The organism is Pectobacterium betavasculorum, from assembly GCF_000749845.1.
Lineage (GTDB): Bacteria > Pseudomonadota > Gammaproteobacteria > Enterobacterales > Enterobacteriaceae > Pectobacterium > Pectobacterium betavasculorum.
Map to the genome: position 1 here is coordinate 1 of NZ_JQHM01000003.1, position 57,671 is coordinate 57,671.

The window sequence follows — 57,671 nt, forward strand, 5'->3', positions numbered from 1 at the left end:
GACAGGACGCCTGCGATAAACAGCCAGATATCAAACGAGTGGAAAGCCCCTGTCGAAGACCGGGGCTTTTTGCTATGTGACATTTTGGAGGGAGGACTGGGAGAGCGTATCCACGTATCTCTGTCGCTGTCCACTTCACCAAGGACTCGGCTAATTATGATCGAAAACGGTCGAGTATTAGCCGATGCGGAAGTCATTGAGCAAACAAAGAAAAATAGATAAAACGCATAACGTTTTTTTAGCCACAGTGAAACATTTTCACCTTATGCGTTGAGCTCTCGACATTAGTACAAAAACTCGCTATCTTCGGGCATCTGGATGTCTAAACGTTTAAACGTATGCTTTGAGGATATAAGGTTATGCCAATTCGGGTTCCTGATGAGTTACCAGCCGTCAATTTTCTGCGGAATGAAAACGTCTTTGTGATGACGTCCTCGCGTGCTAAAACGCAGGAAATTCGCCCCCTCAAAGTGCTGGTTCTGAACCTGATGCCTAAAAAGATCGAGACTGAAAACCAGTTTCTACGCCTGTTATCCAATTCTCCCCTACAGATTGATATTCAACTGCTGCGTATCGATAGCCGTGAATCAAAGAATACGCCAACTGAGCATTTGGATAACTTCTACTGCAATTTTGACGACATTCAGGACGAAAATTTTGATGGCTTGATTGTTACCGGCGCCCCATTGGGGTTAGTCGATTTCTGTGATGTTGTTTATTGGCCGCAGATTGCACGGGTCATCGAATGGGCAAAAGAGCATGTTACATCCACATTATTCGTGTGTTGGGCTGTACAGGCTGCTCTCAATATCCTCTACGATATTCCCAAGATGACTCGGAAGGAAAAGCTGTCCGGTGTTTACTTGCATCAAACGTTACAACCCCACGCTTTGCTGACCCGCGGCTTTGATGAAACGTTTCTGGCCCCACATTCTCGCTATGCAGATTTTCCGGCTGATGTGATTCGGCAGCATACGGATTTGGATATTCTGGTTGAGTCGGAGCAGGCTGGCGCCTATCTGTTTGCCAGTAAAGATAAACGTCTGGCGTTCGTTACCGGGCATCCCGAATATGACGTTCTGACGCTGGCAGGAGAGTTTTTCCGTGATTGTGATGCTGGATTGGATCCGGCTGTTCCGGTAAATTATTTCCCCGATGACAACCCTGAACTGGCACCGAAAGCGAGCTGGCGTAGCCACGGTCATCTGCTTTTTGTTAACTGGCTGAATTACTATGTTTACCAGATTACGCCTTACGATTTACGCAAAATGAATCCTACGCTGGACTAACTCTCATCTTGATCTTTTTCTCTAAGGCACCATTGAGGGTGCCTTTCTTTTTTGTGCTGAATCATTCCATTTCTGTTAGTTAGTGAAAGTCATTTCTCTTCTTTTTTAATTTTAATCTTCATTTTTATTATATGGTTATGTTGATAAAATAATAAAAATGGAAATTGTTTTTGATTTTGTGTTTTCTTGTATTACGCTTAATTCTGTCGGCTAAGAAATATACATACTGGTTTGCCGATCTGGCGGTTGTTGATGAATGAAGCGGAATCTGAAAAGGAACCACGAATGATACAGCAGACGATAAACAGAGAATTGGCATTTAGTCAGTGTTTTGGCGAAGGTGAGAAGCAAATTCTTACGGAGGAAGCGATTGATTTCTTAACGGAGCTTGTCGCGCATTTCACGCCGGCACGTAATCAGTTGCTCGCCGAACGACATGTCCAGCAGCGTAATATCGATCAGGGTAAGCTGCCTGATTTTATTTCAGAAACGGCTTCCATTCGTGATAAGGCGTGGACAATACGCGGTATTCCCGATGACCTTCAGGATCGCCGTGTTGAGATTACCGGCCCGGTTGAACGCAAAATGGTGATCAACGCATTGAATGCCAATGTGAAAGTTTTCATGGCGGACTTTGAGGATTCACTGTCACCGGGATGGGAAAAGGTCATCGATGGGCAAATCAACTTACATGATGCTGTACGCGGTACGATTTCCTACATCAATGAAGCAGGAAAAATCTACCAGTTGCAACCCAATCCTGCTGTGTTGATTTGCCGTGTGCGCGGGTTGCATTTGCCTGAAAAACACGTGTCCTGGCAGGGGGAAGCTATTCCCGGCAGCCTGTTTGATTTCGCGCTGTATTTTTTCCACAACTACCAGGAACTGCTGAAGAAAGGTAGCGGTCCTTATTTCTATTTGCCAAAGACGCAGTCATGGCAGGAAGCGGCCTGGTGGAACGATGTCTTCTGCTATACGGAAGATCGCTTTGATCTCCCGCGGGGGACGATCAAAGCGACGGTGTTGATTGAAACGCTGCCCGCCGTTTTCCAGATGGACGAAATTCTCTATCACTTACGTGACCATATCGTTGGGCTGAACTGCGGCCGCTGGGATTATATCTTCAGCTATATCAAAACATTAAAAAACCATAGCGATCGTGTTCTGCCCGATCGCCAGTCGGTGACGATGGAAAAACCCTTTCTTAGCGCTTACTCGCGGCTGTTGATTAAAACCTGTCATCGTCGCGGCGCATTCGCCATGGGCGGGATGGCGGCGTTCATACCGAGTAAGGATGCTGAGCGTAATAATTGGGTATTGGATAAGGTGCGTAAAGACAAAGAGCTGGAAGCGAATAATGGTCACGATGGCACCTGGGTCGCTCATCCGGGGCTGGCAGATGCTGTGATGGAAGTGTTCGATCGGGCGTTAGGTGAGCGCAAGAATCAGCTCGATATCAACCGTGAACAAGATGCGCCCATTCGTGCCGAGGAATTGCTGGAACCTTGCCTGGGAGAGCGCACGGAAGTCGGGATGCGTGCGAATATCCGCGTTGCCGTGCAGTACATTGAAGCGTGGATATCCGGTAATGGTTGCGTCCCTATTTATGGATTGATGGAAGACGCTGCGACAGCTGAAATTTCCCGCACCTCAATCTGGCAGTGGATTCGTCATGGTAAGACGCTGAGCGATGGTCGAGTGATCACCAAAGCGTTGTTCCGCCAGATGCTAGCCGAAGAGATGTTTGTGATTCAGGAGGAATTAGGTGATTCCCGCTTTAGCGGAGGGCGCTTTGATGAAGCCGCTCGGCTGATGGAACAAATCACCACGCAAGATGAGCTGATCGACTTCCTGACGCTACCCGGCTACGCATTGCTTGATTAATCCTTACTGATAATAAAAAGGAACCTCTGCTATGACGACCTCTCGTACCCAACAAGTCCAGCATATCGAAAAAGAGTGGAAAACCGCGCGCTGGGAAGGTATTGCGCGCCCCTACAGCGCAGAAGATGTGATTAATCTACGTGGTTCGGTGAATCCTGAATGCACGCTCGCGCAGCTCGGCGCGGCGAAGTTATGGAACCTGCTGCATGGCGACGCCCGCAAAGGCTATGTTAACTGCCTGGGAGCGCTGACGGGTGGGCAAGCCTTACAGCAGGCGAAAGCCGGCATTGAAGCGATTTACCTTTCCGGTTGGCAGGTGGCTGCGGATGCCAATCTGGCGTCGAGCATGTATCCCGATCAGTCGCTCTACCCAGCGAATTCCGTGCCTGCCGTGATCGAACGTATTAATAACACCTTTCGGCGTGCCGATCAGATTCAGTGGGCGAACCACATTGAGCCAGGTGATAAACGCCATACCGACTACTTCCTGCCAATTGTTGCGGATGCAGAAGCTGGATTTGGCGGCGTGCTTAATGCGTTCGAGCTGATGAAATCAATGATTGAAGCGGGCGCGGCGGCGGTTCACTTTGAAGATCAACTGGCATCGGCGAAGAAATGTGGGCACATGGGCGGCAAGGTGCTGGTTCCCACGCAGGAAGCGGTTCAGAAGTTGGTGGCCGCGCGTCTGGCGGCGGATGTCATGGGCGTGCCGACCTTACTGGTTGCGCGAACCGATGCGGATGCCGCAGATTTGCTGACCTCCGACTGTGATGAATATGATCGTGATTTCATTACCGGAGAACGCACGGTGGAAGGCTTCTATCGTACGCGTGCTGGGATTGAACAGGCAATCAGCCGCGGGCTAGCCTACGCGCCTTATGCCGATTTAGTGTGGTGCGAAACCTCAACGCCGGATTTATCGTTGGCGCGTCGTTTTGCTGAGGCCATCCACGCTAAGTTCCCCGGCAAGCTGCTGGCGTACAACTGTTCACCTTCCTTTAACTGGAAGAAGAACCTGGATGACAGCACGATTGCACGTTTTCAGGATGAGCTGTCGGCGATGGGCTACAAGTATCAGTTTATTACGCTGGCTGGCATTCATAGCATGTGGTTCAACATGTTTGATCTGGCGCACGCCTATGCGCAGGGCGAAGGGATGAGGCACTACGTAGAAAAAGTGCAGCAGCCTGAATTTGAAGCGATTAAAGACGGTTATACCTTCTCATCGCATCAGCAGGAGGTCGGTACTGGCTACTTCGATAAAGTGACGAACATCATTCAGGGAGGCCAGTCTTCAGTGACGGCGCTGACGGGATCGACAGAAGAACAGCAGTTCTGATCCTAACCCGGCCAGTATTTGGCTGGTCGGGTTTCATCGGGAGATCATGATGACGCGTGACCTTGAAAAGCTGGTGGCGCAGACGATCCTACAAGGGTTTGATGCGCAATATGGTCGTTTTCTCGAAGTCACCGCGGGCGCACAGCAGCGCTTTGAACAGGCTGACTGGCCCGCTGTGCAACAGGCAATGAAACAACGTATTCACTTATACGATCATCATGTTGGTCTGGTGGTCGCACAGTTGCGCTGTATTACCGGCATCCGTTGCGATGATGCAGATTTTTTGGCGCGGGTGAAGCATATCTACACTGGCTTATTGCCGGACTATCCGCGTTTCGAGATTGCGGAGAGCTTTTTCAATTCCGTCTATTGTCGGCTGTTTAATCATCGGGAACTGACTCCCGATAAACTGTTTGTTTTCAGTTCTCAGCCAGAGCAGCGCTTTCATGAAATTCCCCGACCGATTGCCAAGACGTTTGTGCCAACCGACGGCTGGCAGCGTATGTTGGAAAAACTGCTGGGTGATGTGCCGCTGCGTTTACCGTGGGAAGATTTGCCGCGTGATATTGACTATATCCTTACGTATTTACAGCGCGCCTTCTCTGCTGAGCAGCTTGATCAGGCGACGTTACAGGTAGCGAATGAGCTATTTTACCGTAACAAAGCGGCCTGGCTGGTGGGGAAACTATCGCTGCCTGACGGTGTTTTTCCGTTCCTGCTGCCGATTCACCACAACGAACGTGGGGCGCTATTTATTGACACCTGCCTGACGGCTCAGGCAGACGCCAGCATTGTGTTTGGTTTCGCCCGTTCTTACTTTATGGTGTACGCTCCGTTGCCGTTCGCGCTGGTGGCCTGGCTTCGTGACATTCTGCCAGGGAAGACGACGGCGGAGCTTTATCTGGCTATTGGCTGCCAGAAGCACAGTAAAACCGAGTATTACCGCGAATACCTGCATTACATTGCCGAATCAGAAGAGCAGTTCATTATCGCCCCCGGCGTGAAAGGTATGGTGATGCTGGTATTTACGCTGCCTTCGTTCGATCGCGTGTTTAAGGTCATCAAAGATCGTTTTGCGCCACAGAAAGAGGTAAGTGCAGAGCGGGTAATGGCGTGCTATCAACTGGTGAAAGAGCACGACCGTGTCGGACGCATGGCGGACACGCAGGAATATGAAAACTTCGTCATCGATAAGCACCGCATCAGCCCGGAATTATTGGATGAGCTCTGGCGGGAGGTGCCGGAAAAATTGGAGGATCTTGGCGATCGGCTGGTGATCCGACATTTGTATATGGAACGCCGGATGACGCCGCTGAATCTCTATCTGGAACAGGCAAACGCACAGCAACTGCACGATGTGATTGAAGAATATGGCAATGCTATCAAACAGCTGGCTGCGGCGAATATTTTCCCCGGTGATATGTTGTTTAAGAATTTCGGCGTCACGCGTCATGGGCGAGTTGTGTTTTATGATTACGATGAGATCTGCTACATGACCGAGGTGAATTTCCGCAAGATTCCGCTGCCGCGTCACCCGGAGGACGAACTGGCCGCAGAGCCGTGGTACAGCGTCGCGCCGAATGATGTGTTTCCTGAAGAGTTTCCGCATTTCCTGTGCAGCGACCGCCACATTCGTATGCTGTTTGAGGAAATGCATGGCGATCTGTTTTGTGCGGACTACTGGCGTGCATTACAACAGCGCATCAGGGAAGGGCACATTGAGGATGTTTACGCCTACCGGCGTAGGAAGCGTTTTAGCCAACGCGCTGCAATTTGAGCGTGGCTCGTTATTCGTTATATGTATTCTGTCTCAGAGAGCGTTTCGTGCGCCACACCGCTGCCATTTACATGCGATACCGTATACGCGCCCGACGTAGGGCGGCTCAGTCGCCGCCGCCCTACGAACCCAGGCTTCCGGCTAAATTATGCCGCTACGCGGTTCCATCGATGCTCTTGACCGCTAGTCGAGCCGCCAGTGACGCGTTCCATACGCGGCACTGGCTTTCGCGACGTCCTGTCGCTCACTCGGCGGTCAAGTTCACCGCTGCATAATTTTTACGCCGGGTAATAGTAAAACTCGTCATAACAAACTCTTATTACGAGAAATACACTTTATTCATAACCCACTGTATTCCTGCATGACCTGCTTCGCAGCTTTGATTACCAGCGCACCGAGTTCGGTGACGCGGTCATCCGTGATACGTGATACGGGACCGGAAATGGAAATGGCGGCGAAGGCTTCGTGATGTTCATCCAGAATACAGGCCGCGATGCAGCGTAGCCCCAGCGCGTGCTCTTCATCATCGAACGAATACCCCTGCTTGCGAATCAACAAGAGATTTTCCTTCAGCGCTTGTGGCGAACTGAACGTGTGTGGCGTATAGCCATGCAGTCCTTTCTTGTGCAGCAACTGGGTGACCTGAGCATCGGGTAAATGCGCCAGAAACGCTTTCCCAGCACCAGAAGCATGCATTGGCAACTTACCGCCGATCGGTGCAGACATACGCATCAGCGCCGTACATTGCACCTGATCGATGATGATCGCCTGACTATCCGTTTGCTCGAGAACGGCCAGATTGACCGTCTCGCCGGAGTCTTCCATTAATTTGCGCAGTATCGGATGCACAATCGCCAACAGGTTGCGACTTTGCAGAAAGCTACTGCCGACGATAAACGCGTGCGATGCGATCGTCCACAGCCCCAGATCGCCAATCTGACGCACAAAACCCTGCTGCTGCATGGTGGTGAGCAGACGATGAGTGGTGGAATTCGGTAAACCGGCCTGCTGAGCCAGATCGGTTAGCGCCACGCTGCCGTTTGCTTTGGCGATGTATTCAAGCAGCGTCAGGCCACGGGTCAGCGACTGAACCTGCCCGGTTGGCTGTGCAGCGGTGCCCATACTGGCTCTGGGTTTCTTCCCGCGTTTGGCTGGTTCTGGTGGCGTCATGGCGTCGATTCCTTTTTATGATAATGGAATTGATTTTCGTTTTTTTACCACAGAATGCAACTCTTCTTTCTCTGTGTTTTTTATCAGCAAATTACCTGAAAAAGTCTCATGCTACCTCGCGTTAGCCTACTCATAACTTATGCTAGGATACACACAACATATCGTATTTATTGGCCGGGAATGGGGTTCGCGTGAGTAATCGGGTAGATGAATTGCGGCGTCAGTTGGCGCAACGCATTATGGTGCTGGATGGTGGTATGGGAACCATGATCCAGGGTTATCGCCTGCAAGAAGCAGATTATCGCGGCGAGCGCTTTGCTGACTGGCCGAGTGATGTGAAGGGAAATAACGATCTGCTGGTGCTGACCCAGCCGCAGGTGATTAGTGAAATCCATGATGCCTATCTGGAAGCCGGTGCCGACATTCTCGAAACCAACACCTTCAACTCCACCACCATCGCGATGGCGGACTATGATATGCAGGCGTTGTCAGCGGAAATTAATACCGTTGCCGCACAGCTGGCGCGTGCTAGCGCAGACAGATGGACAGCATTAACGCCGGATAAGCCGCGCTATGTAGCCGGTGTGCTTGGCCCGACGAACCGCACTGCGTCGATCTCCCCCGATGTTAACGATCCAGCGTTTCGTAACGTCAGTTTTGATCAACTGGTGGAAGCGTATCGTGAATCGACCCGCGCACTGATCGCCGGTGGTGTTGATCTGATCATGATCGAAACCATTTTCGATACGTTGAATGCTAAAGCGGCGAGCTTTGCCGTCGAAAGTGAATTTGAAGCGTTAGGGATCGTCCTACCCGTGATGATTTCCGGCACGATCACGGATGCGTCAGGACGTACGTTATCCGGCCAAACAACGGAAGCTTTTTACAACTCTTTGCGTCATTCCCGCCCACTTTCCTTCGGTCTTAACTGCGCATTGGGGCCAGATGAGCTACGCCAGTATGTCGCCGAGCTATCACGTATTTCAGAATGCTATGTGAGCGCACACCCGAATGCAGGGCTGCCTAACGCCTTCGGGGAATACGATCTGGATCCATCTGATATGGCGAAACATATCGGAGAATGGGCGCGATCGGGTTTCCTGAATATCGTCGGCGGCTGCTGTGGATCGACGCCTGCACACATTGCCGCGATGGCTAAAGTTGTGGAAGGTGTGCCGCCGCGTAAGCTGCCGGAGATCCCGGTGGCTTGTCGTTTATCCGGCCTTGAACCGCTGACCATCGATGCCAACACCCTGTTTGTTAATGTGGGCGAACGGACGAACGTTACCGGTTCTGCACGTTTTAAACGTCTGATCAAAGAAGAGAAATATAACGAAGCGCTGGATGTCGCCCGCCAACAGGTGGAAAGTGGCGCGCAGATCATCGACATCAATATGGATGAAGGCATGCTGGATGCGGAAGCGGCGATGATCCGTTTCCTGAATCTCATTGCCGGTGAACCAGATATCGCCCGTGTGCCTATTATGATCGACTCCTCAAAATGGGATGTGGTTGAGAAAGGGCTTAAATGTATTCAGGGCAAAGGCATTGTTAACTCAATCTCCATGAAGGAAGGCGTTGAGACCTTTATTCATCACGCTAAGCTGGTGCGGCGTTATGGCGCAGCCGTGGTGGTGATGGCCTTCGATGAAGTCGGACAGGCAGATACCCGCGCGCGTAAAATTGAAATTTGTCGCCGGGCTTATCAAATCCTCACAGAAGAAGTTGGCTTCCCGCCGGAAGATATTATTTTCGACCCGAATATTTTCGCCGTGGCAACGGGGATCGACGAGCACAACAACTACGCGGTGGATTTCATCGAAGCCTGTGCAGACATTAAGGCGCAGTTGCCGCATGCGATGATCTCCGGCGGCGTGTCTAATGTATCGTTCTCATTCCGTGGCAACGATCTGGTACGTGAGGCGATCCACGCCGTCTTCCTGTATTACGCGATCCGCAATGGTATGGACATGGGGATCGTGAACGCCAGTCAGTTGGCGATCTATGACGATCTTCCCATTGAGCTGCGCGATGCGGTAGAGGATGTGATCCTTAACCGTCGCAGCGACGCCACCGAGCGTATGCTCGAACTGGCAGAAAAATATCGCGGTAGCAAAACGGAAGATGAAGGCAATAAAACGCAGGCAGAGTGGCGCGGCTGGGATGTGAAGAAGCGTCTGGAGTATTCGCTGGTTAAAGGCATTACCGAGTTTATCGAGCTGGATACGGAAGAAGCGCGTCAGCAGGCGTCACGACCGATCGAGGTAATCGAGGGGCCGTTGATGGACGGCATGAACGTAGTTGGCGACCTATTCGGTGCAGGCAAAATGTTTTTGCCGCAGGTAGTGAAATCCGCGCGAGTGATGAAGCAGGCGGTGGCTTACCTCGAACCCTACATTGATGCGAGTAAAGACAAAGGCTCGTCTGCTGGGAAAATCCTGTTGGCGACGGTAAAAGGCGACGTTCATGATATTGGTAAGAATATCGTCGGCGTAGTGCTGCAATGTAACAACTACGAAATTATCGATCTGGGTGTGATGGTGCCGACGGATAAAATCCTGAAGACCGCGCGTGAAGAGAAGGTTGATATCATCGGGCTGTCCGGACTGATTACACCGTCGTTGGATGAAATGGTCAACGTGGCGAAAGAGATGGAGCGTCAGGGCTTTACGCTGCCGCTGTTAATTGGCGGCGCGACGACCTCTAAAGCGCATACTGCCGTGAAGATTGAGCAGAACTACAGCGGCCCGACGGTCTACGTGCAGAACGCCTCACGCTCTGTCGGTGTGGTATCGGCCTTGCTGTCTAGTACACAGTATGACGACTTTGTTGCGCGTACCCGTAAAGAGTACGACACCGTGCGTATTCAGCATGCGCGTAAAAAACCGAGAACGCCGCCCGTGACGCTGGAAGTGGCTCGCGCTAACGCTTCCGATCTGGATTGGGAGAACTACACGCCGCCAGCTGCGCATCGGCTGGGCGTGCAGGCGGTGACAGCTAGCATCGAAACGCTGCGCAACTACATCGACTGGACGCCGTTCTTTATGACCTGGTCGCTGGCCGGGAAATATCCCCGCATTCTGGAAGATGAAGTGGTGGGTGAAGAGGCAAAACGCCTGTTTGCCGATGCTAATGCGATGCTGGACGATTTGTCCGAGCGCGGTGCGCTGAACCCTCGTGGTGTGGTGGGTTTATTCCCTGCGAACCGCGTAGGTGATGACGTGGTGATTTATACCGATGAACGGCGTGAAACGGTGCTGTCAGTCAGCCATCATCTGCGTCAACAGACGGAAAAAACTGATTTCCCGAACTACTGCCTGTCCGATTTTGTTGCGCCGAGATCCAGCGGTAAGCCTGATTATCTTGGTGCCTTCGCGGTGACCGGCGGGCTGGAAGAGGATGCGTTGGCGGATCTGTGGGAAGCGCAGCATGATGATTACAACAAGATCATGGTGAAGGCGATTTCTGACCGTCTGGCGGAATCCTTTGCGGAGTACCTGCACGAGCGTGTGCGTAAGGTTTACTGGGGCTATGCGCCGAATGAGAACCTCAGTAATGAGTTGCTGATTCGTGAGAATTATCAGGGCGTTCGCCCCGCACCAGGCTATCCCGCTTGTCCAGATCACACGGAGAAAGTACAAATCTGGCAGTTGCTGGATGTGGAAAAACATACCGGCATGAAGCTAACCGAATCCTATGCCATGTGGCCGGGCGCGTCAGTATCCGGCTGGTATTTCAGTCACCCTGACAGTAAATACTTTGCCGTTGCACAAATCCAGCGCGATCAGGTAGAGGATTACGCGGTGCGTAAAGGCATGGAAGTGGGTGAGGTGGAGCGCTGGCTAGCGCCGAATCTCGGCTATGATGCGGACTAAAGTGCCAGTAAAAGAAAATAATATCTATGGGCTAACAAGTGTTGGTTTTCAACTGGCGTCAAAAATTCTGCTGAGGTGAGCGTGACCGCAGGGTGAGCCGCATGGACGCGGCGAAAGTCAGTGCCGCGTCGGGAACGCGTCACTGGCGACCCTGACCACGGGCACGAACGCCGAAGGTACCGCGAAGCGGCAGAATTTCCGCCAAAAAAGCCTGGGTTCTCAGGGCGGCGGCGATTGAGCGCCCTGAGTCGGGCGTGGTGCTGATAGCACAGAGAAATACTCGGCTTACCACGCACGAAACGTCTGCTTTTTTGCATATCTGTACTGGTTTCGTGATTGAGCCCATGCAATATCTCTCCCGCTGATGATCCTGTGTTACGCGAACACCATTTCAATGAGAATAGTTATCAGTCTTATTGATGAGATTTCATGGTAATGGTAAGGTGAGCACCAATTAAGCAGAAAGCATTTTTCTGTTTTCATTCCACGCATTTCCGCTAATCTCAGGCCTGATTCTGGGCGTTAAACAGGATGAGGGTATCTTTCAGGCTCATGTTAAAACGACTCTTTTCCATCGAGGATTTCTTCGATATTGGTGAACGTTACGGGATTGATTACCATTTCCCGCAGTTGTCATCTTGCCGCGATCGCACGAAAGAAAAGCATATCGTGGTGCAGGGCGATGTCGAAGAGATGACGCTATCTTCCGGTATTTGTCTGACGAACTCTAACGTGCGCGTGTTGCAGCCTTACGAATCTACGTCTTTACACTGCTGCCCGTTTTATACGCTGGTAGTGTTGGAAGGGTGCGTCGCGTTGCGCCTGAACGGTAAAGAGTTTGTCGTGCGCTCTGGTATGGCATTCAGCACCCGGCTAGGTGACCCGCTCGTCATGAACGCCAGCCATCTTGCCGATCACCATCTTCGTACCGTGTCTTTGGGGATTTTTCCCGCTACGTTTACTCTGGAGCCGCTCTTAGGTTTACTGCTGAGTGAGTGGGAGCAGAGTGGTAACCCAACATTTTTATGGCAGGTTCCCGGCTATTTGTTATCTGGGTTACAACATGTGCTTGAAAACACCACGCTGGGATTATCGCGCCAGCTTATGCTGGAAGGGGTGATGCTACAACTGCTGGGGCAGGGGTTGTCATTTGGGCAAGGTGGGGGAGAGCGGCGTATATTGCCCCCGCCCGGCGAACAGGAACGGCTGGAGAATGTTCGGCGGCTTCTGGCGCAGCAGCCTGAAAAAGAGTACACCCTCAATGAACTGGCGCAGCTGGCTGCGATGAGCACCAGCAGTTTACGCACCAAGTTTCGTCAGGCATATGGTCATTCTGTCTTTGACTACCTGCGCGACTGTCGGCTGGAGTTGTCTCGTCGCTATCTGGCGCAGGGATATAGCGTTCAGCAGGCCGCCTGGATGTCGGGCTACCAGCATGCCACCAACTTTGCGACGGCTTTCCGGCGACGTTACGGTATTGCGCCGAGCGATGCGCGCATAGCTAGTTAATCCTCCATTTTTAATCAATGCATTGACCCTTAATTACGCCGGACTTTTTCGCTTTGCTACGCGTCCGGCATCTTTCCGCTGAGTTCCCATTTTGTCATTGCGCATACGTAAGCCGTCATTGCGCATAGCTATCGTCAGACCAAAAACAGTAATAATTCTTATTTACAATAATAAGGTCTGTGGAGATTCCCATGTTCAGAAAAACGCGGCTGGCGCTGGTGGTTGGCTGTTTCACCAGTGGATTGACTGTGTCGGCATTGGCGCAGGATACGCCATCCTCTTCTTCTCAGGGTGATACGTTAGTCGTGACGTCTCAAACACAACGCGGTGCAACCAAACTGGAAACGCCCGATATTGAGACTCCTCAGGCCGTTTCTATCATTACACGCGATCAGATTCAGGAACAAGGGGCGACCAGCGTTCGGCAGGCGGTTGGCTATACACCGGGCGTATTCAATAATCAGATCGGTGCTTCCAACCGCTTTGACTATATGGTGTTGCGCGGCTTTTCTGACGGCAGCCTGGATAACGTTTATCTCGACGGGCTGAAGATGATGGGGGATACCAACTCTCATAGCTCGCTGGTGGTCGATCCTTGGTTTCTCGACAGCATTGAAGTGGTTAGAGGCCCCGCGTCTGTACTCTATGGACGTTCCTCGCCGGGCGGAATTGTGGCGCTGAATTCTCGTCAGCCGTCGTTCGACCGCAGCGGCCAGATCAAACTGTTTGCGGGCAATAATGCGCAGCGCGGTGCAGCATTTGACGTTACCGGTCCGCTGGACGATGACGAGCAGTTTGCGTTCCGTCTGGGCGGAATTGTGCGCGAAGCCGATACGCAGTTCAAAAAGACCAAAGAAGAGCGATATGCGATTGCGCCTAGCCTGTTGTGGCGAATTTCTGACAAGACGCGTCTGGAGTTAATGGCTTATCTGCAACGCGATCCTGAAGGTGGTAGCCACTCTGGTCTACCGTATGAAGGTACCGTGGTAGCGCATAACGGACGGAAGATCTCGAACACCTTCTATGAAGGGGAAGAGAATTATGAGAAATACGATCGTAAGCAAAACATGGTGGGGTATAACTTTGAACACGGCTTTGATAGCGGCTGGGCGGTGCGTCAAAAGCTGCGCTACCTGCGTACCAAAGTCCATTTGGATCAGGTCTACGCCTATGGCTGGACACAGCCGAGCGCCGATACGCTAACTCGCTACTACTCCGGTTCCCGTGAATCGCTGTCTGCATTAACGTTAGATAATCAGCTCGATGGCAGCGTGGATACTGGCGCGGTCAACCACCGTTTGCTGGTGGGGATTGATTATCAGCAACGCCATAATGACATGGACTGGCCGTCTGGCTCATTCCCGGCGATTGATGCGTTTAACCCTGTTTATGGTTCTGGGCCAACAGCAATGTCTGGCTCGCTGGAAAAACACAAGCTGCAACAAACGGGTATCTATGTACAGGATCAAATGAGCTGGGAGCGCTGGCGCTTAACTCTGGGTGGCCGCCACGACCAGGTGAAAGTGACCCATATTAACCAGACCAAAGGGACGCACAGCGAGTTGGATAAAAACAATTTTAGCTCGCGTGCTGCCTTACTCTATCTGTTTGATAACGGCTTTGCGCCGTATGTCAGCTATTCCACGGCCTTTACGCCGACCAGTTTCGCCGATGATAACGGCAATGTGCTGGATCCAATGAAAGGCAAGCAGTGGGAAGCAGGGATGAAGTATCAACCTGAAGGCTCTCAGGATCAGTACAGCCTGTCGGTCTTCCGTATTAATCAGAAAAATGTGGCGACAAAAGTTCAGCCTAATGATCCTTACCGTTCCATTGGTGAAATCGAGTCGGAAGGGGTCGAGCTGGAGGCGGTGAACCATATTACCGATAACTTGCGTCTGCAAGCGGCGTATACCTATACGGATATTCGCTATAAGAAAAGCAGCGTGGCTGAGCAAGGGAAACGTGCGGTGTATGCGCCGCGCAATCAGGCCAGCGCCTGGGCCAGCTACGATGTGAAAAGCGGTCCGCTGGATGGCCTGACCATTGGATCCGGTGTGCGTTACGTGAACGGCGTGACCTCCGATCGTGCTAATACCCACACGCTGCCTTCTTATACGCTGGTGGATATGGCGGTGGGATACGATCTCTCGAAGGTCGGTCTGAAAGGGCTAAGCGCGCAGCTTAATGTTAACAACCTGACCGATAAACGTTACGTGGCGGCCTGTAACTCACTGGAGTTCTGTTACTTTGGTGCCGAGCGTAGCGTGGTCGGCAGTGTGTCTTATTCGTTCTAATCGCATTTTTTGCTGCGATAACAAAAAAGCCGGGGGAACCCGGCTTTTTCACATAATAACTAGCGAACGGTTAATACAGGCCGATGGCTTTCCACCATAATAGACCTGCCCCCATAAAGATCGCCTGATTCACCAGACTAACGACAAAACCAGTGCGCCACCATATGGCGGTAGGGACGTAGCCAGCACCGAACAGAATAGGGCCGCGAGCGTGAGTATATTGCGTCAGTGAACAGTACAGGCTACTGGTAAACGCCAGCATGAACGCCATCGGTACGGCTGGAATGTTCAGGTTGATCCCGACACCGAGGAACACCGCGAAAAGCGCGGCGATCTGCGCGTTACCGCTGGCGAAGAAATAGTGGGTGTAGAAATAGGCCGCGTTCAGCAGCAACAACACCAATACCCAGCTTGTTCCCTGCATCAAATGGCCAATATTGCTGCCGATGAGATCGCCGAACCAGTTGGTAAAGCCGAGCTTTTTCAACTGATTTGCCATCATCAGCAGAGCGGCGAACCAAATCAGCGTATCCCAGGCACCTTTCTCGCTTTTCACGTCTTCCCAGCTTAGTACGCCGGTTAACAGCAGGAAGGAAAGCCCGACGAAGGAGGCGGTCGTGGCATCCACACCTAAGCGGTCGCCAAAAATCCACAGTACTAGCAGCAGGATAACGGTGAAGGCCATCAGCCACTCACCACGGCTCATGCTCCCCATCTTTTCCAATTCTGCGACGGCTAGCTTTGGCGCATCCGGCGTATGGCGAATTTCCGGCTTGGTCAGCCAATAGACGAGCAGCGGGACAACCGCCAGAGAGATTAAGCAGGGGACGAGCGCTGCCAGAAACCAGCTTCCCCAGGTAATGGTAACGCCCGCGTTGGCCGCCAGTTTTACTGCCAGCAGGTTGCCAGTATAGGCGGTCATAAACAGCGCCGCCGTCACGTCGTTAACGTTACCGATACAGGTAATCAGGAAGGTCCCAATCTTACTGCGCGATGCGTCTTCCGGCTTGGAATCAAAGCTACGCGACAGCGAATCTGCAATCGGATAAATAATCCCGCCGCAGCGTGCGGTGTTGCTCGGCATCGCGGGGGAAAGCACCAGATCGGCAAAGGCCAGACCGTAAGCCAGTCCGAGTGTCCGCTTTCCTAGCAGGCGGATCATCTGCAACGCGATGCGGCGGCCTAGCCCCGTTTTGATAAAGCCGCGTGCGATCATGAAGGCGACAACAATCAGCCAGATTAGCGAGCTGTTCAAATCGCTGAGAGCCGTTTGTATCGCGCCGCTGGCCGTTTTATCCCCTGCGGCGTAGGTCAGTGCAAAGAGCGTGATACTGATAATACCGATAGCCCCAATCGGGAGAACGTTAGCGACAATACAAACGATTGTGGCCACGAAAATGACGGCGGAGTGCCAGGCGGCGGGGTTTAAGCCTGTCGGGGGATCCATGTGCCAAAAAAAGGCGGCGATGGCAAGAATAACGATCAGTGGTAACCAGTTGAGTCCATACGAAGTTCTTGTCTTCATCCATTTTCCTTACTAAAAACTCAGAAGGATTGCTGGGTATACGCTAACGCGCTCAATTTGAAAAATATTAAGCAGGCTTAATATTTGGTAAGCATATAACCCATAAGAGGTACACAAGAGCATAACGTTAACCGGAAAAGACGGGAGGTGAAATTATCGTCTTATTGATTTAGATCCTGTTTTTTAAATATTGTCAGTTAATTAATTTATATCATTAATTGGTTGCTGAGCGATTTTGCTTTGGCGCGGTCTGTCTCGCAGTACGGTCAGCTAACATCTGGTAGGATGGTTGTTCATTACTTCATCAACACAATGTATTTCACCAAATTATGGTTTAACTGGAGGCGTGGACTTTTTGTTAACACTGTTGAATCTCCTCTCTGCGATTGCGTTACTGGTGTGGGGCACTCACATTGTGCGTACCGGTATCATGCGAGTTTATGGCACCCAGTTACGGCGGGTTCTCAGCGATAGCGTTGAGAAAAAACCATTGGCTTTTATGGCCGGCATTGGCGTAACTGCGCTGGTGCAGAGCAGCAATGCGACCGCTTTGCTGGCTACCTCTTTTGTCTCACAAGGGCTGGTGGCATTAACGCCTGCGTTGGTGATTATTCTCGGGGCTGATGTCGGTACGGCACTGATGGTGCGAATTCTGACGTTCGATCTATCCTGGCTTTCTCCGCTGCTGATTTTTCTTGGCGTGATGTTTTTCCTCAGCCGTAAACAGACGCGAGTCGGCCAGATTGGTCGCGTGGCGATTGGGCTTGGGCTGATTCTGCTGGCGCTGGAAATGATTGTCGTTGCTGCGGCTCCGATCACGCAAACATCGGGCGTGAAGGTACTGTTTTCGTCATTGACGGGCGACGTCATGCTGGATGCTCTGGCCGGCGCGCTGTTCGCGGTGGTTACCTATTCCAGTCTGGCGGCAGTGCTACTGACGGCAACCTTGACGGCAAGCGGCGTGATCTCGCTGGAAGTGGCGATGTGTCTGGTCATTGGTGCCAATCTGGGTAGCGGATTACTGACGATGATGAGCACCTCGACGCAGAATGCGGCAGGTCGACGAGTGGCGCTCGGCAGCATGCTGTTCAAGCTGATAGGTTGTTTGGTCGTGTTGCCGCTGGTTGAGCCGCTTTCGCGCTGGCTGACGCGTATTCCGTTAAGTGCTGAAGAGTTGGTGATCTACTTCCACTTGTTCTACAACCTGATTCGTTGCCTGCTGCTGATTCCGCTTACCGGCGTGGTGGCGCGCCTGTCCTGCGCGATGATTGCTGACTCGCCGCAGGTCGACCTACAGATGAAGCCTCGTCATCTGGATACCAGCTCGCTGGATACCCCTGCGCTGGCGCTAACCAATGCCGCGCGAGAAACGCTGCGAATTGGCGATGTGCTGGAGCAGATGCTGCGTTTGTACCGTGAGGTCTTGCAGGGCGACCATATGCAGCGGCGGGAGATTCGTCGGCTTGATGATGATGTCGATATCCTTTATACCGCGATTAAGCTCTATCTGGCGCAGATTCAGAAAGACGGGTTGGATGAACGGGATTCCCGGCGCTGGGCGGAAGTTATTGAAGTGGCGCTGAATCTGGAGCAAGCGGGAGATATTATCGAACGCATGGCTGATGATATTGCCAATCATTCATCCGGTGTACGAATGGCGTTTTCTGCACAGGGACTGGAAGAGTTGAACCAGTTGCATGAACAGCTATTGGCGAATCTGCGTCTGGGTCTGTCGGTTTTCCTCGCGGAGGATGTCACCAGTGCGAAACGTCTGCGCCGTGCCAAACATCGCTTTCGTATTATGAACCGCCGTTATGCACACGCGCATGTCGATCGCTTACATCAGCACAACGTACAGAGTCTGGAAACCAGTTCACTCCATTTGAGCTTGCTCGGAGACATGAATCGGCTGAATTCCCTGTTCTGTGCGGTGGCGTACAACGTCTTGATTGTGCAGCAGGACGGGGATGAAGAGCGCGAAGAATCACCGTTAACATTGTGATCCCTTTGGTGGAAGGTGATAGTCATCTTTATGCGGACTAAGAGACCGTTTCGTGCGCCATAATACTGCCATTTTCATGCTACTTCGTAGCACGCGCCCGACACAGGGCGGCTCAAACGCCGCTCGCCCCGTGACCCGAGGCTTACGGCGGAAATTATGCCGCTGACGCGGTTCCATCGGTGTTCGTGACCGCTAGTCGAGCCGCCAGTGACGCGTTCCATACGCGGCACTGGCTTTCGCGACGTCCTGTCGCTCACTCGGCGGCCAAGCCCACCGATGCATAATTTTTACGCCAGATAGGGGCAAAATCCGCGCTCACATAAAATGTGACTAAGAGACAGCGTGGAGAGAGCGAATTTACTCGAACAGGCTGCGGTGCAGCGTCTGTACCACTCGCTCGGCATCGTCACCGGGTACCAGGAAACACAGGTTATTGCTGCTGGCGCCGTAGCAGATCAGACGAATGCGGAAAGGTTCCAGCACGCCAAATACTTCTTTCCCAACGCCACAGGCCTGAGACAGCTTGTTGCCGATCAGTGCGACCAGCGACAGATTCTCTTCAACCTCGACTCGACATAGCGATGACAGCTCGGTCAGTAAGGCGCTAGACAGCAGGCTGTCGCCCGTTGAGGTAGAGCCGGTTGTATCGAGCGTCAACGCCACGTTGACTTCTGATGTGGTGATCAGGTCAACGGAGATGTTGTGACGCGCCAAAATGCTGAACACCTCGACCAGAAAGCCGCGTGCGTGCAACATATTCAGACTGTACAGCGTAAGTAGCGTTTGTTTACGGCGCAGCGCCAGTGCCCTGAACAGCGGCGGATTTTCGGTTTTATTGCACACCAGCGTACCGCCTGCGGCCGGATCTTTGCTGGAGCCGACGAATACCGGAATGTCGCTGCGAACCGCGGGCATTAGCGTGGCGGGATGCAAGACTTTCGCGCCAAATGTTGCCATTTCAGCAGCTTCTTCAAACATGATTTGATCGATGCGTTTTGCCGTCGGCACCACGCGTGGGTCGGTGGTGTAGATGCCGGGAACATCGGTCCAGATATCAATTCGGCTGACGTTGAGGGCTTCGCCCAGCAGTGCTGCCGTATAATCGCTACCGCCACGGCCCAGTGTGGTCGTGCGGCCTTTTGCTTCGCTACCAATAAAGCCCTGAGTAATCACCAGACCTTGTTCAATGCGCGGCTGCAACTGGCTACGAGTCAGCTCACCCAGCACGTCACAATCCGGCTGAGCGCGGCCAAAGTTATCGTCGGTACGCATGATTTTGCGCACATCAAACCACTCAGCAACCACATCGCGCTGGCGTAAAATCTCGACAAATAGCAGGGTAGACATCAGTTCGCCATGGCTAACCAGTTCATCGGTCAGGGCGTTGGATGTGGCGAGTGCTGCTGCCTCAGAAAGTGTGGTGACGCTGTCCAGCATGCGATCAATTTCATCGCGAATAACGCTTTGGTTGGTCAGCTTGTCGATAATGGCGTATTGGATCTGGCGGATTTTTGCCAGATGTTCGATACGCGTTTCCTGCGTTTGACCTTCCGCGAGTGCGACTAATAAGTTGGTGATACCAGCCGATGCTGACAGCACAACAACGCGTACATTTGGATTAGATAACACCACATCGGCGCTGCGGTTCATGGCGTCAAAGTCCGCCACGCTGGTGCCGCCAAATTTGGCAATAACGGTAGAATTCGCGTTTGCGGATACTTCAGTTGCAGACATGTCAAAAAACCTCGTGTCAGGGGTAGGCTGTTTTCAGTAAACAGCATTCCATTAATCAACCTTGGCACAGGGGGAGAGCAGAAGTAGGGGGCAGGCGTAGAAAATCACTACGATACACCCAGAAGCGCTCCACCTTGCTGAACGTCCATCAGGACGAATTCGGTGACAACCCAGAGGATTCAGCCTCTGTAGTCGATAGGGTGAAAGCCGTACTCCACCGTATCTCGGCGTCGCTCCCCCTCGGATATCATCAGCGGATTACGGTTCCTCCGATATCTTACCTGGGCGACGCGCCTCTTCTGGCTTGCACACCGAGTGTGCAAGTACGGTGTTAGAAATAACGGGTTATGCGGTTTCTGTCAATAAACAATCTGTCAGTAACTACAGGCCATGAACCGCTTTTAGCAAGAAAAGGGATCTCAATTGGGATTTTAAGGGATACAATCGATTCAGTCACTTTGAACTCATGCTTAGAGAGAAAGTCGCATTATGAAAAATATCAATCCAAGCCAAACTGCCGCCTGGCAGGCATTACAAACCCATTTTGACGCGCTGAAAGACGTGCAAATCAGCGAGCTGTTTGCACAGGATAGCGATCGTTTTGCGCATTTTTCCGCAACGTTCGACGATCAGATGCTGGTGGATTACTCCAAAAACCGCATCACGGCCGAAACCATGGAAAAACTGCACGCGCTAGCGCGGGAAACCGACTTGTCTGCGGCAATTCAATCCATGTTTGCCGGTGAGAAAATCAACCGCACGGAAGACCGCGCTGTTCTGCACGTTGCTCTGCGTAACCGCAGCAATACGCCGATTCTGGTGGATGGAAAAGATGTTATGCCGGAAGTCAACGCGGTGCTGGCGAAGATGAAAGATTTCAGCGAACGCGTGATCGGCGGTGAGTGGAAAGGCTATACCGGAAAAACGATTACCGACGTGGTTAACATCGGTATCGGTGGTTCCGACCTAGGGCCGTTCATGGTAACGGAAGCGCTGAAGCCTTATAAAAACCACCTCAACATGCACTTTGTCTCCAACGTTGACGGCACGCATATTGCTGAAACGTTGAAGCCACTAAACCCAGAAACCACGCTGTTCCTTGTTGCTTCTAAAACCTTCACCACGCAGGAAACCATGACCAACGCGCACAGCGCACGCGACTGGTTCCTGAAAACGGCGCAGGACGAGAAACACGTTGCCAAGCACTTTGCCGCATTGTCCACTAATGCGAAAGCCGTCGGTGAATTTGGTATCGATACCAATAACATGTTCGAATTCTGGGATTGGGTCGGCGGACGTTACTCCCTGTGGTCGGCGATTGGGCTGTCGATCATTCTCTCTTTAGGGTTTGAGAATTTTGAAAAGCTGCTCAGCGGTGCGCATGCGATGGACAAGCATTTTGCCTCCACACCAGCGGAGAAAAACCTGCCCGTGTTGCTGGCGCTGATCGGCATTTGGTACAACAATTTCTTCGGTGCAGAAACCGAAGCGATTCTGCCGTATGACCAATACATGCACCGCTTTGCTGCCTATTTCCAACAGGGAAATATGGAATCCAATGGGAAATCAGCCGATCGCAGTGGTAATCCGGTGGATTACCAGACTGGGCCGATTATCTGGGGTGAACCGGGCACAAACGGCCAGCATGCGTTCTACCAGTTGATTCATCAGGGCACCAAGCTGGTTCCGTGCGATTTCATTGCACCAGCTGTTAGCCATAACCCATTGAGCGATCACCACAGCAAGCTGCTGTCGAACTTCTTTGCACAAACGGAAGCGCTGGCGTTCGGTAAGAGCCGTGACGTAGTGGAAGCGGAATTTGCGGCGGCAGGAAAAAGTGCCAAAGATGTAGAACACGTGGCGCCATTTAAAGTATTTGAAGGCAACCGCCCGACTAACTCGATCCTGCTGCGTGAGATTACGCCATACAGTCTGGGGGCACTCATTGCGTTGTACGAACACAAAATCTTTACGCAGGGTGCGATCCTGAACATCTTCACGTTCGATCAGTGGGGTGTGGAGTTAGGTAAACAGCTAGCGAACCGTATTCTGCCAGAGCTGGAAAATGACAGCACGATCGACAGCCATGACAGTTCCACCAACGGGCTGATCAACCGCTTCAAAGCGTGGCGTCGTTGATTGTGTTGTTAGAAATAAGGCACTAAAAATGAAAAAGTGAGGAGACGTTCCTCACTTTTTTACGACCGACGGTTACAGATTGATGGGGACTTCGATACCGATACCCGCTCCGACATCATCACTGGCGCTGTGATTGCTATCGGTGTACCAAATGTTGGTATCCAGTTTGACTTTGGAGTCGAAGTCATAGCCCCACCCTAACTCAACCCCTTTGAGCGTGTCTGAGCGTGGAAATGCCTTATTGATGCTCTGGCTGTTGGGATTCACTTTGGCGTACATGACGCGCGTACTCCAACGCTGCCCGTCGTCGAGTGCTAATTCGACTCGACCAGACAGAACCTGTGCATCGCCACCTGCGGCATATCCCAGAGGGTATCCCTGCTGATAATACCCATTCCGATAGATATGATGATTATAGGTAAAATTATTTGCGTTACCGTTGGAACGTGTATCCGTTCCCTCTATATTCCAATTAATGGTAGAGGTTCCCCATTCAGGATGGCCTTCGATACCTAACAGATAAAAGTTTTTAGACGGCAGCATCCCAGCTTCATCTTCTCCCACTAACTGGCCATACAGGCTAATTGGTGTACCGACAAGTGGTGCCATTTTCAGTTTGAAATCAAAGCCTGCTAGCTGATTTCCTGGCTCGTTGTCCGTGCCTGTGTTATCACGTCCCGCTACGCCATCCCAGAATGATCCCCAGGAGCGGGGACGTCCTTCTCCCCCCCATTGCATGATGCGGGAGGCGCCGAGCTCAAGAAATGTTGTCGGTTGGATCGACAGTCGACCGCCGATAATTTTTGCGTCAGGCACGGCTGAATACTGATCTAATTGTCCGGCGGATAGCTGATATTGCCAGCGACCAATCCAGGACAGCCAGGGCGTTTCAAACGGTGATTGATCGGCTCGTTGTAATATAAATCCAGTAACCGGACGAGCGGCGTCGGATCGTATCAAACTGCCTTCATAGCCTGGCCCCCACCATTGTGAGACTTTCCCGAATGACAGCCATTGATTGAAAATTTTCACCGCGCCATAAGAACCGTCAATATTCCCGCGGGACTGATCTGCAATGTTCTGATTACCTTCAATTGTTCCTTTAAGGTTGATATCCCAGAATTCATCGCTGGCACCAACGCCGATAGACAACGCATGATCGCTGTCGTGGCGGCTGTCGAAGCCTTGGGGCAGGCCGGGTCTGTCTGTGGATGTATAGCCCATGAGGCGAACATTGGATTTAAGCTGGCCGATCCGTTGCTCAACGCGAGTAATCACTGCTTTTTCTGTCGTCGTTACCGGTTTGGCATGAGAAAGGGCTGATTCGATTTCTTCCTGACTCAGAGGCCAAGTGGTTAGGCTCGTCTGGATGACACCACGATCGGATAGCCAGGCAAGATCGTTACGAAGTGTCTTGTCTGGTGCGATAAGACCCGCAGCATGGCTGGCCGAAACACATAAAAATGAACCGATAAGGGTGACTAAGCATTTTTTAGTCGTCATACAGTGGTTTCCTTCATGTATTGTCTTAATATTTCTATTTATTCATGCTCGTTACGTTAATGCGCTCTATGCTGAGATCCTTTGCCACCACGCGGTAACGTATATGTCAGACAGAATACAGAGTATGGGACCATTGAAATAACCATAAATGGCTTTGGAGACACTATTCAGATAATGCTGAATGCATTCTTACTAATTTATCAGAACAAGTAGATTTTCTAATCAATAGATCACTTGCGTCAATGCTCATTTTAGCCGTTCACCAAAAGTAAACGAGCGGGATCGCAAGAGATTACGAGGGAAACGTCGTATGATACCTAGTGATCAAATAGTGGGTTTTTCAATCGCAAGGAGGAAGACATGCAGATTCGTATTTTGTTGGGGCTATCAGCGGCAGTCTTACTGGCTGGGTGTAGCAACAGCAGTCAACTCAGTGCTGCCGGGCAGGCCGTAACGTTCACGGATACCAAGCCAGGAAATGAATGTCAGCTGTTGGGACAAGTTAGCGGTAGCCAGTCTAACTGGCTGGCGGGCAACCATAGCGATGGTAGTTCTATGCGCGGTGCGGCAAACGATCTGCGTAATAAAGCGGCGGCGTTGGGGGGCAATACCATCTATGGGGTAACCAGCCCGAGTGAAACGTTCTGGTCAAGCTTTGCGCCGCTAGACAGCAAAATGAACGGCAGCGTTTACAAATGTCCTTAAGCTAGAGAGAAACCCGGTGAGAGTGGGGAAACCTGCTCTCACCTTATCATTTACCCTCCGATCACTCAGCGTCGTCCTGATGCTGCTTCATCCCTAAATCCAGCGGTGTTTTACTCGCTTCTCCACCGATTTCCCGTGCCAGACGCGGCACCAGATAGCCGGATACCTTTTTCATTAGCGCTTTGACTAAGACGCGCGCTTCATTGTCATCCACCAGAAAATGGGCAGCACCCTGTACTTTATCCAGTACGTGCAGGTAATAAGGCAAAATTCCAGCGTCAAATAATGCATTGCTGAGTCGAGCCAGCGTCTCTGCGCTGTCATTCACCCCACGTAGCAGCACGCTCTGGTTGAGCAACGTCACGCCTGCGTGGCGCAAACGTGCCATACTTTGTGTTAAATCAGGATCAATTTCCTGCGGGTGGTTAATATGCGTCACCAGCAATACCTGAAGCGAACTGCGGGACAGACGATCGCACAGCGCATCAGTAATGCGTGCCGGGATCACCACGGGTAAACGGCTATGGATGCGCAGACGTTTCAGATGTGAGATGTTTTCCAACTCGCTGATCAGCCAGTCTAGTTCATGGTCTTTGGCCATCAGCGGGTCACCACCGGAAAAAATGATCTCATCCAGTTCAGGGTGCTGGCGGATATAATCCAGCGCCTGACGCCAGTTTGCCTTGTTACCCTGATTGTCCTGATAGGGGAAATGGCGGCGGAAGCAGTAGCGGCAATTTACCGCACAGCCGCCTTTAACCAGCAGCAGGGCGCGATTGTGATATTTGTGTAGTAGCCCGGGTACGACGCTATGTTGCTCATCAAGTGGGTCATGAGTGAAGCCAGGAGTGGCAATAAACTCTTCGCGTGCGGTCAATACCTGTAGCAGTAACGGATCGTCAGGATTGCCTTTTTGCATCCGTGCGGCGAATGCGCGCGGTACACGCAAAGCAAAAAGCCTACGAGCATCATTGCCTTGCCGAAGCTTTGCGTGATCGTTCAGTGCCAAAAGTTGCAGTAATTCATCGGGATCGGTAATTACGTCTGCAAGTTGCTGCAACCAATCTTCTCTGGAAGGTATATTTAGGGTTACAATGTGTGCCATTTTTTGGCTTCGTACCAGTATTAAAATTGTAGAGGGCCTTTATGGCGACTTATTCTAGCAACGATTTCCGTTCCGGTCTTAAAATCATGTTCGAAGGCGAGCCGTATGCCATCGAATCCAGTGAATTTGTTAAGCCGGGCAAAGGCCAGGCTTTTGCTCGTGTAAAAATGCGTCGCCTGTTGACGGGCTCTCGCGTTGAAAAAACCTTCAAGTCTACCGACTCAGCAGAAGGTGCAGACGTAGTCGATACCAACATGAACTACCTGTATAACGACGGTGAGTTCTATCACTTCATGCACCCTGAGACGTTTGAACAACATCAGGTTGAAGAGAAGACCGTGGGTGATTCTGCAAAATGGTTACAGGACAATGCGGAATGTATCGTTACGCTGTGGGATGGTCGCCCGATCACCGTTCTGCCACCGAATTTCATCGAAGCTGAAATTACCGATACCGATCCAGGCCTGAAAGGCGATACCGCAGGAACAGGTGGTAAGCCAGCAACGCTGAGCACTGGTGCCGTGGTTAAAGTGCCATTGTTCGTACAGATCGGCGAAGTTGTCAGAGTTGACACGCGTTCTGGTGAGTACGTTTCACGCGTTAAGTAATTTATCTGAAAAAGCCGCCTTCTGTGAAGGTAATGCCAGTCAGTTAAGCAACTGACTGGTTGTTCTTACAAGCTTTTCCGTATTTTTGCGGCCTTTCTTTTACCACTCGGGGGAAGGCCCTTTCCCGCCGCATCGGTAATTTTACCAGTTGACCCAGACTCTCCAGATCGCGCATCAGCTCCGGGATCCGGCCAGGTGAAGCGCCCTGTAAACTCATCAACATTCTCATGACCAACCCGCATGACTCTGAGAAGCTCAGTTGATTTGCCCAATATCCTTTCAACTGACTTGCCATCTTTATCATCTGATACCTCACCAGATTGTAGGCCAGCAGCACGCCCCAGAGTTCCTGCTCCACAAGCGCCGGTTTTTTGCTCCTCAGTGTCAATCTACTCAGTAACATCGTCTGCTTTATTTCACGGTATCCCAACTCTATTTCCCACCGATGACCGTAAAGCTCGACCATTTCTCTACCCGGATAGCGCATGGCGTCTGTCATTGACGTCAGCATATAATACGTCTTTTCTTTCCGGGTAAACGTCAGCAGCTGCGCCGTTATTTCCCTTTCCAGACCCGACCACTTCTTTCGTGCCTGAGGACTGGTTTTCAGCTTTACCAGATAATCCCCTTTACCCCGCTTTCTTACCTCCTCATACTGCGCCCCCTTTTTCAGCGGTATCATCCAGTGTCGATGCGTCCCTGCCTGATTCCAGGCATTCAGCAGGCCCAGTGAGTAATACCCTTTATCAAGTAATGTCAATGTGTTATCACCGGTCTGGCTTATCAGTTGTTCAGCCAGCGTACACTCGCTTTCTTTCATTGTGCCGAAGGCGGCTGCCGTTAACAGATGGCTGGTCAGCTCCATCTGACAGACCATCTTTACCTGAGGGTAGAGTCCGGGTTGCCCGGCATAGGTCTGACGCGGGAAAGCCGCATCATTCTCCGGCGTATTGGGTGTTCGCCAGACAACCCCATCGACAGCCAGCAGGGTCAGACCGCACCAGTGGGGGTGAGTGGTGGCACCGTGCCACAACTGCGCGGTTTGTGTGAACACACGGCGAACAGCCTCGCTCCCCAGTCTCTGCCGGGCCTGGATAACTGCGCTGGGTGCCACGAAGGGGCAGTCACCCGGCAGCATAATATCAAGGCGGTTAACTATCTGATGAAGCGGCTCTTTGCGCTCCAGCGCCATACCCACAATGCACCAGACCATCATTTCCAGCGGGAGACGGCGTTTACGCAGAGTGACAGTCCCGGACTCTTGAAGACAACGGGAGATGAGCTCCGGGTCAAGAAAGTCACCCAAAGACGTCAGGGGATTACGGGTGGAGTCGTAGCAGGAGACAAGATCAAGAGCCTGAGCAATACGCATAAAAAAATCCGGAAACGAAAGACATTTCCGGATTTTTACACAATGACTGGATCGTTCAACCGAACTGATCGGCAATTACCTTCTATGAGGGCGGCTTTTTTAATTCATGTTTTCTCTCTAACGTTCCCCCCTTTACTTTGCTCTTCATCCGAAAAAACCTCCATAAGAATCAAAATTGGCTACGCTTAAACAGCAGTCCTTTCGTACCGTTGAAATCCTATTCTCATAAAGAAGGAATCGAGTATGTTGAAGAAAGCGTTTGTTGCCATTTTCTCTCTGGTTATTCTCTCCGCAGTGGTTGGGTGTAATACCACACGGGGTGTTGGGGAAGATGTTGAAGCGGGTGGGAAGGCTATTCAGCGCAGTACCCAATAACCCGACGTGAGAAATAAGTCGTAATAACTTTTCCGAGTGGAAGAAAATGCCGCGATGGTGTTTTCTTCCCCGCGGCGAGATAATGAGAACGTGGGTGGATCGCTCGGAGAAGTAATAATGTCGCCTCTTTTCATTACTGTCGGCATGCTGACGTTGAGCAATATATTTATGACGTTCGCCTGGTACGGGCATTTACGCTATTTCAGCGGCCGAACCTGGATAATTGCAGCGTTGATCAGTTGGGGGATCGCATTATTCGAATACCTCTTGCAGGTGCCAGCAAATAGGATTGGTTATCAGGTTGCCTCTGCTGGTCAATTGAAAATATTGCAGGAAGCGATCAGCCTTTCCGTATTTATTCCTTTCTCTATATACATTTTAAAAGAACCATTCCGCACCGATTATATTTGGGCAGGGCTGTGCCTGCTGGGTGCAGTTTTCTTTATGTTTCGCGATAAGATTATGGGATAACGTACTGTTTCATTTTCGTATTACGATCAGGTTACTGATTGACCCAGATGAGCGCCTCTGTCGGGAAACCGTAACGTTTGGCCGTGGCGACCAGTTTGTCGCGCGTGGCGGCATCCAATGTTGGTGTGCGTGAGAGAATCCACAGGTAGTCACGGTCTGGCCCGCAAATCAGGGCATAGCGGTAGTCGTCATCCAGTTCAATAATGTTGTAGCCGCCATAGAATGGCCCGAAGAACGACACTTTTAGCGCGCCCCGATGAGGCGAACCTGTGAAATACGCTTTCCCGATACTTTCTTTCCATTCCTGTTTTTCGACGTTAAAGCCCCGATTGATAACCTTGATTCCGCCGTCATCCCGCGGGCTGTAGGTTGCGGTTACGCGTTCCAAATTTCGCTCAAAGCGGTGGTCGAGACGAGCGATTTCATACCATGTGCCGAGGTAACGATTAACGTCAAAATTTTCCACGACGGTGACGTTATCGGGAGGCGTTACGCTACAGGCGACGGAAAAGAGTGCCACCAGCGCGGCAATGCATGCTCTCCCGCATCGTCTGATTTTGAAGATAAGGGATTTGAGGAACGTGGTGTTAAAGCGAATCGCGTGAAAGGGCATCATATTGACGTCTCATCGTTTTTATCTCTGCTCCAGTGTAGACGATGGACGTAAGCAGGTGGAGAAATAATACGGCCTGTATTACACAGGCCGTTAAGTACGGTGTTACATTTTCAGCGTTGTATCTACAGCGTGACGACACCGATGACGGTGACGACGGTTAGTATTGCTGCCAGACCGTAGAACACCCATTTTCCGGCAGGAACGTGGATTTTCAGGTCATGCATCGCGTGGTGGAGTCGGTGTAGGCCACACCAGAGCGGCAGCACAATCATCAGCAGCAAAAATACGCGGCCGATAAAACTCTGGCTGAACGCGGCGATGCGTTCATAGGTTAACGCGTCTGGGAACAATCCCAGAGGCAGCATCACACCGACCAGAAGGATGATGACCGGAGCGAAGAACGCGCTCCACATCCCACCAGCACCGAACAGACCCCAGAAAGGCGGTTCGTCGGAACGTTTTGGCGTTGGGTTAATCACATTATTTCTCCTGTTCAGAATAGTAAGGCGATCGCCAGAACGGCTACGGTTACCACCACGGTGACAGCCCACAGCCCTTTAATGATCGGCTCCGGCCCCATTTTTTCGTCTTTAATGACGATGATGCTGGCCTTCGGTGCCAGCTCAAACCAGGTTTTGGTGTGCAGCGCAGCAGCCAGCAGAGCAACGATATTGATCAGCAGTACCAGCGGGTTTTGCAGGAAGCTGACGAAGTTTTCCCAGCCTTCCGGCCCGTTTTTCAGTGCGAAGACGCCGCACATTAGAACGATGCTAAACCAGACGGCAGGGACGGCAGTCCCTTCACGCAGCATGTAAAAGCGGTAGAATCCCAGCTTTTTCCACCAGGTCGGTGACATGCCGCGAACATACGCTTTACGTTTAGTTGTCATCATTGTCCCTCCCTTATTGTGGTTTCAGCATGGCGATCATGAAGTCTTTCGCGCTTTCGACTTTGCCTTGCTGGATGGCAGCGGCAGGGTCGACGTGCTTCGGACACACTTCTGAGCAGTAGCCCACAAACGTACAGGACCAGACGCCGTTATTACCGTTCAACTGTGCCATACGCTCTTTCTTGCCGTGATCGCGGTTGTCCAGGTTATAACGGTGCGCCAGCGTAATCGCTGCCGGGCCGATGAACTCAGGATTCAGACCGAACTGCGGGCACGCCGCATAGCATAGACCGCAGTTAATACAGCCAGAGAATTGGTGATACTTCGCCATTTGCGCTGGTGTCTGCTTATTCGGGCCGTCAGCAGGTTTGCGATCGTTGCCGATGATATACGGTTTGATTGCTTCCAGACTCTCGATGAAGTGGGTCATATCGACCACCAGATCGCGTTCAATAGGGAAATTGCCCAGCGCTTCGACCTTCAGACCTTTTGTGTAGTCACGCAAAAAGGTTTTACAAGCCAATTTTGGGACATTATTCACCATCATGCCGCAGGAACCGCAAATCGCCATACGGCAGGACCAGCGATAGGAGAGGTCCGGTGCCAGGTTATCTTTGATATAACCCAGCGCGTCCAGCAAGGAAGTCTGCGTGTTGTATGGGACATCGAATGTCTCAAAATGCGGCTCGCTGTCCTGTTCAGGGTTGTAGCGCATGACTTCCATTTTCAGGGTTTTGATCATCTCAGCCATTCGCCTGCTCCTTCTTACTTGCTTCCTGAGCATCGCCTTCTGCACCGTATACGCGTTTGGCCGGTGGAAGCTTGGTAATCTTCACATCGCTATACTCCAGATGAGGTGCCCCTTCCGGGTTATAGAACGCCAGCGTATGCTTGAGGAAGTTAGCGTCATCACGCTCGGTGCAGCCGTCATCCAGACGCTGATGCGCGCCGCGAGATTCTTTACGGTTGATCGCCGAGTGCGCCATACATTCCGCAACATCCAGGCTGTGGCCTAGTTCAACGGTGTACAGCAGATCGGTGTTGAACACGCTGGAGCGGTCGGTGATTTTCACGCGTTTGAAGCGTTCCTTCAGCTCCGCCATCTTATCGACCGTTTTCTGCATCAGGTCGGTGGTACGGTAAATACCACAGCCTTCTTCCATCGACATGCCCATTTCGTCGCGGATTTTCGCCCAGCTTTCGGTGCCTTCCTGATTCATCAGGTCATGCAGGCGCTGTTCGATATCGCGCGTTTGTGCATCCAGCGCTGTACCGTTGGCTGGTGCCGCCGCCTGTGCGCGTTGTACCGCATGCTCACCCGCGACACGACCGAAGACCACCAGTTCAGCCAGCGAGTTGGAGCCAAGACGGTTCGCACCGTGCAGACCAACAGAAGAACATTCGCCGACCGCAAACAGGCCTTTGATGCGGGTTTCGCAGTTTTGATCGGTTTCAATGCCACCCATCGTATAGTGCGCGGTAGGACGGATAGGAATCGGCTCTTTCACTGGATCGACGCCGACATAGGCTTTTGCCAGTTCGCAGATGAACGGCAGACGTTCCAGCAGCTTCTTCTCGCCGAGGTGGCGCAGATCGAGATAAACCACATCGCCCAATGGGGTTGAAACTGTGCGGCCTGCGCGCCATTCGTGCCAGAATGCTTGCGAGACTTTATCGCGTGGCCCCAGCTCCATGTATTTGTTTTTCGGTTGGCCCAGTGGTGTTTCCGGGCCCATGCCGTAGTCTTGCAGATAACGGTAGCCGTCTTTGTTGACCATGATGCCGCCTTCTCCGCGACAGCCTTCGGTCATCAGGATTCCGGAGCCGGGCAAGCCGGTCGGGTGATACTGTACGAATTCCATATCGCGTAGCGGTATGCCGTGGCGGAACGCCATGCCCATACCATCGCCCGTTACGATTCCGCCATTGGTGTTATAACGGTATACACGTCCTGCGCCGCCTGTCGCCAGTACTACAGCGTTAGCACGGATCTGAATCAGCGAACCTTCCATCATGTTGATGGCAACGAGGCCGCGAGCCTGACCGTCATCGACCAGAACGTCAAGGACAAAGTGCTCATCAAAACGTTGGATTTGTGGATATTTAAGGGATGTTTGGAACAGCGTATGCAGCATGTGGAAGCCGGTTTTATCGGCAGCAAACCAGGTGCGCTCGATCTTCATCCCACCAAAGCGGCGAACGTTGACTGAACCATCCGGTTTACGGCTCCAGGGGCAGCCCCACTGTTCCAGTTGAATCATCTCTTCCGGGCAGTGTTTGACGAAGTGCTCAACAACGTCTTGTTCACACAGCCAGTCGCCACCAGATACGGTGTCGTTGAAGTGATAATCGAAGCTATCGTGTTCCTGAGTCACCGCTGCCGATCCACCTTCTGCCGCCACGGTATGGCTACGCATTGGATAGACTTTTGAGATCAGCGCTATTTTCAGTTGGGGGTTAGCTTCCGCAGCAGCTATTGCTGCTCGTAGGCCAGCACCCCCGGCCCCGATAATGGCCAAATCAGCATTAAAGGTTTGCAATGCATTCCTCCAGTTACTTAAGTTAATTAAGTTAAAATAAAAAAATAATATCTATTCATTCTGTCTTTAATATCCGAGCTTAATATCAAACCCGCTAGAAATTGTGTGATAGACGTATAAAGAATAGATAAACCTATAATTTTTGTGTGGGAATGATTATACCGAATTATAGGTAGGTGAAATTTGATGTGATCCTGCATTTTGTGGTTTTTTCAGCAAGTACCGTATTTATTGATAAAAACGTGATCGAAAGGCTTATTTACAGGGAAACAATGCTTTTATTTCTTTAATAACCCTTTTGAGAGGGATATAAGAAAATGATTCACTGGATATAATTTATGGATGCTCTCTTTTCGCCGTCCTTGAAAGGATAGGACACGCCTTGTGGAAAAGCACATCTGGCTTTTTTCCGCTGGAAATTTGGGCTGATGCGGGTAGACTGCACCCCCTGTTTGACTTTGGAGTAAGAGCCATGAGCGAGACGGCAAGTTGGCAACCTAGTGCTTCTGTCGCTAATTTGTTGAAACGAGCGTCGATAGTTGCCACTATTCGACGTTTCTTCACCGATCGTGGAGTGCTGGAAGTCGAAACGCCAGCGATGAGCCAGGCGACGGTAACGGATGTTTTCTTATGCCCGTTCCAAACCCGCTTTGTTGGCCCCGGTGCTGCGGATGGTATGACGCTGTATTTGATGACCAGCCCGGAATACCATATGAAGCGTCTGCTGGCTGCTGGCAGCGGACCAATCTTTCAACTGTGTCGCAGCTTCCGCAATGAAGAATCTGGCCGACACCATAATCCAGAATTCACCATGCTGGAATGGTATCGCCCTCACTATGATATGTACCGTCTGATGAATGAGGTCGACGACCTTTTGCAGCAGGTACTGGATTGTGAAAGTGCGGAAATGCTCTCCTATCAGCAGGCATTTTTACGCCATCTGGAAATCGATCCTCTGTCTGTCGATAAAGCACAACTGCGCGAAGCGGCAGAAAAACTCGGACTTGGCGATATCGCCTGTCGTGAAGACGATCGCGATTTACTGGTACAAATGCTGTTCACCTTCGGCGTTGAGCCGAACATCGGACGTGACAAGCCTGCATTTGTCTACCATTTCCCGGCCACGCAAGCCTCGCTGGCAGAGATTAGTTCGGAAGACCATCGCGTTGCCGAGCGTTTTGAAGTCTATTTTAAAGGGATGGAGCTGGCGAATGGCTTCCGCGAATTAACCGATGCTAATGAGCAGCGCCAGCGCTTCGAGCAGGATAACCGCAAGCGTGCAGCGCGTGGTCTGCCACAGCAGCCGATTGATGAAAACCTGCTGGCGGCGTTGAAACATGGTCTGCCAGAGTGTGCCGGTGTGGCGCTGGGCGTGGATCGTTTGATCATGCTGACGCTGAATGCTGAGAAGCTGAGTGACGTGATTGCGTTCTCCGTAGAGCGTGCGTAGCCTTCCTTATAGAGTAACAATCCTGATGCGGGCGGTGCCATATCTGGCCACCGCCCGTTTTCCTCTTTTATAAGCTGCCCGGCGTCCTCTGCCGTGGCGTCAGCGTTTTTCCACTGCGCGACAGATTGTCCATTTTCACCTGGAACGGTGGGAAAGGAAGCTCCAGATTGTGCTTGCGGTAGTTTTCCAGAATCAACTGATGTAGTTCGTGGCGCAACGGCATGCGGTGTCCCATTTCGGCAGCGAAAATACGCAATTCGAAAATCTGAAGACCCTGTTGCAGGTCGACCAGAAAGACTTCAGGCTCCGGCGTATCCAGAATCAATGAACAACGCTTTACTGCATCCATCAATAGTTCCGTGACTTCCTGACTGTTCGCGTTTGCCGGTGCTGGTACCGTCATGACGACACGTGTGACAGAGTCCGACAGCGACCAGTTGATAAATTGCTCGGTGATAAAGGCCTTGTTCGGCACGATGATCTCTTTGCGGTCCCAATCTGAAATGGTCGTCGCACGTGTGTTAATGCGCATCACGCTGCCGGTGAGATCGCGGATTGTGACGGTATCGCCAATACGCATGGGTTTTTCAAACAGAATGATCAGGCCGGAGATAAAGTTGGCGAAGATTTCCTGCATGCCGAATCCCAATCCCAGACCGAGAGCGGCAACGAGCCATTGTAGTTTCGACCATTCTATCCCGATAAGCGAGAAGCCCATCATGCAGCCGATTAACATCAGAATATACTTACTGATCGTGGTAATGGCGTAGCCGCTGCCCGGCGACAGATCCAGATGTTGCAGGATCGCCAGTTCCAACAGTGCGGGAAGATTACGTACCAGCTGTGCGGTAATAATGAAGATCAGAATCGCGATCAATACAGATCCCAGCGTAATCGCCTGCACGCTCTCCACGCCTTTAACCGTGCTGGACACATCCCACAGGCTGATATTCTCCAGAAACGCGAAGGCCGAGTGGATTTCTGACCACAGCGCGATCACCGAAACCAGTGCGATCAGCGTCAGAATGGATCGTACCAACTGCAAGGATTTGGCGCTGATGGCATCCAGATCGACGACGGGTTCTTCCACCGCTTCCGAGCTGCTTTCATGGGATGACGCAGACTGCGTATCTTCTTCACCTTTGGCACGCTGTGCCAGAATTTCCGAACGTCGTTGCTTGGCGCGGTCGAAGGCGATGCGACGTCGCTGAATCAGCATCCAGCGGCGAATAATGTGGTAAACCACCAGCAGGAAGAACCAGATGGAGACGGAGGTTTCCAGTCGCGCTAACAGCGCCTGTGCGGTCGCCAGATAGCCGATGCATGAGGCCAGTGCGGCAACGAGTGGCACACCGATCAGGATGTTCCACATCGCACGGTTAACAGAGTTTTCTCCCGAGCCTTCTTTATCCAGATACAACGGGATACCGGCGCGTTTTAATCCGGCGGTGACCAGACTCAACGCCATACAGAGAAGGATGAAGCAGAGTCGCCCCAGCGTGCTGGAGAACTCGCGATCGTTGAGTTTATCGAAAGTAATCAGCGCCATAATCAGCGGCACGATAAAGGCGATGGAAAGACGATAATAGCGCATCGCTCTGGCTACGCGTTCCGGCGACCAGCGGAAGTGGACAATGAACAACCCCTGCGGATGCGAGAAGGAGGCGCTGATCATCACCAGCCACATCAATGGCACAGTAGCGGTCACGCTGTCGCCGATGGCAACAGCAATCGGGTAAGGCCAGGCGTTTTGCAGCCCATAGCCAAGTGCTGCCCAAAGCACAGGCAGCGGCAGGGCGGTAAGGATGGACCAGAATACCGTCCGCAGCGTCAGCATGAAGTGATCGAGCGTGACCTTGCCGACACGGCTGCTGGCACGTTCCATAAATGCATGATAGTGACGGCGGGAACTGATGCTGAAGCCAACCAACAGCAACGCACCCAGCAGCGGCAGCACGGTTTCCTGACTGGTCACCATCATTACGAGTGCGCTACCCATCTGCGTCAACGTATCCAGCGACAGCAGGCGCGTCAGATCCTGCACCAGCTTGAGCGGATAGGAGAATGTTACGGGTTCAACATCAGCAACCCAGAACAGATCGCGGTGGGCCGCTTCGCGTGTTTCGGTTAATGCATCCGCCAGCTGGTTATTGGCGACTTTGAGTTTGGTGAGTTCGAGTATCTGTGAGTCACAGCCGGAAATCAGTGAAGTCAGCAGATCGCGCTGGGTACGCATCTGATCGGTCAGAATTCGCAACTGTGCACTGGTCAGCGGATCGCCATTATCCTGTTTAGCGCTATCAAGATCTTGCGGTTTATTGATCAGGTCTTCGAAGTGCAAGCGCTGTACACGCAGTTGCGCCATATCGCTGTCCAGCAACTGTGGCTTGGGCATTTCAGGCAGGCGGGCGATCTGTGCCCGTAACGTTTCCCCCAATATCGGTGAGACACCGAGCCACTGCGCCTGTTCGCGAATGGTGCTTAGCGCCTGACGAACCTGAATAGTATGCGTTGCTGCCTGACGCTGCTGAGAAGCGATAAGATCCATCCGCTGCGCCTGTTGATTCAGCGCGACGGATAGCTCGCGGTTAACCTGTAGCTGCTTGCTGATAACGGTGGGTAAATCGCCACTTTGTTCAGCGAGAAACTCTGTGCGTTCTAACGCTTGTTCGGCTTCACGCTGACGCAGGTTGTTGAGTCGGCTGCGTAAATCCTGTTGCAGTAGATCCAGCCTGTCGTGACGCTTTTTATATAGCTCGACGCGTAAACGTGACAGCTCCTGACGGTTGCTAGCTGAAAGCTGCGCCAACTCCAGTTCATCCACTCGGCTTTTGCGCAGTGCGGATTCGGCCTGAAGCGCGGCGAGTTGCGCTTGCCCCAGCGGAGTAGCGGGCGTGCCGAGAGACTGAATACGGCGTTCCGCATCGCTTTGCATGCGGCTGGCTTCCGTTTGCTGTTGCGGAAGCTGACTCAGTGAATCGCCGATTTCCCGCAGCCGATCCTGTTCCTGCTGAAGCTGGCGAGCCTGCTCCAACAACTGACTGCTCGTTTGCAGTAACTGCTGTTCGAGATCGTTGCTGGAGAGACTTTCTGAAATTGACTGCGGCTTTCCTTCTTCGGCATTAAGCTGGCGACGCAGCTCCTGAACGAACTTGGGGAAATCATCAATGACGCGTTGATACTGTGTGGCGCGTTCCTGCGCCTCTTTACGATCCTGTAAGGTATTCAGCGCAGCCTGATATTCCTCGACGATTTTCGCCTGATCGGCTGCACCTTTATTGGCTTCAGCCTGCTGTAGCTGCTGGCGTAACTGTGCCTCATTGGGCGCAGTGGCAGCCAACGCGGCAGTCGATAATAAGCATCCCAGAAGAAAAGTCAGAATCAAACGCACGTTAGCTACCTTTTACAAACAACACTTTTACAAGCGACTAAAGTCGGACATTATTTACGGCGCATCGGGCTTGTGGCCCGTTTGACCGGATAGTTCTGCCACAGGATTTTTCCCGTCAGCCTGAACAGGCTCAGACGTTACAGCGACAGACGGTTGTACTGCGTCGTTTTCTTCCAGCTCGGTTCCTTCCGGGAAGACAACGGGCGTTTGCTCATCCTGACGGACTTCGGCAAACGGTTCACCCATACGCGTCACGCTCAGGGTATTCAGATGGGCAGCAAACTGGAGATGATTGCCTGCGGCAAACAGGTTAATCACGGTTGAGCCCAGCTTGAAGCGCCCCATTTCTTCGCCTTTCGCCAGCACGACTGCGCCTTCTTCACCCGCTTGCGGGTAAGTCCAGCGCTTGATGATACCTTCGCGCGGTGGCGTCACCACGTCTGCCCACACGGTTTCGATGCTACCGACAATGGTCGCTCCCACCAGAATCTGCGCCAACGGACCAAACTCAGTATCAAACAGGCAAATGACGCGTTCGTTACGCGCAAACAGATTCGGCACATTATCTGCCGTCAGCAGGTTGACGGAGAACAAGTCGCCTGGGACGTAAATCATTTCGCGCAGTACGCCGTCGCACGGCATGTGCAGGCGGTGATAATCACGCGGCGAAAGATAAATGGTGGCAAACAGGCCGTCGCGGAACAGATCGGCCATCACATAGTTGCCAGCCAGTAGCGCTTCCAGCGTGTAGTCGTGGCTCTTAGCCTGAATCAGTTTGCCGTCGGTAATCGGGCCAAACTGCGATAGCACGCCGTCTGCGGGCTGCACCAGACGATGCGCATGCGGATCGACAGGGCGAATGCCAGGACGCAGCGCGCGAACGAAAAATTCGTTAAACGTGCGATAGGAAGCGGTATCTGGTTGCAACGCTTCCTGCATGTTGACGTTGTATTGGCGGATAAACAGATCGATCACCAGCTTGGTGAGTTTCCCCGCACGCTTGTTTGCTCCCCAGCCCGCTAAGCGGGTCATCCAGATCTTGGGAAGCCAATACTGTAATTTGATTTTGATACTATCCAGCACAGTGAGCCTCTTGGATTAATAGTGCGCCATAAAACAGTGCTTCACAAAACAAAGCTTCACAAAACAAAGCTTCACAAAACAAAGCTTCCAGGGGAACACGCTGGACACCGCCGACGGTAACCTAGAAAGAAGGTGAGCGGATTCACTTACCTTCAAAGGGGGCGCATTGTACCGACGGTCATGATAAATGTCAGTTATCTGTATCTGAAAAGCCTTTACGTGTTTTTACTTGCGCCATGCTTTCCAGAATCCGGTGATAGTTATCAAAGCGCTCTCTAGCAATATCTCCGCGTTCACGTGCGGCATTAATCGCGCAGCCCGGATCGTTTTCATGTTTACAGTCGCGGAACTTACATGAACCGATGTATTCCCGTAACTCAATGAAACCACTAGTAACCTGCTCTGGTTCCAGATGCCATAGGCCAAATTCGCGTACGCCCGGTGAGTCGATGACGTCGCCGCCGTGCGGGAAGTGATAAAGCCGGGAGGCAGTGGTGGTGTGTTGTCCCAATCCTGAGTTATCGGAAACCTCATTTACCAGAATGCGTTCTTCACCTAGCGCAAGTAGCGCGTTAAGCAGGCTGGATTTCCCTACGCCTGATTGTCCGGCGAAAATACTGATACGGTCAGTGAGTGCTTGCTCCAGTTCGGAAATACCCTGTTGGGTATGGCTGGAAACCATTAACACGCGATACTTGAGCGCGCGGTAAATATCCATCGATTTATCAACTAACTGGCGGGATTTGTCATCCAACAGGTCAATTTTATTCAGCACGATAAGCGGTTCGATCTCCAGCGTTTCGCAGGCGACCAGATAGCGATCGATGATGTTCAGCGACAGTTCGGGCAAGATCGCTGAGACGATCACGATCTGATCGATATTGGCGGCGATCGGTTTAATGCCATCGTAATAGTCGGGGCGTGTCAGGACTGAATGACGAGGATGAACGGCTTCCACGATCCCGCTGATGCCAGCGAGCGATTCATGGCCGGGACGCCAGACGACGCGGTCGCCCGTTACCAGCGATGAAATGGTCCGACGAATGTTGCAGCGATGCACTACGCCATCAGTGGCTTCTATATCGGCATGCATACCGAATCGGCTGATGATGATGCCTTCCTGTGCATCTCCCAGTTGGCTATCTTCCCATTCGACTTTGCTTTCCGTTTTTTTCAGGCGACGCTGGTGGTTTGCGCTAACCCGACGCTGCTGACCTTTCGACAGTTTCTTTTTGCTCACTGAGCCTCACTTAAGACGATTTATCGTTCACGGCAGTGCGTTATCGCCCGCTGTGTTTTAACAGACTATACCCGTCATACTTCAAGCTGCATGTGCGTTGGCTTCCTCGCTCACCTCAGTCACTTACTGGTGTAAGCTCCTGAGGATTCACTGTGTCGCCGCCTTCCTGCAACTCGAATTATTTAGGGTGTATAATACACCCTATTTGATTTTAATTAACTGATACCACCTTGTCGGTATCAGCATTGAGATTGATACTGGTATCCTTGTATCGAAGACAGGGCACAATGCAACAGGAATTCCCACGATGGTAGATGAAAATAACCTGATCTGGATCGATCTTGAGATGACCGGCCTGAACCCGGATCACGATCGCATTATTGAGATCGCAACATTAGTTACGGATGCAAATCTGAACGTGTTGGCCGAAGGACCGGTACTGGCCGTGCATCAGTCGGATAGCCAACTGGCGTTGATGGATGACTGGAATGTGCGCACGCACGGTGCCAGCGGCTTGACGGATCGTGTCAAAGCCAGCACTGCGGATGAACGTGCCGCCGAGCTGGAAACGCTGGCGTTTCTACAAAAATGGGTACCGGCGGGTAAATCACCGATCTGCGGCAACAGCATTGGTCAGGATCGCCGCTTCCTATTCCGCTATATGCCAGAGCTGGAAGCCTACTTCCATTACCGCTATCTGGATGTCAGCACGCTCAAAGAGCTGGCGCGACGCTGGAAGCCGGAAATCATGGCGGGTTTTAAGAAGCAAGGCACGCATCAGGCGATGGACGACATTCGTGAATCACTGGCGGAACTGGCCTATTACCGTGAGAATTTTCTGCGGCTGTAGGTTAATCAAGACGGTTAGGGCGTGATGTGCCGCGCGATTTTGCTGTTATTTACGCCATGATGTCGGTTTTATCAGCAGTCAGACGATTTTTCATTTTCGGGGGCTTGCGGTTAAACGGATTTCTCGTATAATGCGCACCCCATACCGATGAAGAATTTCAATTAAAGAACTTCAACATTGTATGTAGATTTCCCGAGCGGGAATAGCTCAGTTGGTAGAGCACGACCTTGCCAAGGTCGGGGTCGCGAGTTCGAGTCTCGTTTCCCGCTCCAAATTTTATCACTGTTTGTTACCATACAAGCCGTGTGCAGTAATCAGACGTAACGCCTGTTATTGTCTGTCCGATATGCGGGAATAGCTCAGTTGGTAGAGCACGACCTTGCCAAGGTCGGGGTCGCGAGTTCGAGTCTCGTTTCCCGCTCCAATCTTTTAGTTTCTTTCTTTAATTCAGTATCCTTTTCTCTGTTGATGTATAAACGCCGCTAAAGGCTTTCTGCTTTCTTCATCGCCTAAGAAATCCATGTTGTACGCTGGGTTATATCTCTGGGCTGTGCCTTGATCGTTGATATCGTAGATAAATCACTTTATTAAATACTTAGTCTGGTTATATTTATTCTGATTCCTGTTTCTATTTTATTTTTATGTCGGTTTGATTTTGACGTAATATTAAAATTTGACTATGTTTATAACCAGAATGCATTTATAAAAATCACATCGTTTAAAATGACCAAGATTGTTATTTTTTTAGTAATTTTTTCTATTCGACGCTATCTGGGGAGTGTTATTTAAACTCCATGAGGAATTTCGGTTATTTATTTAATAAATAATGGATTGTTATCATGGATCATATGGTTATCCCTACAGATAAAAGAGGATGGAAAAATGAATGCAATGAGTAGCACTATTTTACACGTTATAGCAACGGCGACGCTGGTGATGAGCGGTTTTGCTCAGGCTGATGACACGGCAAAAGCACATACCGGAAAAGAGCAAGTTGAATTAAAACATATTCACGCTGTCCTGCAAAATGGAACGCCCAGCCCGCAGCACGATGCGATGTGTGAGAAACAGCTGAATATACCTGAATCCAAATATGTTGGCATGAAAGTGACAACAGAATATAACATTAATATCCAGTCAATGATGATGTCGGCAAAATCCATGTTCCCTTCGCCACACAGTACGCAACAAATGGAATTAACAGCTGAATTATCCGCTTTGGGGCTATCTGATAGCTATTCATTTGGTGCATTTAGTCCCAGTATTTTACCTGAGGCTAATATTCTTTTCTCTGTCGATAAAAAAATGAAAAACCCTGTTAGTACTTTCATGATTATTAATAAAGACGAAAGTTACAATTGCGTTATTAGCAGTTCAAAGGATGGCCTAAGCAAAGAGGCAATGAAAAGCATTGAAATGAAGAAATAGTAATTTTTTATTTTCTACCGTAGATTGCAGGCCGCAGTCTGCAATCTACGGCTATGCATGTAGCTCAGGCTGCCATTCAGTGGTTGACGGGTGAATTGTGTGGGAAAATAGAATGCTGATCGCTGCTGCTTTATGGCTCGGCTGGGCGGTTTCATTTTGCCGTAGAACGTTTTCTCACAAAACCACCAGTGAGTGCCGAGCATAATGTTACCTGTTTGTATAAGAATGTGGTGGTATCATCTCTGTTCAGATGGCCTAATTTAGTGTGTTACTACATTCCGTGTGTTACGACGGGTCAGCGTTACAGGTAAATAATTATTTTGAGTGCAAATCGAACCCATCCCCGTCTCTCCGCGTGCTAAAGTTCCTCGCACTTGCGACAGCCGCGTTTCTGACCTTACTAACTGAGATCATCCCGACAGGACTACTCAGTTCGCTTGCTACGCAGCGCTGGGGCGAGTGTGTTTCCATAGGTGATGGTCAGGCTATTGACACTATCATTCATCGTTGTGATTCTGGGTGTTAACCGCGCGCTGACGGCTGCGAAGCCAGCGCAGCCGTCTCCACCAAAAGCGATTCCTTGATTTCGAGTAACCAATATTTATGAAATACCGCCACTTCCTGTTTGACCTTGACGACACGCTGCTGGACTTCAAAGCCTCTGAGCGTCTTTCGTTCGCGCGCACGCTAACAAACCTTGGCATCGATATTGAAAACACGACCCTGTTTGCAGACTATCAGCGTGAGAATTCCCTGTTATGGAGCAAGTTCGAGAAGGGGGAAATCACCAAAGATCTACTGAAAGTAGAGCGATTCCGTCGCACTTTCACCCTTCATGGCCTTGATATCGATCCCCATAAAGCGAGCCGCCTCTATTTAGAATGCTTGACTGAAACCGTGGTGTTGGTGGACGGGGCTGTCCAGATATGCGAAGCGCTTGCCGAGATCGGTGAGGTTGGCATTATTACCAACGGCATTGAGTATGTGCAGGCGAAGCGGGTAGCGAACTCGGGGCTGGCAGATTGGCTCACGTTCGTTGCCTCCTCTGAGGCTTGCGGATTCGCAAAGCCGGATGCGCGTTTCTTTGAGTTCTCGGCCAGCAAGTTCAGCACGTTTGATAAAACCAAGACGATCATCGTGGGCGACAGGCTTGATGCCGATATCCTGGGAGCGAACCTATATGGCATAGACAGCTGTTGGTTCAATGCAAACGGAGTCGCCAACGATTCGGATATCGCGCCAACCTATGAGGCCGCAACGCTACGGGATGTATTCACGCAGCTAAGCGCCAAGTCTTAACACGACATAACGTGCATTCGACGACAATCATCATGATTACCCCAGTGGGTTGTCGTCGCTTTCCTCTGTGAACTCAGTTCGCTAATCAACATTGCTTCGCTTCTCTCTGACCGGCTCCCGCCATCTTTTGCATCACTCGTAATGCATTTTTGTAACGTTTTGCCTTTTTTTGGTGCGTCGACTCCTGTCAGAGCAGCGTGTTTACGGCATTTCTACGGTGTCAGGAATCATGGCACGGCCTGTGCTTAGTCTTATATACCATCTTGTGTACAAGATGGAGCGACTCAGGTAATCGACCTGATCGGTTTTTTTCAGGCTGGTGATTATCAGCCGTTGTTAGCTCACCGTTGAAGGGGAACACAATGAAAAATAACAATGACAAGATCGATCGTAAACGCAGGCAGCTAATGAAGTGGTCAGCGGTTAGCGCAGGGGCGCTGACGCTAAGCAACTTGCTGCCGGGCGTCGCTTTAGCCGCAGAGGGGGAAGAGATCCGCATTGGTTACTGGCCGATTGTCGGCGGTTTGCCTTTATATGTGGGCGTTGAACGCGGCTTTTTCAAAGAGGCGGGATTGAATGTTCGCGCCGTGAAATTCGCTAGCCCGCAACAGATTGTCGAGGGCATGATCACGGGGCGTATACACGGCTGTGCCAACGGTACGGCCACTGGCGCGTTGGGATTAGGGGCGATTACCTCCCCCGGTCTCTTCAAGATTATCTGCTCAAATCCTTCTAACCATCAGATGGTGTTGGATGAATTTCTGGTGCCGCTAAACAGCGATGTAAAAAGCATCGCAGAACTGAAGGGCAAGCGTATCGCCTGTGGCCCCGGTATTCAGAATGTGGTCATGACGAAAATCATTCTGGAGAAAAATGGCTTTACGGCGGATGAGCTGCGGGTGACGGAATTACCCGTTGGGCAACATGTGGCGGCGCTGGCCGCTGGTCAGATTGACGGCGTTTATACTCTGGAACCCACAGGGACTGTCGGGCGGTTGAAAGGACTGTCGCGTACGCTGGAGACGGGAGTGATCTCACGCTATGTGCTCGGTAACCCTGATGCTCCGTGGTTTGGTGGTGCGGCGGCGTTAAATAGCGGTTTTATCGAAAGTCGCGCTGCTGAGGCGAAGACCTTCACACAGGCCTATGCCAAATCGGTGCAGTTTATTCAGCAGAACCCTGATGCCGCTCGCGAACATATTACCGGTTACACCAGTATTGAAGCTGAACTGGGTAAAGAGGTGCCTTTGCCGGGGTTTGTCATGTACGACGAGCTAAAAGGCGACAATCTGGCATGGTTCCAGAAGTTTTATGACGTGTTCACTGAAAGAAAAATCTTCCGGCAGCCGGTGGATGTTAGCAGCCTGATTTATCAACCTTAAGAGGGGATGCGATTATGCGTGAGCATTGGACGTCTAAATTATTACCCGCTGTCGGCCCGATTTTGCTGTTTCTCTTTTGGCAATTGGCGGTCAGCGCGAAATGGTTGAACCCCATTTTATTACCGTCGCCGGTCGATACGTTGAGCTATATGTTCCAGTCCTTTGCGGATGTCAGCATGCGTACGGATATCGGCGCGACGCTATACCGTACGCTCGCCGCATTTGGCTTTGCTGCACTGATTGGCGTGCCGCTGGGCGTGATTCTGGGCAGCAATGAAAAGATTTACCGCAGTCTGGAGTTTCTGATCGATTTCTTCCGTTCTACGCCATCATCAGCGCTGATTCCGCTATTTTTGCTGATTTTCGGGATAACCGACGCGAATAAAATTGCCATTTCAGCTTTTGCAGCCGTGCTGGTGATTCTGTTCAACAGCGCGTATGGCGTGATGAATGCCAAGAAAACCCGTCTGATGGCGGCACAGGTGATGGGGATCTCCCGCTGGCATATTTTTAAAGACATCATGCTGCTCGAAAGCCTGGCACAAACCTTTGTCGGCCTGCGTACCGGTGTGTCGATGGCGTTGGTGATCGTGATTGTCGCGGAGATGTTTATTGGTTCTGAAACGGGGCTGGGGCACCGCATCATTGATGCTCAGCAGGTGTTTAACATTCGGGATATGTACGCTTCTATCCTGATTACTGGCGCACTGGGATATTTGCTTAACGTACTGTTTTTAGTCGCAGAAAAACGAATAGTTCACTGGAGTGGCAAAGCATGATGACATCTCGTACCGCGCAAGTGGAAAAATTGGATACGCCGTTGCCGCCTTATCCGGCACCGAACACTCACGTGACCATCCGCGGCTTGAACAAGTCGTTTGCGGGTCAGCCACTTTATACCGACCTGAATCTGGATTTGCCGCGCGGTAAGATCGTGTCTATTTTCGGGCCGAACGGCTGTGGTAAATCAACGTTGATGAACATGATTGCCGGGCTGATTCCCGTCGATAGTGGCGATATCTTGTTTGACGGCAAAACGCTGGCGGAAACCAGAATTGGGTACGTCTTTCAAAACTATCGTGATGCACTTTTTCCCTGGATGAGCGCCTGGAAAAACATTGCCTACCCGCTGGTGCGCAGTGGAATGCGAAAACAGGATGTGCAGACGCGCATGGATGAACTGATTGCGATGTTTGATATTCGTTTCGACCTTCAGCGCTATCCATATGAACTGTCGGGCGGGCAGCAGCAAACGGTGTGTATTATGCGGGCGCTAGCGACGGGGCCGGAGGTCATGTTTCTGGATGAACCGTTCTCGGCGCTGGATTTTGAAATGACGCTGTTCATCCGCGACAAGCTGCAAGAGGTTCAGTTGGCAACTGGCGTAACGATGGTCATCGTGTCACACGATTTGGAGGATGCGGTGTTTCTGGCGGACGAAATCCTGCTGCTGACGCGTCGGCCAACGACGGTGTCGGAGATTGTTCCATTCGATTTAGCGCGTCCACGCGGGGCGGAGGCGATGAGCGATCCTGAGTTTATTCGCGTCAAGGCGCATACGCTGGAAGTATTCAAACGCGAAATGGCTGCATAGGGAACACCGCTCTGGTTTTCTGTCTCCCAAACGGCAATAGGTTTGGGAGACAGGGGGCGATAACAGGAATGAAGCTACGATTGAGGCTGCCTAACCCATCAAGATTATCGACAGTATCTCAGAAATATAAATTAGCGCTAGGCTCAAAAATTGCCAAGTTTAGCCATTCTGTTTCGGGAGAAAGTAACGTTCTGCGTATCCCAAATTCTGCGCCAACGGCTTATGGTTTTATGACCACGCAAGCCTATCGTGATGTTGCCTGGAACGTTCGTATTACCGATTCAACCGGGGCGGGTATTCCAAATATTATTGCGCTTTTTTACCTCGACCAACGGGAAAATAACGGTGATTTGGAGTTTATTCCGAGTAACGGTCACGGGGCAATAACTGATGCCAACGGGGTTGCATCGGGCACCGTGAAACTGGATGCCTGTCAGGCTGATTACACCACGGAGTTTCAAGACTATAGCCAAGGTTATATCAATACGTGGAGAACAACCTATGATGTTGGGGCGTGGAAGATCGTAGTCCCTTATCAGTATGATGTTGGTGTAGGTGGTAACAACTCTAGGTACGTCACATTTGGGCATATCTGCAAGCACACTTTGTTGAAAAGCGTAACATCCTGATACGCAAGTAAATGAAAGATTGAGCCACCTTACTTTAGGCGGTCTGGTTGTGGAGGCGGACCAATGGTTTTTCCTCCACAGCACTGAGCTGATTGACACTGAACATGTATGGCAATGTTTTTCAGTGAAAAGAGGTTGCCACGTTAGGTTGATTGGTACATAATGCTGACCGTTGAATTGCCATTCTGTAAAATAGCTAGGTAATTCATTGAGTTACATGAAATTTGATCGGGTTAAATTAGTTTTGGTTTCAGCTGAGTTTGCTTTTTGCTGAAAGTAAAAGATAATACATCCGATTCTATGCGGGAATAGCTCAGTTGGTAGAGCACGACCTTGCCAAGGTCGGGGTCGCGAGTTCGAGTCTCGTTTCCCGCTCCAATTCTTGTTCTATAGACGTCCATTAATGTCTGTAGCTCCCTGATTTAACAAGCTAATCGCTCTGTTGAGCCTCCATCGAAATCCGCTGAAAACCACCGTCAACCACGCCGAAGTAGTACATAAATAAAATAGTACACAAATTAGTACCCGAAAATCGGGTGCGTTGCGGGTACGGATTGTTTGCTGAGCCGCTTACCTGTGCGCGGTACACCTCTCTTCAACCCTGAAGGAGGCAACCCCTATGGCGTTAACCGATGCCGTCGCCCGGCAGACCCGCGACCATTGGCAAATCCTAGACTCTGAGCTATCGCGACGAACTGCGCTGTAGCCATAAAACTCAGACAAACCGCGATATGAGTATTGATATAAAATCAGCAATTAAATAATGTTATTTTAGCTATTTGTGGTTATGTATAAATATATTTGTGCTATGTGTTGATATATTAGATTCGCTATTTTATTGAGCTTGTTGTTATTTGGTTTTAGTGATTTTTTTGATTTTATTTCCGGTAAATTATATTTGTTACAAACGATTTGGTGTGACTATTCTGAGTGAGTTGAGTGTTAGCATAATCTGTTCGTCTACCTTGTTTTTAAATCAATAAATTAAAGTGAGGTCGAATGGTAAGACAATGTAAGGCGCTTGAAGGTCGCCTGAATGAGGCGAAGAGGCAGACATTCGCTCAATTTGCATAAATCTGAGGCTAAAGTAGTTCGTTTATTTACCTCTATCGGCAAAAGGGGGGGCTATGCCTGTCCGTTCTCCATCGTTAAGGTTCTATCTGGTTAATTAGCCTGCTTCAGGGGCTTTGTTTGTTGCCGCGCTTGAAATGAAAGAGGGCGCTTTTAAGCAACGTTGAGGCGTTCAACACAGTCAGGATCGGAGACCAGAATATGGAAGTCAGGTACCCCTAATTTCACGTTAAGTTAGGTATTACTTATTGATTCGATAAACACAACGGATTGGTGATGACGATCACAATTCTGTACTTTAGCCACATGCGAAAACACATGAGGATAAAGTGATGTCAGTAATTAATACCCAAGTTAAACCATTCAAAAACATGGCTTTCAAAGACGGTCAGTTCATCGAAGTGACTGAGAAGAACATCGAAGGTAAATGGAGCGTGTTCTTCTTCTATCCTGCCGACTTTACGTTTGTCTGCCCGACTGAACTGGGTGATGTCGCTGACTACTACGACGAATTCCAACAGCGCGGCGTGGAAATCTACTCTGTTTCTACCGACACCCATTTTACGCACAAAGCGTGGCACAGCAGTTCTGAAACTATTGGCAAAATCAAATACACCATGATCGGTGATCCAACTGGTCAGCTGACGCGTAACTTTGAAAACATGCGCGAAGCAGAAGGTTTGGCCGATCGCGGTACGTTCATCGTTGATCCACAGGGCATCATCCAGGCAGTAGAAATCACGGCTGAAGGTATTGGTCGCGATGCCTCTGACCTGCTGCGCAAAGTGAAAGCAGCTCAGTACGTTGCTTCTCACCCAGGCGAAGTGTGCCCAGCCAAGTGGAAAGAAGGTGAGGCTACGCTGGCTCCGTCTCTGGATCTGGTTGGCAAAATCTAAGCTAACACCACGGAAAAAATCGCTGTTTTTATCGGGTGCAATGCACCCGACTTTTATGGCCCGGCTCTTTTTCGGGCCAGCACCCTGCATGATTTTGCCTTTGTACCAATTTGCCTAATTAAGGACGACCGATGCTCGACAATACGATGAAAGTCCAGTTGAAAGCTTATCTGGAAAAATTAACCAAACCTGTTGAGTTAATTGCGACTCTGGATGATTCCGCGAAATCTGCTGAAGTCAGAAGCTTGCTGACCGAGATCGCCGAGTTGTCTAATCAGGTAAGCTTTATTGAAAATAACACATTGCTTGAAAAGAATGGTCAGCCAGCACGTAAGCCTTCTTTTTTGATTACTAATCCAGGCTCCCAAAGCGGCCCGCGTTTTGCCGGTGCGCCGATGGGGCACGAATTTACCTCCCTGATTCTGGCGTTATTGCAGGTGGGGGGGCATCCGTCGAAAGAAGCGAAAGAATTACTCGATCAAATCCGTAATCTTGACGGTTCGTTCCATTTTGAAACGTATTACTCGCTGTCCTGCCACAACTGCCCGGACGTGGTGCAGGCGCTGAATTTAATGGCGGTTTTGAACCCAAATATCACCCATACCGCAATTGACGGCGGTGTGTTCCAGGATGAGATTCAAAGCCGTAATGTCATGGGCGTTCCCACCATTTTCCTGAACGGCGAACACTTCAGTCAGGGGCGGACAAGCCTCGCTGAGATTGTGACTAAAATCGATACTGGCGCGGGTGCTAAGCAGGTTGAGAAGCTGAACCAGCGTGACGTCTATGATGTGTTAATCATCGGTAGCGGCCCGGCAGGTGCGGCAGCGGCGGTCTATTCGGCGCGTAAAGGGATCCGCACTGGGTTGGTCGGTGAGCGCTTTGGCGGTCAGGTGCTGGATACCGTCGATATTGAAAACTACATTTCCGTCCCGAAAACGGAAGGTGCCAAACTGGCGACCGCGTTGAAAAGCCATGTTGACGACTATGATGTCGACGTTATCGATGCACAGAGTGCGGAAGCTTTAATTCCCGGCGGCGAACCGGGTAAACCGCATCAGGTGATCACCGTATCCGGCGCGACGCTGAAAGCACGCAGCGTGATCATTGCGACTGGTGCGCGCTGGAGAAACATGAATGTTCCCGGCGAAGATCAGTATCGTACGCGTGGCGTAACGTACTGCCCACACTGCGATGGCCCGCTGTTTAAAGGCAAACATGTCGCGGTGATTGGTGGTGGAAACTCCGGCGTAGAGGCGGCTATCGATCTGGCTGGCGTGGTGAAACATGTCACGCTGCTTGAGTTTGCACCGGAACTGAAAGCGGATTCTGTATTGCAGGAGAAGGTACGCAGCCTGCCGAACGTTGACATCATTCTGAATGCGCAAACCACAGAAGTGAAAGGCGATGGACAGAAGGTCACGGGGCTGAGCTACAAAGATCGTATTACCGATACGGTACATGATTTACCGCTGGAAGGGATCTTCGTGCAAATTGGCCTGTTGCCTAACACCCACTGGCTGGAAGGTACCGTAGCCAGAAACCGCATCGGAGAAATTGAGATCGATGCCAAATGTGAAACCAGCGTGAAAGGCATCTTTGCTGCTGGTGACTGTACGACGGTGCCTTACAAACAGATCATTATCGCGACGGGCGAAGGCGCAAAGGCATCCTTGAGCGCATTTGATTACCTAATCAGAACCCGTGCGTAATATCGGTCTATGGGAGAGCGGTGCATTCGCCTCTCTCCTCTCTCCTCTTACTCTGACGACGATCTTTACTTTTCGCGCAGCGATGCCTCTTTTAAGAGGCATCGCTGCGTTTTTTCGCCTTAAAACTTTCCTTTTGATCGTAAAAATTAGAGCTCAGCCCTTGCCAAGGGACAATAAGAAATTCATAATGCCGTCCGCTCTGTGTTGTGGCTCGTTTTTTACTCTTTACACAGCGCCGTATTTCGAGCGCTAGCGTTACCTCAATTCACATTATTTTTATCAGTTAATACAAAAAATCATATTCTTCTTAACAGACTTATCCACAGACTGTTTGTTGGTTATTTATTAATCACGCTATGTTATTGATAAAATGCTGTAGAGTATCTTATTGATATCTATTCATAAATTTTACTTATAAAATGTTATAACGATCGCTTGTACTTTTTGTGACAGTTGATAGGTAACGGTTTTTTTTATTTATTCACAGCGCGTGCGACAAACTGATGACAACCATTTGAGTGGCTCACGCATCACGCGGTAATCCTTTCTCTACTGCACGAATAAGTCGTTTTTTCTGCGTGGATTGGACGTCAATTTCCAGTGATGCACGGCGTTCCAACTGCTGGCGAATCGCCCAGTGGATATGTTCATCCAACAACTCGCTTTCACCCAGACGGGTTTGCAGTGCTAGCACGATACTATCCTGATACGGTGCATTTCCCAGTGCGACAGCAATATTGCGTAGCCAGCGGAGATGGCCGATGCGCCGAATCGGCGATCCTTCTGTAATCCGCAGAAATTTTTCTTCATTCCAGCCAAATAATACCAGCAGCTCCGGCGTATGCAGCGCGGCACGTGGACTGAAATCAGCTTCGTCGGTGAGCTGTGAAAATCGGTTCCACGGACAAATAAGCTGACAGTCATCGCAGCCATAGATACGGTTGCCCATTAGCGGACGAAATTCTTCGGGAATCGGACCTTCCAATTCGATAGTCAGGTAGGAAATGCAGCGGCGGGCATCGACGGTATAAGGGGCGACAATCGCGCCGGTTGGGCAGGTCGTCATGCAGGCGACACAGCGACCGCACTGTTCTTCCTGTGGCCGATCAACGGGCAGAGGTAAATCGATCAGTAGTTCACCGAGAAAGAACCAGGAGCCTGCTTCTCTATTTAGAATTAGTGAGTGTTTACCAACCCAGCCAAGCCCGGCTTTTGCAGCCAAAGGACGCTCCATGATCGGTGCGGAATCGACGAATGGGCGAAAATTCAATTCACCGCAGTATTCCTGAATCTGGTCACCGAGTTTTTTCAGCCGCTGGCGTAATAGTTTGTGGTAATCACGACCCAGCGCATAACGGCTAACGTAGCCGAGTTCTGGATTCTTTAAGGTACTCGCGAATGCCGCTTTGGCGGGCAGGTAATTCATACGTACACTGATGACACGGAGTGTGCCGGGCAGGAGTTCGTGCGGACGCGCCCGTAGCATGCCATGACGCGCCATCCAGTCCATTTCTCCGTGATATTGCTTATCCAGCCAGGCCTGAAGCCGAGGTTCTTCTGCGGACAAATCGGTGTCGCAGATGCCGACCTGCTGGAATCCCAATGCCTGTCCCCATTGCTTGATGTGTTGCGCTAATTCATTGAGATCGTAGGGGTATGACATGATGGGCCACAGAAATAAACAAGACGTGCTGATGTTACCATATCTGCGCCGCAGAGCCGATGTCTGCTGAGATGCGAGGAATGCTGGCGGTCGTTTAGGTTGCTTGCTAATTTTAACTCATTGTAATGAAAACTAAGAGCAAATGATGACAGATCACGATCGAAAGCGAGGAGATGATTTGCCTGACTCGGTGTTTTACGCCGAATGGGTGCGCAATGAAGAAGCCAGCGCAGCCCGCGAATCAGGAATTTCGCTGTGGGAACTCATGCAGCGTGCGGGAGAAGCCGCATTTCAGGTCGCTCGCCAATGCTACCCGTCTGCCCGACGCTGGCGGGTGCTCGCTGGACACGGCAATAACGGTGGCGATGGATATGTGGTCGCCAGTTTGGCGTTGGCGGCGGGTGTGGAGGTGGATGTTGTTGCCTGCACCAGCGATAAGCTGCTGCCTGCTGATGCTAATCTTGCTCGGCAGCGCTGGCTGGATCAAGGCGGCCGTGTTGAAGAGGTGAGTGCGCAAGATGATGTTGATACGCTGTGGCCGGAAGGAATCGATCTCATTATTGATGGTTTACTGGGAACCGGCCTTTCCGCTGTACCACGCGAACCCTATGCCACGTTAATTACACAGGCGAATGCCTATCCCGCCCCCATTGTTTCACTGGACATTCCCTCTGGTTTACATGCTGAAACTGGAGCCTGTGCTGGCGTCGCGATCTGTGCGGCGCAGACGGTGACGTTTATCACGCTGAAACCGGGGCTACTGACTGGCCGTGCGCGTGAGCTGGTTGGGAAACTTCATTATCAGTCGCTAGGGTTGCAGGCGTGGCTGCATGACCAAACCGCGCCGATACGGCGGCTGAACGCGGCGCAACTTCCCGAATGGCTGACGCCTCGTCCAGCCGGACAGCATAAAGGCGATAATGGCAGGCTGCTGGTGGTCGGTGGCAACGCTGGTTTAGGCGGTGCAGTGTTAATGGCTGCTGATGCGGCGTTACACAGCGGCGCAGGCTTAGTGCGAGTACTTACTCACAAACAGTACCAATCGGTGTTTCTGACGGCTCGGCCTGAGTTGATGGTGCAAGAATTGACGGCAGATACGTTGCGGGAAGGGCTGGAATGGGCGGATGTCGTGGTGATTGGTCCTGGCTTAGGGCAGGATGATTGGGCTAAAAATGCGCTGCGCCTGGCAGAAAATTGTAACAAACCCATGTTATGGGATGCGGATGCGCTTAACCTGCTGGCAATCAATCCGCATAAGCGGCAGAATCGCGTGCTGACACCTCACCCCGGCGAGGCGTCACGTTTACTGAATTGCCGCGTGTCTGATATTGAAAGTGATCGCTTACTTGCGGCCACAAAGCTGGTAAAACGCTATGGAGGTGTTGTCGTATTAAAAGGTGCGGGAACGGTGATTGCCAGCGAGCGGGCAGAGGTTGCCATTGCTGATGTGGGAAACCCCGGCATGGCGACAGGTGGCATGGGTGATGTGCTGTCCGGTATCGTTGGTGGTTTGCTGGCGCAAAAGCTCTCGCTGTATGATGCTGCCTGTGCAGGGTGTGTCGTTCACGGTGCGGCGGCTGATTGGCTTGCGGCACAGCGTGGTACCCGAGGTATGCTGGCGACCGATTTACTGCCTGTCTTGTTCCGCTATGTGAACCCCGAGCGGATGTTTCCAGAGCCGTATTTTTAGAACAGTAGAATGAAAAAAATAGTCTTACTTCTGCCGGATGAGGCAGCAACCATTTCATTAGGCACGGCGCTGGCGAAAGCCTGTGACGGTGCTTGTGTTATCCATCTTTATGGCGATCTCGGCGCGGGGAAAACGACGTTTAGCCGCGGGTTCCTACAGGCGCGCGGCCATCAGGGCAATGTCAAAAGCCCCACCTATACGCTGGTAGAGCCTTACGCGCTATCGCCGCTGGCTGTTTATCACTTTGATCTTTATCGCCTGGCCGATCCAGAAGAGTTGGAGTTTATGGGGATCCGCGATTATCTGACGCAAGATGCCATTTGTCTGATTGAATGGCCGCAACAAGGGGCTGGCGTGCTGCCCGATGCGGATATTGAGCTGCATTTACGCTATCAGGATGAGGGCCGACAGGCTGAACTGTTTGCGGTCTCTGCGACGGGAGACGCGATGTTACAACGTTTTTCTCTTCAGCCAGGAACAACAAAATCATGATGAGTCGTATGGTTAAGCTGTTCATCGGCGTATGGCTGTTGCTGGCAGGATCGGCGTGGGCGGCCAATCTGTCGGATATCAAGGTGGATAACGCGTCAGGCCAGGCCACGGTGCGCTTGAGCTTTAGCGGTCAGCCTATTTATGCTTTCTTCCCACTCAGTAACCCGGCCAGAGTGGTTATCGATATTCGTCAGACTGGCGTCATTAAAGGGTTACCGTTGGATTTTAGTGGGAAAAATCTGATTAAACGTGTGCGTACCAGCAATGCTCAGGATGCACAAAGCCTGCGTCTGGTGCTGGATTTGACTCAGGCGGCCAGGACGCGAGCGGTTACGCAAAAAGAAGGGACGGGATACGCTGTTGTTTTCACCATCACGGGTGATAAAGCGAAAACGGTGCAAGCCTCCATGCCTCCTGCTACACGGCAGCAAAATAGCGCGCCAGCAGAACCGGCAAAAAACCCGTTTACCAACAAACCGACCGTTGTCGTAAATACCAGTGTGTCATCTACCCGGGTACCAGCTCGACAGAGTAATGAACGGGTCGTTGTTGCGATTGATGCCGGTCACGGAGGGCAAGATCCTGGTGCGATTGGCCCTAACGGGCTGCGGGAGAAAAATGTCACTATTTCTATCGCTCGCAAATTACAGGCTTTACTGAATAACGATCCGGCTTTTAAAGGTGTGTTGACGCGCGACGGTGACTACTTTATTTCCGTTATGGGGCGTTCAGATGTGGCGCGTAAGCAAGGCGCGAACCTGTTGGTGTCGATTCACGCGGATGCTGCACCGAACCGCAATGCCAAAGGTGCCTCTGTTTGGGTGCTATCCAACCGTCGTGCGAATAGCGAAATGGCAACCTGGCTGGAACAACATGAGAAACAGTCTGAACTGTTGGGGGGAGCAGGCGATCTGCTAGCGAACAGCAACGCGGATCCTTATCTCAGTCAGGCGGTGCTGGATCTTCAATTTGGCCATTCCCAGCGCGTCGGGTATGACGTCGCGATCAAGGTATTGCGTGAGCTCCAGCGCGTCGGGGGGCTGCATAAACGACGCCCTGAGCACGCCAGTCTGGGTGTATTGCGCTCGCCAGATATTCCTTCCCTACTGGTGGAAACCGGGTTTATCAGTAACGTTGCAGAAGAGCGGTTGTTGGGCAGTAACGACTATCAGGAAAAAATCGCCAATGCGATTTATCAAGGGCTGAGGGGGTACTTCCAGACGCACCCGATGCAATCTGTTCCTAAAAACGCCCTCCCAAAGCAGGAAAGCCGCCCACTACAGTCGGCGGCAAGTGATACAGCGACATCGAGCAGTACCGTCACGGCGGCGAAAGCGAGTGCGGGCAGCAGGCGTCATACCGTTGCACGTGGCGAAACACTTTCTTCCATTGCCCGACGTTATGGTGTCAGTCTCGCGGCCATGCGCGATGTGAATAAGCTGAACAAGGATATCGTCTGGGTTGGACAGCGTCTGAATATTCCGGCGACAGGGAAGCAGCAGACGGCATCAACGCCCGCGCCTAAAAAGGCAGCACCGGTGAAGCATAAGGTCGTAAAGGGTGATAGCCTGAGTGCGATTGCTGCGCGTTACGGTGTCAGTATGAAAGAGATCCAACAGGTAAATAATATGCGCTCTGGCTCGGTGCAACTGGGGCAAACGCTGATTATACCGTCCGCCTGATTGTTCATGCTGACGATGTCGATAGATTGAGGATAGTAAGAGGGATACGCTATGCCGATTCAGGTGCTGCCACCGCAGTTGGCTAACCAGATCGCCGCCGGAGAAGTGGTTGAGCGTCCGGCTTCGGTCGTAAAGGAACTGGTGGAAAACAGTCTGGATGCAGGGGCGACCCGAATTGATATCGACATAGAACGCGGTGGTGCGAAACTGATCCGTATTCGTGACAATGGCTCGGGGATTGGAAAGGATGAATTAACGCTGGCGCTGGCGCGTCATGCGACCAGTAAAATTGCCACGCTCGACGATCTGGAAGCGATCGTTAGCATGGGGTTTCGCGGCGAAGCGCTGGCAAGTATCAGTTCCGTCTCCCGTTTAACTCTGACATCACGCACGGCCGAACAATCTGAGGCCTGGCAAGCCTACGCCGAAGGGCGAGACATGGCGGTGACGGTCAAGCCTGCCGCTCATCCTGTGGGCACCACACTAGAAGTGCTGGATCTGTTTTACAACACGCCCGCCCGCCGTAAATTTATGCGCACGGAAAAAACTGAATTCACCCATATTGATGAGGTGGTGCGCCGCATTGCATTGGCACGTTTCGATGTCGCTATTACGCTGCATCATAACGGTAAGCTGATGCGGCAGTATCGTGCAGCACCGGATAAAAATCAGTATGAACGCCGTTTAGGCAGCATCTGTGGTGCGACCTTCTTACAGCATGCGCTTGCAGTGTCATGGCAACACGGCGATCTCACTATCCATGGTTGGGTTGCCGATCCTGTTGGAGCGAAACAGCTTCCTGATATGCAGTATTGTTATGTGAACCAACGCATGATGCGCGATCGGCTCATTAACCATGCCATTCGGCAGGCTTATCAGGATCAGCTTAGCGACGAGCAGCAGCCTGCCTATGTTTTATATCTGGAGATCGACCCGCACCAGGTGGATGTCAATGTTCATCCTGCCAAGCATGAGGTACGGTTCCATCAGGCGCGATTGGTGCATGATTTCATCTATCAGGCCGTGATGTCCGTTCTACAGCAGGCCTCTGCGCCGCGGCTGGACATGACAGAACCAGAGACAGGAAAACCCGTGCAATGGCAGCAGGAAAATCGTCCTGCCGCAGGCGAAAACCATTTTGCCCAGTCGCCGCGTGCCGATAATTCTCCATCTGATGGCGGGAAAGCGCCGCGTTCAGGCCATTCTGGTCAGGCGCGAGAATCTGCCTATTCTGGTTACCAGCCGGAGAATCCGTATCAGAAAAAGCAAGGTGAGTTGTATAAGGTGCTGCTGCAACCGACGGATAATGGAGCAAGTACACCGCTGTCCGGTGAGCGCGTTTCTGTACCGTCGAATATCGCTAGGCCGTCGGACGTGGTTGTGCCATCCACGGTA

The 57,671-nt window shown here is 51.4% G+C and carries 42 protein-coding genes, 3 tRNA genes, 1 pseudogene and 1 riboswitch (1 of these 47 running past the window's edge); of the genes and pseudogenes, 31 read left to right on the top strand and 15 right to left on the bottom strand.

Annotated features, from left to right (window positions below; genetic code table 11):
- The 5 genes and pseudogenes from KP22_RS22630 to aceK form a co-directional block, all read left to right on the top strand.
- Positions 1-222 (top strand): annotated as a pseudogene (locus tag KP22_RS22630) (hypothetical protein); the annotation flags it as partial.
- Between the two features lie 137 nt (positions 223-359).
- Positions 360-1,289 carry a homoserine O-acetyltransferase MetA gene (gene metA / locus KP22_RS10110; RefSeq protein ID WP_039308783.1) on the top strand — a complete coding sequence of 310 codons (930 nt, stop codon included), beginning with the start codon at positions 360-362 and terminating at the stop codon, positions 1,287-1,289.
- Positions 1,290-1,574: 285 nt separating this feature from the next.
- Positions 1,575-3,173, top strand: a complete 1,599-nt coding sequence (aceB, locus tag KP22_RS10115; RefSeq protein ID WP_039324081.1) for a malate synthase A — start codon at positions 1,575-1,577, stop codon at positions 3,171-3,173.
- Between the two features lie 31 nt (positions 3,174-3,204).
- The gene (gene aceA / locus KP22_RS10120) at positions 3,205-4,512 is read left to right on the top strand and encodes an isocitrate lyase (RefSeq protein ID WP_039308787.1); all 1,308 of its coding nucleotides are present in this window, start codon (positions 3,205-3,207) and stop codon (positions 4,510-4,512) included.
- Between the two features lie 49 nt (positions 4,513-4,561).
- A complete protein-coding gene (gene aceK, locus KP22_RS10125; protein ID WP_039324083.1) occupies positions 4,562-6,289 on the top strand; it encodes a bifunctional isocitrate dehydrogenase kinase/phosphatase in 1,728 nt (575 codons plus the stop codon).
- A gap of 339 nt (positions 6,290-6,628) precedes the next feature.
- On the opposite strand, the gene iclR is transcribed toward aceK, so the two are convergent.
- Positions 6,629-7,459, bottom strand: coding sequence for a glyoxylate bypass operon transcriptional repressor IclR (iclR, locus tag KP22_RS10130; protein WP_039308793.1), 831 nt, complete (start codon positions 7,457-7,459; stop codon positions 6,629-6,631).
- A gap of 191 nt (positions 7,460-7,650) precedes the next feature.
- Between iclR and metH the strand changes: the two genes are divergently transcribed.
- The 3 genes from metH to foxA all read left to right on the top strand — a co-directional run bounded on the left by metH (position 7,651) and on the right by foxA (position 15,140).
- Positions 7,651-11,334 (top strand): methionine synthase, encoded by a 3,684-nt coding sequence (gene metH / locus KP22_RS10135; RefSeq protein WP_039324087.1) that lies wholly within the window; start codon positions 7,651-7,653, stop codon positions 11,332-11,334.
- A 552-nt stretch (positions 11,335-11,886) separates the two neighbouring features.
- Positions 11,887-12,843 (top strand): helix-turn-helix transcriptional regulator, encoded by a 957-nt coding sequence (locus tag KP22_RS10145; protein ID WP_039324092.1) that lies wholly within the window; start codon positions 11,887-11,889, stop codon positions 12,841-12,843.
- Positions 12,844-13,034: 191 nt separating this feature from the next.
- Positions 13,035-15,140 carry a ferrioxamine B receptor FoxA gene (gene foxA / locus KP22_RS10150; RefSeq protein ID WP_039324094.1) on the top strand — a complete coding sequence of 702 codons (2,106 nt, stop codon included), beginning with the start codon at positions 13,035-13,037 and terminating at the stop codon, positions 15,138-15,140.
- A gap of 70 nt (positions 15,141-15,210) precedes the next feature.
- Here foxA and KP22_RS10155 read toward each other — a convergent pair whose 3' ends face one another.
- Complete coding sequence (locus KP22_RS10155; RefSeq protein WP_039324096.1) at positions 15,211-16,665, bottom strand: DASS family sodium-coupled anion symporter; 1,455 nt, start codon at positions 16,663-16,665, stop codon at positions 15,211-15,213.
- A gap of 355 nt (positions 16,666-17,020) precedes the next feature.
- Here KP22_RS10155 and KP22_RS10160 point away from each other — a divergent pair, with 355 nt between their 5' ends.
- Positions 17,021-18,667, top strand: coding sequence for a Na/Pi cotransporter family protein (locus KP22_RS10160; RefSeq protein WP_039308823.1), 1,647 nt, complete (start codon positions 17,021-17,023; stop codon positions 18,665-18,667).
- Between the two features lie 357 nt (positions 18,668-19,024).
- On the opposite strand, the gene lysC is transcribed toward KP22_RS10160, so the two are convergent.
- A complete protein-coding gene (gene lysC / locus KP22_RS10165) occupies positions 19,025-20,401 on the bottom strand; it encodes a lysine-sensitive aspartokinase 3 (RefSeq protein WP_039308807.1) in 1,377 nt (458 codons plus the stop codon).
- 114 nt (positions 20,402-20,515) lie between these two features.
- Positions 20,516-20,708: riboswitch (Lysine riboswitch) on the bottom strand.
- A 182-nt stretch (positions 20,709-20,890) separates the two neighbouring features.
- Here lysC and pgi point away from each other — a divergent pair.
- Positions 20,891-22,540: a glucose-6-phosphate isomerase gene (pgi, locus tag KP22_RS10170; protein ID WP_039324099.1), complete on the top strand. Its 1,650-nt coding sequence runs from the start codon at positions 20,891-20,893 to the stop codon at positions 22,538-22,540.
- Between the two features lie 72 nt (positions 22,541-22,612).
- Here the strand turns inward: pgi and KP22_RS10175 are convergent, their stop codons facing one another.
- A complete protein-coding gene (locus tag KP22_RS10175; protein WP_039308811.1) occupies positions 22,613-24,043 on the bottom strand; it encodes a capsule assembly Wzi family protein in 1,431 nt (476 codons plus the stop codon).
- 360 nt (positions 24,044-24,403) lie between these two features.
- On the opposite strand from KP22_RS10175, the gene KP22_RS10180 reads away from it, so the two are divergent.
- Positions 24,404-24,748 carry a DUF4156 domain-containing protein gene (locus KP22_RS10180; RefSeq protein WP_039324101.1) on the top strand — a complete coding sequence of 115 codons (345 nt, stop codon included), beginning with the start codon at positions 24,404-24,406 and terminating at the stop codon, positions 24,746-24,748.
- 61 nt (positions 24,749-24,809) lie between these two features.
- Here KP22_RS10180 and epmB read toward each other — a convergent pair whose 3' ends face one another.
- On the bottom strand, positions 24,810-25,853 hold the full coding sequence (gene epmB / locus KP22_RS10185) for an EF-P beta-lysylation protein EpmB (protein ID WP_039308817.1): 1,044 nt from the start codon (positions 25,851-25,853) through the stop codon (positions 24,810-24,812).
- Positions 25,854-25,894: 41 nt separating this feature from the next.
- On the opposite strand from epmB, the gene efp reads away from it, so the two are divergent.
- The gene (efp, locus tag KP22_RS10190) at positions 25,895-26,461 is read left to right on the top strand and encodes an elongation factor P (protein WP_039308819.1); all 567 of its coding nucleotides are present in this window, start codon (positions 25,895-25,897) and stop codon (positions 26,459-26,461) included.
- Positions 26,462-26,504: 43 nt separating this feature from the next.
- Here the strand turns inward: efp and KP22_RS10195 are convergent, their stop codons facing one another.
- Positions 26,505-27,833, bottom strand: a complete 1,329-nt coding sequence (locus KP22_RS10195) for an IS4 family transposase (protein ID WP_039324104.1) — start codon at positions 27,831-27,833, stop codon at positions 26,505-26,507.
- Between the two features lie 243 nt (positions 27,834-28,076).
- On the opposite strand from KP22_RS10195, the gene KP22_RS10200 reads away from it, so the two are divergent.
- Positions 28,077-28,208 (top strand): entericidin A/B family lipoprotein, encoded by a 132-nt coding sequence (locus KP22_RS10200; RefSeq protein ID WP_011095469.1) that lies wholly within the window; start codon positions 28,077-28,079, stop codon positions 28,206-28,208.
- 117 nt (positions 28,209-28,325) lie between these two features.
- Positions 28,326-28,679 carry a DMT family protein gene (locus KP22_RS10205; RefSeq protein WP_039308962.1) on the top strand — a complete coding sequence of 118 codons (354 nt, stop codon included), beginning with the start codon at positions 28,326-28,328 and terminating at the stop codon, positions 28,677-28,679.
- Between the two features lie 31 nt (positions 28,680-28,710).
- Here KP22_RS10205 and KP22_RS10210 read toward each other — a convergent pair whose 3' ends face one another.
- The 5 genes from KP22_RS10210 to frdA all read right to left on the bottom strand — a co-directional run bounded on the left by KP22_RS10210 (position 28,711) and on the right by frdA (position 32,724).
- Positions 28,711-29,295 (bottom strand): lipocalin family protein, encoded by a 585-nt coding sequence (locus KP22_RS10210; protein WP_039324107.1) that lies wholly within the window; start codon positions 29,293-29,295, stop codon positions 28,711-28,713.
- A gap of 122 nt (positions 29,296-29,417) precedes the next feature.
- Positions 29,418-29,774, bottom strand: a complete 357-nt coding sequence (frdD, locus tag KP22_RS10215) for a fumarate reductase subunit FrdD (RefSeq protein ID WP_039308968.1) — start codon at positions 29,772-29,774, stop codon at positions 29,418-29,420.
- Between the two features lie 14 nt (positions 29,775-29,788).
- The gene (gene frdC, locus KP22_RS10220; RefSeq protein ID WP_039308987.1) at positions 29,789-30,184 is read right to left on the bottom strand and encodes a fumarate reductase subunit FrdC; all 396 of its coding nucleotides are present in this window, start codon (positions 30,182-30,184) and stop codon (positions 29,789-29,791) included.
- 13 nt (positions 30,185-30,197) lie between these two features.
- Positions 30,198-30,935, bottom strand: coding sequence for a succinate dehydrogenase/fumarate reductase iron-sulfur subunit (locus KP22_RS10225; RefSeq protein ID WP_039308970.1), 738 nt, complete (start codon positions 30,933-30,935; stop codon positions 30,198-30,200).
- Positions 30,928-32,724, bottom strand: a complete 1,797-nt coding sequence (gene frdA, locus KP22_RS10230; RefSeq protein ID WP_039308972.1) for a fumarate reductase (quinol) flavoprotein subunit — start codon at positions 32,722-32,724, stop codon at positions 30,928-30,930. The genes KP22_RS10225 and frdA overlap by 8 nt, the downstream gene beginning before the upstream one ends.
- A 472-nt stretch (positions 32,725-33,196) precedes the next feature.
- Here frdA and epmA point away from each other — a divergent pair, with 472 nt between their 5' ends.
- On the top strand, positions 33,197-34,174 hold the full coding sequence (gene epmA / locus KP22_RS10235; protein WP_039308973.1) for an elongation factor P--(R)-beta-lysine ligase: 978 nt from the start codon (positions 33,197-33,199) through the stop codon (positions 34,172-34,174).
- 67 nt (positions 34,175-34,241) lie between these two features.
- Here epmA and mscM read toward each other — a convergent pair whose 3' ends face one another.
- The 3 genes from mscM to rsgA form a co-directional block, all read right to left on the bottom strand.
- Entirely contained in the window at positions 34,242-37,565 is a 3,324-nt protein-coding gene (gene mscM / locus KP22_RS10240; protein WP_039324111.1) for a miniconductance mechanosensitive channel MscM, read from the bottom strand.
- Positions 37,566-37,619: 54 nt separating this feature from the next.
- Positions 37,620-38,648, bottom strand: a complete 1,029-nt coding sequence (gene asd, locus KP22_RS10245; protein WP_039324112.1) for an archaetidylserine decarboxylase — start codon at positions 38,646-38,648, stop codon at positions 37,620-37,622.
- Positions 38,649-38,838: 190 nt separating this feature from the next.
- The gene (gene rsgA / locus KP22_RS10250; RefSeq protein ID WP_039324114.1) at positions 38,839-39,888 is read right to left on the bottom strand and encodes a small ribosomal subunit biogenesis GTPase RsgA; all 1,050 of its coding nucleotides are present in this window, start codon (positions 39,886-39,888) and stop codon (positions 38,839-38,841) included.
- A 307-nt stretch (positions 39,889-40,195) separates the two neighbouring features.
- Here rsgA and orn point away from each other — a divergent pair, with 307 nt between their 5' ends.
- The 12 genes from orn to ahpF all read left to right on the top strand — a co-directional run bounded on the left by orn (position 40,196) and on the right by ahpF (position 50,749).
- Positions 40,196-40,738, top strand: coding sequence for an oligoribonuclease (gene orn, locus KP22_RS10255; RefSeq protein WP_039308982.1), 543 nt, complete (start codon positions 40,196-40,198; stop codon positions 40,736-40,738).
- Positions 40,739-40,934: 196 nt separating this feature from the next.
- Positions 40,935-41,010: transfer RNA gene (locus tag KP22_RS10260), tRNA-Gly, on the top strand.
- 76 nt (positions 41,011-41,086) lie between these two features.
- A tRNA-Gly gene (locus KP22_RS10265) sits at positions 41,087-41,162 on the top strand.
- Positions 41,163-41,620: 458 nt separating this feature from the next.
- A complete protein-coding gene (locus KP22_RS10270) occupies positions 41,621-42,166 on the top strand; it encodes a hypothetical protein (protein WP_039324117.1) in 546 nt (181 codons plus the stop codon).
- 603 nt (positions 42,167-42,769) lie between these two features.
- Positions 42,770-43,465, top strand: coding sequence for a YjjG family noncanonical pyrimidine nucleotidase (locus KP22_RS10275; RefSeq protein ID WP_039324119.1), 696 nt, complete (start codon positions 42,770-42,772; stop codon positions 43,463-43,465).
- A 362-nt stretch (positions 43,466-43,827) separates the two neighbouring features.
- On the top strand, positions 43,828-44,847 hold the full coding sequence (locus KP22_RS10280) for an ABC transporter substrate-binding protein (RefSeq protein WP_039324121.1): 1,020 nt from the start codon (positions 43,828-43,830) through the stop codon (positions 44,845-44,847).
- A gap of 14 nt (positions 44,848-44,861) precedes the next feature.
- Positions 44,862-45,626, top strand: coding sequence for an ABC transporter permease (locus tag KP22_RS10285; RefSeq protein WP_039305422.1), 765 nt, complete (start codon positions 44,862-44,864; stop codon positions 45,624-45,626).
- Positions 45,623-46,441, top strand: a complete 819-nt coding sequence (locus KP22_RS10290) for an ABC transporter ATP-binding protein (RefSeq protein WP_039324123.1) — start codon at positions 45,623-45,625, stop codon at positions 46,439-46,441. The genes KP22_RS10285 and KP22_RS10290 overlap by 4 nt, the downstream gene beginning before the upstream one ends.
- A 68-nt stretch (positions 46,442-46,509) precedes the next feature.
- On the top strand, positions 46,510-47,070 hold the full coding sequence (locus KP22_RS10295; protein WP_244880026.1) for a hypothetical protein: 561 nt from the start codon (positions 46,510-46,512) through the stop codon (positions 47,068-47,070).
- A 302-nt stretch (positions 47,071-47,372) separates the two neighbouring features.
- Positions 47,373-47,448: transfer RNA gene (locus KP22_RS10300), tRNA-Gly, on the top strand.
- Positions 47,449-48,473: 1,025 nt separating this feature from the next.
- Entirely contained in the window at positions 48,474-49,037 is a 564-nt protein-coding gene (ahpC, locus tag KP22_RS10305) for an alkyl hydroperoxide reductase subunit C (protein WP_010287114.1), read from the top strand.
- Positions 49,038-49,168: 131 nt separating this feature from the next.
- The gene (gene ahpF / locus KP22_RS10310; protein WP_039324126.1) at positions 49,169-50,749 is read left to right on the top strand and encodes an alkyl hydroperoxide reductase subunit F; all 1,581 of its coding nucleotides are present in this window, start codon (positions 49,169-49,171) and stop codon (positions 50,747-50,749) included.
- 523 nt (positions 50,750-51,272) lie between these two features.
- Here the strand turns inward: ahpF and queG are convergent.
- Positions 51,273-52,412, bottom strand: a complete 1,140-nt coding sequence (gene queG, locus KP22_RS10315) for a tRNA epoxyqueuosine(34) reductase QueG (protein WP_039324128.1) — start codon at positions 52,410-52,412, stop codon at positions 51,273-51,275.
- A 142-nt stretch (positions 52,413-52,554) separates the two neighbouring features.
- Between queG and nnr the strand changes: the two genes are divergently transcribed.
- The 4 genes in view from nnr to mutL are tightly spaced (at most 51 nt apart) and all read left to right on the top strand, a layout consistent with a single transcriptional unit that may run on beyond the window.
- The gene (nnr, locus tag KP22_RS10320; RefSeq protein WP_039305432.1) at positions 52,555-54,102 is read left to right on the top strand and encodes a bifunctional ADP-dependent NAD(P)H-hydrate dehydratase/NAD(P)H-hydrate epimerase; all 1,548 of its coding nucleotides are present in this window, start codon (positions 52,555-52,557) and stop codon (positions 54,100-54,102) included.
- A gap of 9 nt (positions 54,103-54,111) precedes the next feature.
- Positions 54,112-54,594 carry a tRNA (adenosine(37)-N6)-threonylcarbamoyltransferase complex ATPase subunit type 1 TsaE gene (gene tsaE / locus KP22_RS10325; protein ID WP_039305434.1) on the top strand — a complete coding sequence of 161 codons (483 nt, stop codon included), beginning with the start codon at positions 54,112-54,114 and terminating at the stop codon, positions 54,592-54,594.
- Positions 54,591-56,276, top strand: coding sequence for an N-acetylmuramoyl-L-alanine amidase AmiB (gene amiB, locus KP22_RS10330; protein ID WP_039324130.1), 1,686 nt, complete (start codon positions 54,591-54,593; stop codon positions 56,274-56,276). The genes tsaE and amiB overlap by 4 nt, the downstream gene beginning before the upstream one ends.
- Before the next feature lie 51 nt (positions 56,277-56,327).
- Positions 56,328-57,671, top strand: the 5' portion of a protein-coding gene (gene mutL, locus KP22_RS10335) for a DNA mismatch repair endonuclease MutL (RefSeq protein ID WP_039324133.1). Its footprint extends 663 nt past the window's final position; the window shows 1,344 of its 2,007 coding nt (coding positions 1-1,344); it begins with the start codon at positions 56,328-56,330; its stop codon lies off the right edge, out of view.

Excerpts from the sequence above, each read along its gene's own strand:
- metA (WP_039308783.1), top strand. The coding sequence starts at position 360 with ATGCCAATTCGGGTTCCTGATGAGTTACCAGCCGTCAATTTTCTGCGG.
- aceB (WP_039324081.1), top strand. The coding sequence starts at position 1,575 with ATGATACAGCAGACGATAAACAGAGAATTGGCATTTAGTCAGTGTTTT.
- aceA (WP_039308787.1), top strand. The coding sequence starts at position 3,205 with ATGACGACCTCTCGTACCCAACAAGTCCAGCATATCGAAAAAGAGTGG.
- aceK (WP_039324083.1), top strand. The coding sequence starts at position 4,562 with ATGACGCGTGACCTTGAAAAGCTGGTGGCGCAGACGATCCTACAAGGG.
- iclR (WP_039308793.1), bottom strand. The coding sequence starts at position 7,459 with ATGACGCCACCAGAACCAGCCAAACGCGGGAAGAAACCCAGAGCCAGT.
- KP22_RS10145 (WP_039324092.1), top strand. The coding sequence starts at position 11,887 with ATGTTAAAACGACTCTTTTCCATCGAGGATTTCTTCGATATTGGTGAA.
- foxA (WP_039324094.1), top strand. The coding sequence starts at position 13,035 with ATGTTCAGAAAAACGCGGCTGGCGCTGGTGGTTGGCTGTTTCACCAGT.
- KP22_RS10155 (WP_039324096.1), bottom strand. The coding sequence starts at position 16,665 with ATGAAGACAAGAACTTCGTATGGACTCAACTGGTTACCACTGATCGTT.
- lysC (WP_039308807.1), bottom strand. The coding sequence starts at position 20,401 with ATGTCTGCAACTGAAGTATCCGCAAACGCGAATTCTACCGTTATTGCC.
- pgi (WP_039324099.1), top strand. The coding sequence starts at position 20,891 with ATGAAAAATATCAATCCAAGCCAAACTGCCGCCTGGCAGGCATTACAA.
- KP22_RS10175 (WP_039308811.1), bottom strand. The coding sequence starts at position 24,043 with ATGACGACTAAAAAATGCTTAGTCACCCTTATCGGTTCATTTTTATGT.
- KP22_RS10180 (WP_039324101.1), top strand. The coding sequence starts at position 24,404 with ATGCAGATTCGTATTTTGTTGGGGCTATCAGCGGCAGTCTTACTGGCT.
- epmB (WP_039308817.1), bottom strand. The coding sequence starts at position 25,853 with ATGGCACACATTGTAACCCTAAATATACCTTCCAGAGAAGATTGGTTG.
- efp (WP_039308819.1), top strand. The coding sequence starts at position 25,895 with ATGGCGACTTATTCTAGCAACGATTTCCGTTCCGGTCTTAAAATCATG.
- KP22_RS10195 (WP_039324104.1), bottom strand. The coding sequence starts at position 27,833 with ATGCGTATTGCTCAGGCTCTTGATCTTGTCTCCTGCTACGACTCCACC.
- KP22_RS10200 (WP_011095469.1), top strand. The coding sequence starts at position 28,077 with ATGTTGAAGAAAGCGTTTGTTGCCATTTTCTCTCTGGTTATTCTCTCC.
- KP22_RS10205 (WP_039308962.1), top strand. The coding sequence starts at position 28,326 with ATGTCGCCTCTTTTCATTACTGTCGGCATGCTGACGTTGAGCAATATA.
- KP22_RS10210 (WP_039324107.1), bottom strand. The coding sequence starts at position 29,295 with ATGATGCCCTTTCACGCGATTCGCTTTAACACCACGTTCCTCAAATCC.
- frdC (WP_039308987.1), bottom strand. The coding sequence starts at position 30,184 with ATGACAACTAAACGTAAAGCGTATGTTCGCGGCATGTCACCGACCTGG.
- KP22_RS10225 (WP_039308970.1), bottom strand. The coding sequence starts at position 30,935 with ATGGCTGAGATGATCAAAACCCTGAAAATGGAAGTCATGCGCTACAAC.
- epmA (WP_039308973.1), top strand. The coding sequence starts at position 33,197 with ATGAGCGAGACGGCAAGTTGGCAACCTAGTGCTTCTGTCGCTAATTTG.
- orn (WP_039308982.1), top strand. The coding sequence starts at position 40,196 with ATGGTAGATGAAAATAACCTGATCTGGATCGATCTTGAGATGACCGGC.
- KP22_RS10270 (WP_039324117.1), top strand. The coding sequence starts at position 41,621 with ATGAATGCAATGAGTAGCACTATTTTACACGTTATAGCAACGGCGACG.
- KP22_RS10275 (WP_039324119.1), top strand. The coding sequence starts at position 42,770 with ATGAAATACCGCCACTTCCTGTTTGACCTTGACGACACGCTGCTGGAC.
- KP22_RS10280 (WP_039324121.1), top strand. The coding sequence starts at position 43,828 with ATGAAAAATAACAATGACAAGATCGATCGTAAACGCAGGCAGCTAATG.
- KP22_RS10285 (WP_039305422.1), top strand. The coding sequence starts at position 44,862 with ATGCGTGAGCATTGGACGTCTAAATTATTACCCGCTGTCGGCCCGATT.
- KP22_RS10290 (WP_039324123.1), top strand. The coding sequence starts at position 45,623 with ATGATGACATCTCGTACCGCGCAAGTGGAAAAATTGGATACGCCGTTG.
- KP22_RS10295 (WP_244880026.1), top strand. The coding sequence starts at position 46,510 with ATGAAGCTACGATTGAGGCTGCCTAACCCATCAAGATTATCGACAGTA.
- ahpC (WP_010287114.1), top strand. The coding sequence starts at position 48,474 with ATGTCAGTAATTAATACCCAAGTTAAACCATTCAAAAACATGGCTTTC.
- ahpF (WP_039324126.1), top strand. The coding sequence starts at position 49,169 with ATGCTCGACAATACGATGAAAGTCCAGTTGAAAGCTTATCTGGAAAAA.
- queG (WP_039324128.1), bottom strand. The coding sequence starts at position 52,412 with ATGTCATACCCCTACGATCTCAATGAATTAGCGCAACACATCAAGCAA.
- nnr (WP_039305432.1), top strand. The coding sequence starts at position 52,555 with ATGATGACAGATCACGATCGAAAGCGAGGAGATGATTTGCCTGACTCG.
- tsaE (WP_039305434.1), top strand. The coding sequence starts at position 54,112 with ATGAAAAAAATAGTCTTACTTCTGCCGGATGAGGCAGCAACCATTTCA.
- amiB (WP_039324130.1), top strand. The coding sequence starts at position 54,591 with ATGATGAGTCGTATGGTTAAGCTGTTCATCGGCGTATGGCTGTTGCTG.